36 protein-coding genes and 2 pseudogenes are annotated in these 43,480 nt (G+C 65.6%); 22 read left to right on the top strand and 16 right to left on the bottom strand.

Annotated elements, in window-relative coordinates:
- Positions 1-190: 190 nt before the first annotated feature.
- Complete coding sequence (locus ABF648_RS04915) at positions 191-1,222, bottom strand: zinc-binding alcohol dehydrogenase family protein (RefSeq protein ID WP_415631177.1); 1,032 nt, start codon at positions 1,220-1,222, stop codon at positions 191-193.
- Between the two features lie 304 nt (positions 1,223-1,526).
- Here ABF648_RS04915 and ABF648_RS04910 point away from each other — a divergent pair, with 304 nt between their 5' ends.
- The 5 genes from ABF648_RS04910 to ABF648_RS04890 all read left to right on the top strand — a co-directional run bounded on the left by ABF648_RS04910 (position 1,527) and on the right by ABF648_RS04890 (position 8,201).
- Positions 1,527-2,549 carry a FecCD family ABC transporter permease gene (locus tag ABF648_RS04910; protein ID WP_415631176.1) on the top strand — a complete coding sequence of 341 codons (1,023 nt, stop codon included), beginning with the start codon at positions 1,527-1,529 and terminating at the stop codon, positions 2,547-2,549.
- Between the two features lie 55 nt (positions 2,550-2,604).
- Positions 2,605-3,411: an ABC transporter ATP-binding protein gene (locus ABF648_RS04905; RefSeq protein WP_415631175.1), complete on the top strand. Its 807-nt coding sequence runs from the start codon at positions 2,605-2,607 to the stop codon at positions 3,409-3,411.
- Positions 3,412-3,436: 25 nt separating this feature from the next.
- Positions 3,437-4,447 carry an ABC transporter substrate-binding protein gene (locus ABF648_RS04900; protein WP_415631174.1) on the top strand — a complete coding sequence of 337 codons (1,011 nt, stop codon included), beginning with the start codon at positions 3,437-3,439 and terminating at the stop codon, positions 4,445-4,447.
- A gap of 72 nt (positions 4,448-4,519) precedes the next feature.
- Positions 4,520-6,310 carry an ABC transporter ATP-binding protein/permease gene (locus ABF648_RS04895; protein ID WP_415631173.1) on the top strand — a complete coding sequence of 597 codons (1,791 nt, stop codon included), beginning with the start codon at positions 4,520-4,522 and terminating at the stop codon, positions 6,308-6,310.
- Entirely contained in the window at positions 6,303-8,201 is a 1,899-nt protein-coding gene (locus ABF648_RS04890) for an amino acid ABC transporter ATP-binding/permease protein (protein WP_415631172.1), read from the top strand. The genes ABF648_RS04895 and ABF648_RS04890 overlap by 8 nt, the downstream gene beginning before the upstream one ends.
- Here ABF648_RS04890 and ABF648_RS04885 read toward each other — a convergent pair.
- Both ABF648_RS04885 and ABF648_RS04880 read right to left on the bottom strand, forming a co-directional pair.
- A complete protein-coding gene (locus ABF648_RS04885) occupies positions 8,152-9,636 on the bottom strand; it encodes a sensor histidine kinase (RefSeq protein WP_415631171.1) in 1,485 nt (494 codons plus the stop codon). The two genes, ABF648_RS04890 and ABF648_RS04885, sit on opposite strands and share 50 nt — an antisense overlap.
- Positions 9,637-9,784: 148 nt before the next feature.
- On the bottom strand, positions 9,785-10,519 hold the full coding sequence (locus tag ABF648_RS04880) for a response regulator transcription factor (protein WP_415631170.1): 735 nt from the start codon (positions 10,517-10,519) through the stop codon (positions 9,785-9,787).
- Positions 10,520-10,775: 256 nt separating this feature from the next.
- Between ABF648_RS04880 and ABF648_RS04875 the strand changes: the two genes are divergently transcribed.
- From ABF648_RS04875 to ABF648_RS04865, 3 genes are all read left to right on the top strand, one after another.
- Positions 10,776-11,519: a M50 family metallopeptidase gene (locus ABF648_RS04875; RefSeq protein ID WP_415631169.1), complete on the top strand. Its 744-nt coding sequence runs from the start codon at positions 10,776-10,778 to the stop codon at positions 11,517-11,519.
- A gap of 117 nt (positions 11,520-11,636) precedes the next feature.
- Positions 11,637-12,245 (top strand): NAD(P)-dependent oxidoreductase, encoded by a 609-nt coding sequence (locus ABF648_RS04870; protein ID WP_415631168.1) that lies wholly within the window; start codon positions 11,637-11,639, stop codon positions 12,243-12,245.
- A gap of 476 nt (positions 12,246-12,721) precedes the next feature.
- Positions 12,722-13,021, top strand: coding sequence for a beta-1,3-glucanase family protein (locus ABF648_RS04865; protein ID WP_415631167.1), 300 nt, complete (start codon positions 12,722-12,724; stop codon positions 13,019-13,021).
- A 2-nt stretch (positions 13,022-13,023) separates the two neighbouring features.
- Here ABF648_RS04865 and ABF648_RS04860 read toward each other — a convergent pair whose 3' ends face one another.
- Positions 13,024-14,790, bottom strand: a complete 1,767-nt coding sequence (locus ABF648_RS04860) for an alpha/beta-hydrolase family protein (protein ID WP_415631166.1) — start codon at positions 14,788-14,790, stop codon at positions 13,024-13,026.
- 149 nt (positions 14,791-14,939) lie between these two features.
- The gene (locus tag ABF648_RS04855) at positions 14,940-16,073 is read right to left on the bottom strand and encodes a glycosyltransferase family 4 protein (protein WP_415631165.1); all 1,134 of its coding nucleotides are present in this window, start codon (positions 16,071-16,073) and stop codon (positions 14,940-14,942) included.
- 146 nt (positions 16,074-16,219) lie between these two features.
- On the opposite strand from ABF648_RS04855, the gene ABF648_RS04850 reads away from it, so the two are divergent.
- Positions 16,220-18,343 carry a glycogen debranching N-terminal domain-containing protein gene (locus ABF648_RS04850; protein ID WP_415631164.1) on the top strand — a complete coding sequence of 708 codons (2,124 nt, stop codon included), beginning with the start codon at positions 16,220-16,222 and terminating at the stop codon, positions 18,341-18,343.
- Between the two features lie 192 nt (positions 18,344-18,535).
- Here ABF648_RS04850 and cobA read toward each other — a convergent pair whose 3' ends face one another.
- Positions 18,536-19,309 (bottom strand): uroporphyrinogen-III C-methyltransferase, encoded by a 774-nt coding sequence (gene cobA, locus ABF648_RS04845; RefSeq protein ID WP_415631163.1) that lies wholly within the window; start codon positions 19,307-19,309, stop codon positions 18,536-18,538.
- 378 nt (positions 19,310-19,687) lie between these two features.
- On the opposite strand from cobA, the gene ABF648_RS04840 reads away from it, so the two are divergent.
- The 6 genes from ABF648_RS04840 (at position 19,688) to ABF648_RS04815 (ending at position 28,218) form a co-directional block, all read left to right on the top strand.
- Positions 19,688-21,547 carry an MFS transporter gene (locus ABF648_RS04840; RefSeq protein WP_415631162.1) on the top strand — a complete coding sequence of 620 codons (1,860 nt, stop codon included), beginning with the start codon at positions 19,688-19,690 and terminating at the stop codon, positions 21,545-21,547.
- 19 nt (positions 21,548-21,566) lie between these two features.
- The gene (locus ABF648_RS04835; protein ID WP_415631161.1) at positions 21,567-22,091 is read left to right on the top strand and encodes a MarR family winged helix-turn-helix transcriptional regulator; all 525 of its coding nucleotides are present in this window, start codon (positions 21,567-21,569) and stop codon (positions 22,089-22,091) included.
- Positions 22,092-22,171: 80 nt separating this feature from the next.
- Positions 22,172-23,095 (top strand): ABC transporter ATP-binding protein, encoded by a 924-nt coding sequence (locus tag ABF648_RS04830; protein WP_415631160.1) that lies wholly within the window; start codon positions 22,172-22,174, stop codon positions 23,093-23,095.
- A complete protein-coding gene (locus ABF648_RS04825) occupies positions 23,092-24,327 on the top strand; it encodes an ABC transporter permease (protein WP_415631159.1) in 1,236 nt (411 codons plus the stop codon). The genes ABF648_RS04830 and ABF648_RS04825 overlap by 4 nt, the downstream gene beginning before the upstream one ends.
- Positions 24,328-24,397: 70 nt before the next feature.
- Complete coding sequence (locus ABF648_RS04820; RefSeq protein ID WP_415631158.1) at positions 24,398-25,486, top strand: putative zinc-binding metallopeptidase; 1,089 nt, start codon at positions 24,398-24,400, stop codon at positions 25,484-25,486.
- A 509-nt stretch (positions 25,487-25,995) separates the two neighbouring features.
- Positions 25,996-28,218 (top strand): alpha-galactosidase, encoded by a 2,223-nt coding sequence (locus ABF648_RS04815; RefSeq protein WP_415631157.1) that lies wholly within the window; start codon positions 25,996-25,998, stop codon positions 28,216-28,218.
- Between the two features lie 34 nt (positions 28,219-28,252).
- On the opposite strand, the gene ABF648_RS04810 is transcribed toward ABF648_RS04815, so the two are convergent.
- From ABF648_RS04810 to ABF648_RS04775, 8 genes and pseudogenes are all read right to left on the bottom strand, one after another.
- The gene (locus ABF648_RS04810) at positions 28,253-28,783 is read right to left on the bottom strand and encodes an ACT domain-containing protein (protein ID WP_415631156.1); all 531 of its coding nucleotides are present in this window, start codon (positions 28,781-28,783) and stop codon (positions 28,253-28,255) included.
- A complete protein-coding gene (locus ABF648_RS04805) occupies positions 28,783-29,850 on the bottom strand; it encodes a lactate/malate family dehydrogenase (RefSeq protein ID WP_415631155.1) in 1,068 nt (355 codons plus the stop codon). The genes ABF648_RS04810 and ABF648_RS04805 overlap by 1 nt, the downstream gene beginning before the upstream one ends.
- Positions 29,851-29,869: 19 nt before the next feature.
- A complete protein-coding gene (locus tag ABF648_RS04800) occupies positions 29,870-31,510 on the bottom strand; it encodes a cation:proton antiporter (RefSeq protein WP_415631154.1) in 1,641 nt (546 codons plus the stop codon).
- A gap of 379 nt (positions 31,511-31,889) precedes the next feature.
- Positions 31,890-32,612, bottom strand: a complete 723-nt coding sequence (locus ABF648_RS04795) for an SDR family oxidoreductase (RefSeq protein WP_415631153.1) — start codon at positions 32,610-32,612, stop codon at positions 31,890-31,892.
- A 228-nt stretch (positions 32,613-32,840) separates the two neighbouring features.
- Positions 32,841-33,722: a Cof-type HAD-IIB family hydrolase gene (locus ABF648_RS04790; protein WP_415631152.1), complete on the bottom strand. Its 882-nt coding sequence runs from the start codon at positions 33,720-33,722 to the stop codon at positions 32,841-32,843.
- 151 nt (positions 33,723-33,873) lie between these two features.
- Complete coding sequence (locus tag ABF648_RS04785; protein WP_415631178.1) at positions 33,874-34,230, bottom strand: LuxR C-terminal-related transcriptional regulator; 357 nt, start codon at positions 34,228-34,230, stop codon at positions 33,874-33,876.
- Positions 34,213-34,563 (bottom strand): annotated as a pseudogene (locus ABF648_RS04780) (MFS transporter); the annotation flags it as partial. The pseudogene ABF648_RS04780 and the gene ABF648_RS04785, both read right to left, overlap by 18 nt.
- 431 nt (positions 34,564-34,994) lie before the next feature.
- On the bottom strand, positions 34,995-35,927 hold the full coding sequence (locus ABF648_RS04775; protein WP_415631151.1) for a zinc-binding dehydrogenase: 933 nt from the start codon (positions 35,925-35,927) through the stop codon (positions 34,995-34,997).
- 100 nt (positions 35,928-36,027) lie between these two features.
- Between ABF648_RS04775 and ABF648_RS04770 the strand changes: the two genes are divergently transcribed.
- On the top strand, positions 36,028-36,540 hold the full coding sequence (locus tag ABF648_RS04770; protein WP_415631150.1) for a MarR family winged helix-turn-helix transcriptional regulator: 513 nt from the start codon (positions 36,028-36,030) through the stop codon (positions 36,538-36,540).
- A 139-nt stretch (positions 36,541-36,679) separates the two neighbouring features.
- Here ABF648_RS04770 and ABF648_RS04765 read toward each other — a convergent pair whose 3' ends face one another.
- A complete protein-coding gene (locus tag ABF648_RS04765; RefSeq protein WP_415631149.1) occupies positions 36,680-36,889 on the bottom strand; it encodes a hypothetical protein in 210 nt (69 codons plus the stop codon).
- Positions 36,890-37,068: 179 nt separating this feature from the next.
- Between ABF648_RS04765 and ABF648_RS04760 the strand changes: the two genes are divergently transcribed.
- Positions 37,069-37,191, top strand: coding sequence for a hypothetical protein (locus ABF648_RS04760; protein WP_415631148.1), 123 nt, complete (start codon positions 37,069-37,071; stop codon positions 37,189-37,191).
- Positions 37,192-37,369: 178 nt separating this feature from the next.
- On the opposite strand, the gene yaaA is transcribed toward ABF648_RS04760, so the two are convergent.
- A complete protein-coding gene (gene yaaA / locus ABF648_RS04755; RefSeq protein ID WP_415631147.1) occupies positions 37,370-38,170 on the bottom strand; it encodes a peroxide stress protein YaaA in 801 nt (266 codons plus the stop codon).
- Positions 38,171-38,530: 360 nt separating this feature from the next.
- Here yaaA and ABF648_RS04750 point away from each other — a divergent pair, with 360 nt between their 5' ends.
- The 5 genes and pseudogenes from ABF648_RS04750 to ABF648_RS04730 form a co-directional block, all read left to right on the top strand.
- Complete coding sequence (locus tag ABF648_RS04750) at positions 38,531-38,740, top strand: CsbD family protein (protein WP_415631146.1); 210 nt, start codon at positions 38,531-38,533, stop codon at positions 38,738-38,740.
- Between the two features lie 642 nt (positions 38,741-39,382).
- Positions 39,383-41,248: a molecular chaperone DnaK gene (gene dnaK, locus ABF648_RS04745; RefSeq protein WP_415631145.1), complete on the top strand. Its 1,866-nt coding sequence runs from the start codon at positions 39,383-39,385 to the stop codon at positions 41,246-41,248.
- A gap of 137 nt (positions 41,249-41,385) precedes the next feature.
- Complete coding sequence (locus ABF648_RS04740) at positions 41,386-42,009, top strand: nucleotide exchange factor GrpE (RefSeq protein WP_415631144.1); 624 nt, start codon at positions 41,386-41,388, stop codon at positions 42,007-42,009.
- A 70-nt stretch (positions 42,010-42,079) separates the two neighbouring features.
- Positions 42,080-43,261, top strand: coding sequence for a molecular chaperone DnaJ (dnaJ, locus tag ABF648_RS04735; protein WP_415631143.1), 1,182 nt, complete (start codon positions 42,080-42,082; stop codon positions 43,259-43,261).
- Positions 43,258-43,480, top strand: a pseudogene (locus ABF648_RS04730) (hypothetical protein); the annotation flags it as partial. The gene dnaJ and the pseudogene ABF648_RS04730, both read left to right, overlap by 4 nt.

Here is a 43,480-nt window from a genome sequence, read left to right as displayed (position 1 = left end):
CCCGAGCACTCCGCTCAGAACTCCCCCATTTCGTTGCTTTTCGGGCGAGACTCTTCCCCCCAACCCGGTTTGGGGCCCCCGCCCCACCATGAGTGTCGCGGGCCCCAATCTTTCTGCATTGCCGGGCTCCCAACTCTGAAACGGTTCAGAGCGAGAACCCGCCACCTGGGCTGTCGAGCTCAGCGACGCCTCAGTCTGTCCATGTCAGGGCGATCTTGCCAGTCACATGCCCGTCCTCCAAGGCCTCATGAGCGGCCCGCAGATTCTGGGCATTCACAGGCCCCAAGGTCTTGGTCAAGGTGGTGCGAATCTTGCCGTCGTCCACGAGTTCCGCGATGCGGTCGAGGATCTCGTGCTGGCGCACCATGTCAGGCGTCTGGAATACCGGGCGGGCGAACATGAACTCCCAGTGGCACGACAGCGCCTTGCCCTGGAACGCCGAGTAGTTCATGTCGTCGGGCTCGTCGGTGAGAAGAATGTGACCGAAGGGTCTTGTCACGTCGAGCAGCAGGGACGACATGCCCTGGGAGCGGGTGGAATAGACGTGGTCCACACCGTCGGGGGCGATGGCGAGCACCTGCTCGGCGAGATCGCCCTCGCGATAGTTCACGACATGGTCGGCCCCGAGTTCGCCGGCCCAGGCCTTCGACTCGGGGCGTGACGCCGTGGCGATCACGGTGAGCCCGGTGAGAGCCTTCGCGAGCTGGATGACCATGGAGCCCACACCCCCGCCGGCGCCGATCACCAGCAGGGTGCCCGAACTGAACTCGTCGAGGCCGAATTTGTCGAACAGACCCTCCCAGGCGGTGAGCCCGGTGAGGGGGAGCACGGCGGCCTGTTCATCGTTGAGGCTGTGAGGCTGATGCCCCACGATGCGCTCGTCCACGAGCTGGAAGCGCTGGTAGCAGCCGGGACGGTCCACGCTGCCCGCGTAGTAGACCTTGTCGCCCGGGTGGAAGAGGTGGGTGTCGGGCCCGGTGGCCACGACCACGCCCGCGGCATCCCAGCCGAGGACCTTGTCGTCATCATCGCCCGGCCCACCGACGCGAATCTTGGCGTCCACCGGGTTCACCGAGATGGCCGAAAGTTTCACCAGCAGGTCGTGACCCGTCGGTGCCGCGGGTGTGGGGATCGTTGCGTCGACGAGACTGTCGGGTCCTTCGATCGGCCCGCCAGCACGCGTCAGCACTGCTGGAATCGTGGACGGAATGTCATCTGTCATGCTGTGCCTTCCTCTGAATCGGCGTGAGATGGATCCACCACGGGTGGATCTGAGTGCCGCGTTTGGGTGGCGCATACAGACGCTAACTCGCGTGACGCCGTTACCCCAGCGTTCGCCTGCCCGAATCCGGTCCGAACAGTGCGGTCGCCATCTCCGTCTGCATGCCGTGTCCGACGAGACGCCGGGTCGGCCAGGATCTTCATCCCGTGCTGGTATCCGGCATGTCCGGCTTATTGCTAATGATTCTTAATATGGTTAATCTGCTCCGGTCAGCCCACCCGGCTGAGCCACCAGAGGGGTTTCCATGCGCCGTGCCGATTCTCTGCGTCTCGTGACGCTGATGGTTCTCGGTGCTGCGCTGGTGGTGGTCTTCCTGGTGGCGCTGGGGCTCGGGCCCATTCATGTGCCGGTCGAAGGGACGGCGGCATCGCTCGCGCGGCTGGTCACGGGACGCTCGGTGGGCACTGGCACCGATGGTCTCATCGGGGCGGTCAGACTGCCACGGGTGTTGGTGGCAGTGCTTGTCGGGGCGGCTTTGGGTGTCGCTGGGGCCGCCATGCAGACCATCTTCCACAATCCGCTGGCCGAGCCCGGCATCACAGGCGTCTCCTCCGGCGCCGCGCTGGTGGCGGTGCTACTCATCGTCACCGGACTCGCGAAACAACCGTGGATGCTCCCGATCGGCGCATTCTTCGGGGCCATGCTCGTGGTCACACTCATCCAGGCCATCGGTCTGGGTTCCGCGGGGGTGTCCAGCGCCCCGCTGCTGCTGGTCGGGATCGCCCTCAATGCCTTCCTCGGGGCAGTCATCAGTGCCGTCATCGTGAATGCCAAACAGGCCGAGCAGGCGCGATCAGCGCTGTTCTGGCTCAACGGTGATCTCACCGGGCGCACCATGGCCGATGTCCGGATAGCCGTGCTGCCGATCCTCGCCGGCATCGCCGGGGTGCTGTGGAACGTCCGTGAACTCAACCTGCTGGGCCTGGGGGATGCGACGGCGCAGACCGCGGGTCTTGATGTGCGCAGGGCCAAACTCAGGATCATCGCAGCCGCCGCGCTCGCCACGGCCGGAGGAGTGGCGATCACAGGCATCATCGCCTTCGTCGGCCTGGCCGTGCCGCATCTGGTACGTCTGCTCTGGGGCGACGACCACCGCTTCGTGGTGCCTGCCAGTGCCCTGATGGCAGCAATCTTCCTGGTGGTCGCCGACACCTGCGCCAGGATGATGTTCAGCCCGGTCGTGCTGCAGACGGGTACGGTGACAGCCCTTGTCGGAGCGCCATTCCTGCTGTTCCTGGTACTACGCCGTGCCAGGAGCGAGCGATGAACCGCGCCGGAGGGCGGGCACCGGCTCCAGCTGTGCCTGCCAGCTGGAGCGCACGATGAAAGCACAGCTGGGCCCCGTCCCGGGCAGCCCTGCACTGTCCGTGAGCGGGTTGTCCGCCGGCTACCGACGGCGCGCCGTGCTGCACGATGCCACCCTCGACATCGATGCGGGCCTCGTGCACGGAATCATCGGCCCCAACGGCGCGGGCAAGTCCACCCTGCTGAAGGCTTGCCTCGGCCTGCTGCCGAGCCAAGGACGACTGCTCGTCCACGGGCACGACGTCCGGGCTGTCACGGCGCGGGATCGGGCGAGGCTGATGGCCTACCTGCCCCAGCAGGTTGCCACCACCTCCCGGCTGACCGGCAGAGCCTATGTGCAGATGGGCCGCTACGCGCGGCAGCCGCGATTCGGCGGCATCTCCGCCGACGACGAGCGCGCAGTAGAGGAGGCCCTCCGGCTCACCGGTTCCGCCGGATGGGCGGACCGGCCCGTCATGCACGCCTCCGGCGGTGAACGTCAGCTCATCGCACTGGCCAGGGCGATCGCCCAGGATGCCGCCATCCTCATGCTCGACGAGCCGGTTGCCGCGCTCGATCTCGGCCATGAACTCGCCGTGCTGCGGCTGCTGAGGCCCTGGATCGCCGGCTCGCCGCAATCGCGCACGGCTGTACTGGTGCTGCACGACCTGACCCTGGCGGCTCGCTTCTGCGACCGGCTCACCCTGCTCGTCGACGGCCAGGTCGGCGCCACCGGCGCGCCCGATGAGGTTCTCGTCGCATCGAATCTGCGTGACGCCTATGGCGTCGACGTGAACATCTCCACTCTTCCCGCAACGGGAACCATCGCGGTCACTCCGCTGTGACCCACATCCAGAAAAGGAAACAGTCATGACCCCTATGACCACGTCGCGTGTGACAAGGCGTTCAACGCTCGGTGCCGTATTGGCGGCCAGTCTTCTGGCCGCTGGATCGCTGGCCGGATGCTCCCAGAGCGCTGCCACCAGCAGTGCGCCCAGCAGTGCCTCGGCAACCGGTGCGCACTGGCCGGTCGCGGTGAGCGTCGACGGCACCACGGTCACTGTTCCCGCCGAGCCGACCAGAATCGTGGCGATCACCTCCGAGACCGGCGACCTGGCCCTCAAGCTCGCCGGGCCCTCCCGGATGGCCGCCATCTCGGCCAACAGTCAGTTACCCGCCATGGGCACCGCCACCGACCTGGCCAAGCAGGTTCCCAACACGCTGCCCTCGACCACGGATCCCGACCCCGAGAAGGTGCTGTCCTATCAGCCAGATCTGATCGTCTCCACCCTTCGCCACGACGGTGAGAAGGCCGCCAACCAGCAGCTCGAGGCCTCTGGCGTTCCGGTGATCAGCCTCAACCCGTCCGACTTCACCACCCCCGAAGGCATCGAATCCGCCATCGGGACACTTGGCCGAGCGTTCGGTGAGCAGAACAAGGCCACCCAGCTGAGCGACCAGATGAGTGCCGCCATGAAGGCCGTTGATGCCGAACGCGGGGCGAATCATCCCACCACTCTGTGCCTGATGGCGCGCGGCAATTCCGTGATGGCGATGGGCGACGACCAGATGCTGCCCGGCCTCGTCAAGCGTGGTGGCGGCACGAATGCCGGTGCCGCCGTCGACCTCACCCAGACCCGGGCCGTCGACGCGGAACTGATCGCGAAGGCCAATCCGCAGATCATCTTCCTGGAGGACTTCATGGGGACGGGCAACAAGCCCTTCGCCTCGCTGCTGGCAAACCAGGCCGTGGCACAGGTGCCTGCCGTCGCCAACAAGCAGATCTACCTCATCCCGATGACCCAGGCCTCCTCCATCTCGGGGACGCAGACGCCTGACGGCTACCGGACCATTGTCGATGACCTGAAGAAATCGTCCTGATCCGACCGGACAGGCGGTTGTGCCCGGCAGCCGGCGGCGAGAACACTGTGTATCTGTGAACGAGGAGTACCTGTGAGCAAGGACATGCCAGGCGGTGCGGCAGCGCACCATGCTGCTGTCGGTCTCGGCACGCCCGCCGGGGCGCGCATCGTCCGCGTCACCGTGGTGCTCGACCTGCTGGCCTCGGTGGCCGCGGCCGTCTTCCTGGTCCTCCTTGCTCGGCTGATCGCAGCAGAGTTCTCCCCATCGATGCTTGTCACAGCGCTCATCGCCGCCATCTGCTGGCTGCTCGCCGCCATCGTCCCGCAGTGGCTGGGCACCACCAGCGCAACCACCGAGGAGGCGCCGCTGAGGGAGCGTTTGCTGAGGCGCTGGTGGTGCATCGCGTCCTTCGGGCGCCGCGATGAGGGCTCGGGTGCCAGGATTGCCCTGTTCACCGACTCTGTGGAGCGGTACACGCAATTCCGGCAGGGCTTCATGGGTCCGCAGATCGCCGCGAGCATCTCGCCGCTGCTCGTGCTGGCGGTCATCGCCATCGCGATCGATCCCCTCACGGCCGTGATCCTGGCGGTGATGGTTCCCCTGGTGCCATGGGTGGTGAAGCGCTTCTCAGTGCTCTCCCGCGCGGCAGCCACCGAGTCCCGCCAGATCCGCAGCAAACTGGCCAACCAGTACCTGGAGTCCATACAGGGCCTGGAGACCCTCACGATTCACCACGCCGCCGGGCGCACCGCCGGGCAACTCGCCGCTGCCGGAGAGCAGAATCGGCGGGCCACCATGCGCGTCCTGGCACGCAACCAGCTCGTGCTGTTCTTCTCCGACGCGGTCTTCTCGCTGGCACTGGTGACGCTTTCGGCCGTGCTGGCCGCATGGCGGCTGGAAACTGGTGCCATCACTCCCGCCGGCGCCATCGCTGTGGTGCTCTGCTCGGTGCTCCTGCTGCAACCCCTCGACCTCATGGCGGGAGGTTTCTATGTGGGGATGGCCGGACGCGCAGCCCAGCGCGCCATCACCGGATTCCTCACCGGTCAGAAGTCTGCGGGGCACGGCCGACCGGCCCACGGGGGAGTCGCCGGCCAGCAGCTCACGGCCAGCTCGGCGGACGTCTCACCGAGGACCTCCCGTTCGCAGTCTCCAGATCCTAGGTCCCGTACGCAGTCATCATGCGGGCCCGCCGACGCGAGTGCGATCATCGAGGTCCGCCATGCCACCCTGGGCTACCCGGGAACAGACGTGCTGCAGGATTGCTGCTTCCGGCTCGAACGCGGTGCCCGGGCCGTCATCGTCGGGCCCTCCGGTGCCGGGAAGTCGACCGTGCTCAGGGCATTGAAGGGCGACGTGATTCCCACCCGGGGACAGGTGACCGTCGCGGGCATCCCGCTCACCGCCGCGACTCAAGCCCAGGTACGCGCCCGGAGCGCCATGGTCACCCAGAGCACCTGGCTGTTCACCGGCAGCATCCGCCGCAACCTGTCCCTTGTGAAACCTGACGCCAATGACGAGCAGCTGTGGCAGGCACTGGACCTGGTGGACATGCACAACTTCGTCGAAGGCCTTCCTGCTGGAATCGACACACAGGTGGGCGAGCGCGGCCAGGCGCTGTCCGGGGGCCAGGCCCAGCGACTCTCGCTGGCGCGTGCCTTCCTGTCCGGACGCCACCTGCTGCTGCTCGACGAGCCGACCTCCCAGGTGGATCTGTTCTCCGAGCAGGTCATCATGCGGGCCCTCGACCAGCTCGCCGCCGATCACACGGTCGTGCTTGTCACCCACCGGATGCCTGCCGCAGCGGATGCCGATCAGGTGTGGCAGGCCGAGGCAGGGCGGCTGCGCAGGACGGACCGGACGGAGGGGCGCAATGTCTGAAGTCAATGGGGCGGAGATGACTCGGGACGGCGTCGCTGGCACGAGATCCACGCCGGCGGACCGCACGGCCACCCGGCAGGGGACCGGCTTCCGTCCGGCGGATGACCGGGACGGACCACACCGCACGGAAGTCAGCCGCTGGCTCGTGCACACCACCCGTCCTGTTCTGGCGTCGCTGGCAGGCTCAACCTTGGCCCGGCTGGTGGATCAACTCGCAGGCCTGGCGCTGTTCGGTTTCGGCATGGCCGGTGTACTGGGCCTGGCAGGTACCGGGCATCCCAGCCTGTTGGCACTCCTGATCCTCCTCGTGGCCCTCAGCCCGCTGAAGGCGCTGTGCCGATATCTGGAGCAATTCCTCGGCCACTGCGTGGCCTTCAAGGCGCTGGAGATCCTGCGTGTCGAGAGCTTCAGCGCACTATGGCCCCAGGCCCCGGCCGTCCTGGCGCAGAGCCGATCCGGCGACCTGCTGCGGCGTCTCACCAAGGACGTCGACAGGGTCGAGGTCTTCTTCGCCCATACTTTCGCGCCCGCCGTCACCGCCGTGCTGACTCCGCTGGTGGCCGTGATCGGCCTGGGTGCGCTCGTCTGCTGGTCGGTGGCCGGGGTGCTGGCCCTCGGGCTCGCCCTGACCCTTTGCCTGCCCTTCGTCGAGGCCCGCACCAGCTCCGCGATTGCGCGACGGGAGGCCGCGCTACGGGGGGACCTCAACCAGACCGTCACAGATTCCGTGCAGGGCGTTACCGAGATCACCGGCTACGGTCTGGAAGATGACCGTGTCACCGGGGACCGGCGCATCGCCCAAGGCCTGACAGCGAACGGCCAGGCACTCGCCACGGTGCTGGCTTCGCGCCGAGCCCTCGCCAGGGCCATCACCGTGGCCACAGTGCTGGCGATGACCGCCGTGGGCCATGCCGAGAGCGTGAGCGTGGCAGCCCTCGCCGCTGCGGTGGTCGTCGGGTTGCGCTGTTTCAGCTCCACCCGGGCCGTCGAGGACTTCCTCACCGGCCTCGACGCCTCGCTGGCCAGCGCCCAGCGGCTGTGGCGCATCGTCCACACCCCGCCCGCCGTGACCTCGCCCGACCACCCCGCGCCAGTGCCCCCGGGACAGCTCGATGTGCGCTGGGAAGAGGTGACCTTCCAGTACCCGGACATCGGCGGCGAATCCCCTGGCGAATTCCCGGGTCAGGCCGCGGTGGATGGCGTGAATGCCCATGCCAAGCCGGGCGAGCACAGCTGCATCGTGGGTTCCTCGGGGGCAGGGAAGTCCACCCTCGTCGAACTCGCACTGCGCTACTTCGATCCAGATCATGGCCACGTGCTGGTGGGCGGGGCCGATGTGCGTCGAGTCAGCATCGAAGAGCTGCGAGAGACGATTGTCATGGTGCCCCAGCTGCCCTTCTTCTTCTCCGGAAGTGTCGCCTCGAACTTGCGTCTGGCAAGGCCTGATGCCAGTGACGAGGAGCTTGAACTGGCCTGCCGCCAGGCGCGCATCGATGACCACCTACGCAGCCTTCCCCAAGGCTACGACACCGAGGTCGGCGAACTCGCCTCCCGCTGGTCGGGTGGCCAGCGAGCCCGGCTGGCGTTGGCACGCGCCCTGCTCACCAGAGCTCGCGTGTTCGTCGTGGACGAGTACACCGCCCACCTCGACGGCGACCTCGCCGCCGAGGTCTCGGCGAGCCTGCGGGCGGCACGTCCCGAGGCCACCCTCATCGAGATCACCCACCGCATCTCGAATTCACGGCGGGCGGACCAGGTGATCGTCCTCGACGAAGGGCGTTGCGTCGAAGCGGGCCCGCCCGGCGAGCTGGCTGCTGCCGATGGCCTCTACGCGAAGATGCTCAGCCGCGAGGCGCGCCCGCAGGGGACGTCTCCGGGGGCGCTCCCGTAGGGAGCTCTTCCAATGGAATCCGGAGTGTGAAGCAGCTGTAGCCCTCGTGGGAATCCACCGAGGCCGACCCGCCATGGGCAGCCATCACCGCGGCGACGATGGCCAGCCCCAGACCCGTGGAGCCCTCCTCATCGTGGGTGCGCGCAGCGTCCGCCCGGGCGAATCGTTCGAAGACGTGCTCGCGGATCTCGGCTGGCACGCCCGGCCCGTCGTCCTGCACCGCGATCACCGCCTCACGACCCTCGATGCGCACCGAGGTCGTCACCGTGGTGCCGGCGGGGGTGTGCTTGCGGGCATTGGACAGCAGATTGGTGACCACCTGGTGGATCTGGTCGCGGTCGGCGCGGGCCACGGCCGGTTCGTCGGGCAGCTGCAGTTTCCAGTGGTGGTCCGAGCTGGCCACCTGCACGTCGGAGACCGCATTGAGCACGATCTCCACCAGGTCGACGCTCACCAGCTCCACATTGCGCCCGGCATCCAGGCGGGCCAGCAGCAGCATGTCCTCCACCAGACGGCCCATCCGCCTGGACTCGGCTGCGATGCGTCCCATCGCGAAGGCCACATCGGGGCTGAGACCCTCGGGGCTGCGCTCGCTCAGCTCGGCATAGCCACTGATCGCTGCCAGCGGATTGCGCAGCTCGTGGCTGGCGTCCGCCACGAATTGTTTGATCTTGTTCTCAGACCTCTCACGCGCGGACAGCGCCCCCTCGACATTGTCGAGCATTCTGTTGAAGACCAGACCCACCCGGCCCACCTCGTTCTCCGGATCGGTCTCACTGGCGGGAATTCGATCCGGCAGGCTCACCTCGCCGGTGTCCAGATCCATCTGGGAGACCTCTGTGGCCGTGCTGGCGAGCCGATTGAGTGGGCGCAGCGAGTCCTTCACCACCGCTCGGGCGATCACCGCCGCGCCCACGATTGCCACCACGGTGAAGACCGCCTCGATGGTGATGAGCTCGCGCATCACGCGGCTCCACCGGTCCATCGGCATGCCCAGATAGACGGTGCCGGTGATCACCCCGGAGTCTGAGGAGACGAGTGCATGATGGGCGATCACCCGATAGGCACCCAGGCCGGCCACGCTCACCGTCCGGGCCCGACCGTCTGCCGGGACACGGGTCATCGAGGCGTTGACCTCAGGTGAAGTGTCGCTGGAACGCGTGCGGTCCATGCCCTCGATGGTTCCCGTCGTGCTGCCGTCGCTGGATACGATGACGACCACTGAGCCGATGGGCAGGCCACCGAGACCGGCCGTGCCCGAACCGCGGGCGCCACGGCTCTCCAGGCCGATCGCCTGGGCGAGCTGCTGGTCGAGCTGGTCGGTGAGGATCCGGTTGACGATCACCACACCTACCGCACCCATCGCGATGGCGATGAGGGCAACGAGCGCACAGATCCGTGTGACGAGCTGTCGGCTGAGCGTCCCTTTCCCCATCGGGGACAGCGTAGTGCTCCTGTCTGCGCTTGCCGGAGCGTCTTCTCGGTGATGGATGGGCGCTGGATCCAGCGATCTCCTCGGGGCGCCTGGCTTGCCGCCCGCACCTGCGGCGACGGGACGCGGTGCGCGCAGGCGTCTGCGCCGTTCAGTCAGCTGCTGGCTTGAGCACATATCCGGCGCCTCGCATGGTGTGAATCATGGGGGCGCGTCCGGCATCGATCTTCTTGCGGAGGTAGCTGATGTAGAGCTCCACGACATTGGCCTGGCCGCCGAAGTCGTAGTTCCACACCCTGTCGAGGATCTGGGCCTTGGAGAGCACACGCTTCGGATTCCGCATCAGATAGCGCAGCAGCTCGAATTCGGTGGCTGTCAGATGAATTTCGTCACCATTGCGAGTCACCTCGTGGGAATCCTCGTCGAGCGCGAGATCCCCGACGATCAGCTCCGACTCGGAACGCTTGCTCGTCGCGCCGCTGCGGCGCAGCAGGCCGCGCAGCCGGGCCATCACCTCTTCGACGCTGAAGGGCTTGGTGACATAGTCATCGCCGCCAGCAGTCAATCCGTTGATGCGGTCCTGGACGCCGTCCTTGGCGGTGAGGAAGATGACAGGAACCTCCGGCTGTTCATTCCGTACCCGGCGCATCACCTCGAGCCCGTCGAAGTCGGGAAGCATCATGTCGAGCACGATGGCGTCGGGGCGCACATCGCGGGCCACTCGTACGGCCTCGGAACCGGAGCCGGCGGTGCTGGGCTCCCAACCTTCGTAGCGCATCGCCATGGACAGCAACTCCGCCAACGATGGTTCATCGTCGACGGCGAGGATCCGGATCGGCGTGCCGTCGGGCCGGGTGAGTTGTTCCTGTGTGTTGACAGCGGGCATGTTCATGATTTTGACAGCGAGCACACAAGTTTTCCTGTGCGATGTCTGTCAATTCGCTGTGATCGGCAGCCGGTGGCGGCATCGGCTCTGTGCGAGTCGGCTCGGTGGGATCTGCGCACACCCTCTCGCGTGCCGTGCCAGACACTGCCGGCCTCGCCCGCATCGCGGTGTGCAGGCGTACCCCACACTCGTGTCCCAGGCCTGTCCCAGACCAGTTGTTCCGTGCCGGCCAGCTGGGAACGCCACAATGGCCTGCATGGAATGGCAGGACTTCTGGGCCGGACTCGTGCTCCGCCTGCGGGCGAGTTCGACGCCGGGCCAGACTCCTCAGACCGGCTGGCTGCTGGCAGCCGCCGGCGTTGCGCTGGCCTGTCTGCTGGTGCCGGCGCTGTGGCGCCACGTCCGCACGGTCGTGACCGTGGTGCACGAGGCGGGTCATGCCCTGGTCGGTGTGCTGTGCGGCAGGCGCTTCCACGGATTCGTCGTGAAGGCCGATATGTCGGGCGAAACCATCACCTCGGGCCGTCCGACGGGTCTGGGCCGGGTGGCCACCACGGCGGCGGGCTATCCGATGCCGGCGCTGGTGGGTGCTGGCACCATCGCCGTCACCATGCAGGGCTTCGCGGGATTGGTGCTGCTGGTGTGCGGCGTGCTGCTGATCGTGGTCGCCCTCCATGCCCGGTCGTGGTACACAGGGTTCACGCTGGTGGTGCTGATCGGCCTGGTCTGCATGATGTGGTGGGCCGGGGACGCCGAATTGCAGTCAGCCGCGGTGTGCGGCCTGGGTATCTTCCTGGTGCTGGGAGGCTGGCGGCAGTGGTTCAATGTGGTGCGCTTCGGGGATCGGCGGCAGGACCCGGGAGTGCTGGCCAGCCTCACCCGCATCCCCGCAGCGCTCTGGAATGCATCGTTTGCACTGGTCATGGCCGCATTGACCTGGTTCTCCGGTTCGATGGTCATGCCACAGATCAGTGATGCCGCGCAGGCCCTGATGCCCTGATCGCAAACCATTGTCGGACGGCGATCCGATCGGCGGTGGGGAATGCCGGACGCCCCGGACGCATTGAGACCAGCAGGAGTACGGGCAGGCCGTGCGTGAATGGTTCGGGAGGGTTTCATGAAGATCGTCGTCGTAGGAGCAACGGGCATGGTCGGCAGCCGGATCGTCACCGAGGCCCTGGGCAGAGGCCACGATGTGGTGGCCGTCACCCGTCAGGGCACACAGGTGGACGGTGCGACCAATGCCACAGCAGACTTCACGGACACCCCGACAATCCTGGGTCTCGCCGAGGACGCCGATGCGCTGGTCGTGGCGGTACCGCCCTCGCGTACCAGCCCGGAGCCGATCGAGGTGAACATCGATGCGCACCAGAGGCTGATCGACGCACCGGTGAAGACCCGGCTGGTGGTGGTCGGCGGTGCCGGTTCGTTGATCGTGGACGGCACACCTCTTGTGCAGATGCCCGATTTCCCCGCCGTCGCGAAGCGCGAAGGCCTCTGGGGGCTCGAACTGCTCAAGCACTACCGGGCCGCCAGCGATGGGCTGGACTGGACCTTCGTCTCCCCCTCACCGATCATCGAACCCGGGGAGCGCACCGGGCATTACACCGTGGGTGCGGACAGTCCCGCGGGCGCCCACATCAGTGCCGAGAACTTCGCGGTGGGCATCCTCGACGAGCTGGAGAAACCAGTCCACCGCCGCGCACGCTTCACGATCGCGGACTGAACGAGCCCTGGCTGACCCAATGTCCTGGCTGAACTCGTGTGTTGACCGGACCACCGCAATGCCTTCCGGACCGGCGATCCCCGGGACATTGCCCTCAGTCCAAGGCTGCAACCAGCGACGCGGGAGGCCAGCAAGAGGGAGCAGTGCCCCGCGAAGTCCGCGCTGCCGTCAATACAGATGTGTTCGGCTGTGTTCCGGCGGGGCACAGCCGGATCGCGGTGTGGTAGCGGAATACCAGGAATACTGGGGCAGGTGGTGACGATATCTTGATGCAAATCGAATTGTCACGGAATTCCACGTTCATCAGGCCGATGCACATTCACATTTCCTGATGGTGCGGTAACGCTCCAGTGATTTTCTGGGCGAGCCGGCCAACCTGCCCCATGAAGGTCCACCCCCGGGCAGCCACCAGCTCATCGTGGAGGTTCCCAGCGGTGGCGCCGGGTGGCGCCGGGCCCGGGCACAGGCCCGGAATCGTGACCATCGAGATGGACGGCGGGCGAGGTGCGCATCGACCTGTCGGCCCCTGCTGGAAGTCGCCGGGTGACGATCAGCCCAACGGCCCGCTGGGCTCAACTGATGCTGAGCCGGTGTCCGACCCGTCGAAATTCTTCACGAATTCGCAAGGGGTGAATGCGTGTGGCAGGGCGATTCATGCGGCCATGGCGGGCGGCAAGGCATGCGCATTCCCATTCGATGATGTCGTGCACCAGGAAGCGCTGGTGGCCCAGAGCAGTCCCACGAAGATGACGATCACCGTGCAGTTGCTGAGCTGAACTCAGATCCCCATCACCCTTGTGGGCTTCAGCGTGATGTCGTGCAGCAGCGCCTCGATGATTGCGGAATGGTCGTCCTGGATCGGCAGGCCGAGAACTCCGGCCCAGGCCGGCGTCACCTGAGCCGCGTGGTACTTGTGGCCATAGCCCTCGGGCACATTGCGGCACACCGGCATGTCACTGGCCACCTGCCAGAAGGTGACGAAGGGCAGCCAGTGCATGCGGGCCATGGGGCTGTTGGTCACCCGGCGGTCGTCCAGCCACTGGGGATGCCTCCAGAGCAATGTGGTGGACCACCACACGACAGGATCGGTGTCGTTCTGCAGGTAGACGACTCGCGGGTGCTGCCAGGCGTCCAGCGGGGTGCCGAACTCGTCGTTGAGCAGCTCGCGACTGTTCTTCGCGAAGCGCACATTCCGGCCACCGTCGATGACGGGGTTCACCGCGGTGGAACCGGGAGCACGCCGGGCGGTCAGCAGCTGGTGCATGGGCGTGAAGTCGGGTGTGCCCAGCCACACCGCACCGTCGATCCGCGAGAGCATGTCCTCCGGTGTCTCGAAGATGCCATTGGAGCCGTAGGCGCCCAGCGATTCACCGCCCAGGTACAGCTTGGGATGCTTGCCACGGGGCAGCTGCTTGACGCGGGCCTCCACCGCCTCGAACAGGATCCGGCTGGCCAGCATCGGCGTCTCCTTGCCGGTGAACAGCGTGATCGCGCTGGGCAGGCCCGAGTACTGGGTGGCCACCGTGCAGCAATCGCCGCCGGTGAGGTACTCGAAGGCCGAGGCGCTCCACTCATTCACATTGCCGCGTCCGGTGGTGGTCACGATGGAGATGGCCGAGCGTTCCCAGGCGCCCTCGCGGTCCATCTCGGCGATGGCGGCGCGGGCGATCTCGTGCAGGTCCCGTCCGTTGAGCGCGGCGTAGGCGCGCAGAGGCTGGAGTGCCGGCCTGCCGGTGACCTCCTCGATGCGAGCCCTGTCGGGGCCGCCGGAGACGAATCGCTTGCCCTGGAGCCCGAGCCCGTCCCAGTGCTCCGGGGACGACGGGCTGCCGGAGCGGCTGGGATCAGTCGGCTGGGTGACGCCCAGCGGTGTGGTCTGGTCGACCCGCTCGGATGCGGTGCGGCCCACGCCGATGACGCCGCGCAGGATCACCTGGTCGAAGACCACGACGATCGTTCCCAGCACGATGAGGGTGGAGACCATGCGGGCCAGCAGCGTCCAGGTGATGCGATTGTTGAGGTGTGTGGTTCCCCAGTCGATGGCGGCCACCGTGCCGCGCCACTGCAGGATGAACAGCGCGAGGATCAGACTCGCCGCCCCGGTGGACTTGATGGCCCAGCTCGCGCTCGGGCCCTCTGCCCTGCAGTACCGGGCGGTGCGGCGCTGTGAGCGCAGGCTGGCCAGCGGGATGCCCACCAGCGCTGCGGCCAGCACCACCAGTCCGGCCACCAGCCAGATCCGTTTGCCGCGACGCAGCCGCACCTGGACACCGAAGAGGTCTGCCAGCACGCCCGTCATCCAGCTGACCAGCAACCCGGTCTGGTAGCCGAACATCGCTGACAGCGCTCCGATGAGGCCCTGAAATCCGGTGGAGCGGGGCAGTAGCGAGGGGGAGTAGGCGGCCACATAGCCGATCAGGCCGCCGGTGGTGCCGGCAACGGACAGCCCGCGGAGATGGGCTGCCCGCCAATCCACCAGGCGATCGAAGAGTTGGGCGCGCAGCAGCTCGGACGCCGGATCTCTCCGGCCCAGGTGTCGCGCCATGACTGACACCCTATGCACCGGGAGCATCTGGCCGCCAACCGGGAGTACAGCCCATCTGCTCGTCGTGGCGTCGATCGGTGCGGGTGGCGGGGAGATCGTGCCGAAAGGACTGCGATTGTGCGCTGCGCACTGCGCGGGCGGCCGATTCCTCAGGCGGCCGCCCGGCCGGCCGCCTGAGTGGGTGTCGGGCCACCACTGCAACAGCCGGCAAGGACATTGCGGTAGAGGCGTTCGTAGCCGGCCGCCATCACAGGCAGGTCGAAGCGGAGTTCGGCGTCCATCCGGCAGGCATGCGGATCGAGCTCGCCGACCCTTCCAATGGCCGACACCAAGGTCTCCATGTCGGCGCATATGAAACCGGTCTCGCCATCGCGGACGATCTCGGGCACGGCGCCGCGCGGGGTGGCCACGATGGGTGTGCCGCAGGCGAGCGCCTCGGGCAGCACCATGCCGAAGGGCTCCTCCCACTGGATGGGGAAGACCAGGCAGGCAGCCTTGGCATACAACTCGCGTTTCAGCTGCGCATCGGCCTCGCCGACATATTCCACATCTGGGCCGAGCAGCGGCCGGATTGACTTGTCGAAATAGCATTTCTCAGCTGCTTCGCTCACCTTGCCGGCGAGCACGATCCTGCGTCCCGCCCGGCGAGCGGCCTCGATGGCCAGGTGCGGGGCCTTGTCAGGGCAGAAGCGCCCGATCCACAGCACCCAGTCCTGTTTGTGCTCTTCGAAGGGGAAGGAACTCACATCGATGGCATTGGGCACGCAGCCCACCCAATTCAACCCGGGGCATTGGCGCATCTGCGCCCGTGAGATGGCCACGATACGGACCTTGGTGCCCAGCCGCTGGTAGTAGTCGCCGTTGTCGCCGCTGACCGGATTGTGCATCGTGACGACGGTCGGCTGGGTGCGCCCGCCGGCGAGCAGCGGCCCCGCGGAGGAGTTGTCGTGCACGATGTCGAGGTCCAGATCGCTCAGCGCCCGATCGGCTTCGGCGGCCAGAACCAGTTCAGGCATCACGGTGAAGCCGATGCGCTCCGACGGTGGTTCCTCGTACACGCGGACGAAGTGCTGAGCTGCCGTGCCATTGTGCCCCGAAGCGACGAGTGTGACCTCGTGGCCGCACGCAACGAGCTGGTCCACCAGGGCCGAGACCACGGCTTCGATACCGCCATACCCCTCGGGGGGGAGCTCGAACCATGGCGGCGCGATCATGCCGATCTTCAACGGAGCTGTTGTGGCACTGGGAGGAGTCGTTGTGTCGGCCGTGACGGTCGTCGTCATGAGCATCTCTTTTCGAGTTGTTCCCCGGAGAACAACTCATTGATTCAAAAGACTCTTAATAAGAATAGCGTTAGGAAACCTACTTTTTGAGGAGTAAGTTTGATTTGTTCTGCATCGATGAATGTGAATGTGAATGTGACGGCGACATGGAGCTGAACGGCGCAATCCGGCCTGAGCAATTCGACGACTATGAAGCACGCCCCGGGAGCATCGGCCCGGTGCCTCGTCTCGACCAGACGGTGACCTTCGTGGAAGGCGCATCGTTCTGCGTGTGCGAGGCGAACGGCGAGATTGTCCCGGACAGGGCGGACGGGCTGTTCGTGCGCGACACCAGGCTCATCTCGCGCTGGCAGCTGCGCATCGATGGCAAGGACATCGAGCCACTCAGCGTGATCCCCGGCGAGCCCTTCGAGGGTCGTTTCATCGGCCGGATTCCGGCGCGTCCGGGAGCGGTGGAGCCCACAGTGCTCGTCGAACGACACAGGATGGTGGGCGACGGCATGCGGGAAGACATCGTCATCACCAATTACGGCGTGGAACCGGCAGGCCTTGACCTCAGCCTGCATGTCGAGGCCGACTTCGCCGACCTCTTCGAGGTGAAGGATCGGCGCTCCATGCTCCGCGTCAGCGTCGAATCCAGTGCCGACCAGGCTGGCCTGCACTTCCGTGCGGAGCATCCTGGTGCGGAGCATCGGGGCGTGCGGATCACCCTGCCGGGCGCCGATGCCGTGCCGGGTTGTCTGCACACGAGAGTGGTTGTGCCCGAGCACGGTACCTGGCAGGGCAGCGTCGAGGTGGTACCGCTGATCAGCGGCACCGAACTGGCCGAACCCTTCCCGCTGGACCGGCCGCTCACCAGCACCGGCCCTGCTCTGCGCATGAAGGGCTGGCGTGCGGCGATACCGGCGATCCAGGTGGACAATCCTGTGCTCGCCCGCGCGCTGGCCACCAGCGAACGCGACCTCGGTGCGCTGCGGATCAATGATCCGGAGCATCCCGACGACGATGTCGTGGCTGCCGGTGCGCCCTGGTTCATGGCGCTGTTCGGGCGCGATTCACTCATCACCAGTTCGCTCATGCTGCCTTTCGTGCCGAGCCTGGCGCTGGGCACGCTGCGCACCCTGGCGCGCCTGCAGGGCACCAGGGAGTCACTGCTCAGCGAGGAGCAACCGGGTCGCATCCTGCACGAGGTGCGGCTGGGGGCCGATCTGTCTCTCGCGCTGGGTGGTCAGTCGGTCTACTACGGCTCCATCGATTCCACCCCACTGTTCGTCATGGTGGCTGGGCAGGCATTGCACTGGGGTGTTCCGTTGTCCAACCTGGCCCATCTTCATGCTGGGGTGGATGCAGCACTGGACTGGATCGACCGCTACGGCGACCGAGACGGCGATGGCTTCGTCGAATACCAGCGATCGACCGATCGTGGTCTGCCCAACCAGGGATGGAAGGATTCCGGGGATTCGGTGAGCGACGAGAATGGCCGGCTGGCAGAACCACCCATTGCGCTCGCCGAGGTGCAGGGATACTGCTATGCGGCCAAGAAAGCCGGAGCAGATCTGGCAGAGGCCTTCGGGCATCCCGATCATGCCGCGTCGCTGCGTAGCGAGGCCGAGGCCCTCAAACAGCGTTTTCACGAGGCCTTCTGGTTGCCCGAGGAGGGTTTCTACGCGATGGCCCTGGATGGTCACAAGCGTCCGATGCGCGTCAGCAGCTCGAACATCGGACACTGCATGTGGACAGGAATCGTCAAGGACGAGGTGGCCGGGGCTGTCGTCGACAGGCTCGTTGCGCCGGACATGTTCACAGGATTCGGTATCCGCACGCTGTCATCCGAGGCCATGCGTTACAACCCCGCCAGCTACCACAACGGATCGGTGTGGCCCCACGACACCGTGCTCGCGGCGGCCGGGATGACGCGTTACGGCGCGAGGAAGGACGCCACCCATGTGGTCGACGGCCTGCTGGACGCGCTCGACGCCTTTGCCGGGCGGCTCCCCGAGTTGTTCTGCGGTTTCGCGCGCTCGGACAAGCCTGTGCCGGTGCCCTATCCGACATCCTGCTCACCGCAGGCATGGGCGGCTGCGACACCCTTCGAGATTCTGCGAATCAGCTTGGACCTGGAGGCCGATGTGCTCGCTGGCGGCGCCAGGGCCGCTGCGGTGCCTGCCAGCATCGGGCGCGTGAGAGTGCGCCGGGGGCCGCAGGGTTCGACGCTGGTCGATGTGGACGCCGACCAGACGGGTGCTTTCGTCGTTGGGCCGCAACGGTGAGCACCCAGGAGGCGGTGCTCATGGCGCGATGTCGAACGGATCAGGGAAATCCGCGAACTCATCCATGAGGGGCTGACCCCGGCCGGGGTGAGACACGTTCTTCTCCTGCGTCACCGGGTCGCCGAGCTGGAGAATGAGTTCTCCCTGCTCAAGGGACGGCTCACCGGCAACGCCGGCTCCCGGCACGCTTGGTCAGTGATCGCTGGGCGGACGATGGTCGGGGTGGGCCAGATCGATACCGGCGAGCTGGCCCACGACCACCAGCGAGGGGGGCACGACGTGGTGGGCGTCCATCTCGGCGACTGCTTCCCCGAGGGTCGTGCGCCAGGAGTCCTGGCTTGCCAGGCTCGCATTGCTCACCACGGCCACAGGGGTGTCCGGGGCGAGCCCGCCGGTCATCAGCTCCGGTGCGATCTCGCGCAGGTGCGCCACCCCCATGAGGATGACGAGTGTCATCTGGGTGCGGGCCAGTTCGCGCCAGGGCACCTCGGAACGTGCGTCACTGGGCGAGACATGCCCTGACACCACCGTGAAGCCCTGCACCAGGTGACGATGGGTCAAGGGGATGCCCACCAGTCCTGGGCCGGAGGTGGAGGCCGACACGCCGGGGATCACCCGCACCGGGACGCCGGCTTCGGCGCACGCCTGCCACTCCTCGCCGCCACGCCCGAAGACGAAGGAGTCGCCACCCTTGAGCCGTACGACCTTCTGGCCGGCCTGGGCGTGGGACACCAGGAGCTGGTTGATCTTCTCCTGCGGCACATAGGCGCCGCGGGGAACCTTGCCGACCGGGATGAGCTCGGCATCCTCGCGTGCCTCGGTGAGCACCTCGCCAGGAGCCAGCCGGTCGTACAGGACGACATCGGCCTGCTGGATCGCCTGCAACCCGGCCACCGTGATGAGTCCAGGATCGCCCGGGCCCCCGCCGACCAGGGTGACGGTGCCGGGCAACAGCTGGGTGTTCATCGATCCTCCATGGGTGAGGCGTGCGCCGAGTGGCCCGTCCAGCCAGGATCAGGAGGACCACGGGTCACCATAGTTTGGCAGTGGTAGGGCCCCGCAAACGTGGCCTACGCAGGGGTGACCTCTGATTTGCACTCGTGCGGTCCGTGCCTATCATTTGCTTAGCGTCAAACAACTGGTTTGTGGTCCGCTCGTGATCCGAGTTTCTCGGTGCGGAGTCGATGCCGTCCCGGTGCGTTGGCCCGTACCGGTCGGTGCCTCCTCCAGATCATGTACGAGGGAGTCTGCGTCAGCGGATCCGATGTGCTGGTCCAGGTGCCAGGCCCGCAACCCCACGGCAAGAGACGCGGCGGCCCAGTCTGTCGCCCCAGAGAGAAGAGCATGTCCTTGATCACCCGGCCTGAGGGATCCACCTCAGGTAGCAGTTCCCCAGTCCTGTCCCAGCGCTATCACTGGGTCGCCCTGTCCAACACCACCCTCGGCATGTTGATGGCCACCATCAACGGTTCGATCGTGATGATTTCGTTGCCCGCGATCTTCAAAGGCATCGGTCTGGACCCGCTGAAACCCTCCAATGTGAATTATCTGCTGTGGGTGATGATGGGCTACATGGTCGTGACGGCCATCTTCGTGGTGCCCTTCGGCAGGCTGGGTGACATCTTCGGCCGCGTCAAGATCTACAACCTCGGCTTCGTGGTCTTCACTCTCGCCTCGGTGCTGCTGGCCCTCGACCCCTTCTCCGGCGCGTCGGGCGGTCAGTGGCTGATCTGGTGGCGGATGGTTCAAGGCCTGGGCGGCGCCATGCTGTTCGCCAATTCCACCGCCATTCTCACCGATGCATTCCCCGCGCCGCGGCGTGGCATGGCCCTGGGCGTCAACCAGGTGGCAGCCATCGCCGGTTCCTTCGTCGGCCTGCTCATCGGCGGGCTGCTCTCGGTGGTCGACTGGCGGGCCATCTTCTTCGTGAGCGTGCCGGTCGGCGTGTTCGGCACCATCTGGGCCTACACCTCGCTCAAGGAGACCGGCACCCGAAATCCGGGTCGTTTCGACCTCCTCGGTAATGCGGTCTTCGCTGCCGGTCTGGGGCTGCTGCTCGTCGGCGTCACCTATGGAATTCAGCCCTACGGGGGGCACAGCACCGGCTGGACAAGCCCCTGGGTGCTGGCCGAACTGATCGGCGGGCTCGTGCTGCTCGCCATCTTCGCCGCGATCGAACTCAAGGTCGAACAACCGATGTTCGAGATCCGGCTGTTCAAGATCCGGGCCTTCGCGGCAGGCAATCTCGCCACCCTGCTCGCAGCTGTCGGGCGGGGCGGATTGCAGTTCATGCTGATCATCTGGTTGCAGGGCATCTGGCTGCCGCTGCACGGGTACAGCTTCGAGTCGACGCCGCTGTGGGCGGGCATCTACATGCTTCCCCTGTCGCTCGGTTTCCTCATCGCGGGCCCCATCTCCGGGACGCTGTCCGACCGCTTCGGCGCGCGGCTGTTCGCCACCCTCGGTCTGAGCATCGTCACGGTGACCTTCATGCTCCTGTTGTTCATGCCGGTCAACTTCAACTACCTGGAATTCGCCGCGGTGATCTTCCTGTCCGGCATCGGCTCTGGCATGTTCGGCGCTCCCAATCGCACCGCCATCATGAATTCAGTGCCTGCCAACCAGCGGGGCTCCGCATCGGGCATGTCCAGCATGCTGATGAACACCGGCAACTCGCTGTCGATCGGCGTCTTCTTCTCGCTGATGATCGTGGGCTTCGCCTCGTCCCTGCCGCAGACCCTGAGTGCAGGCCTGATGGCCCACGGCGTTCCTGCGGAAGCTGCCCATGCCATTGGCAACGAGCCGCCTGTCGGCCTGCTGTTCGCTGCCTTCCTCGGCTTCAACCCCATCGGGGAATTGCTGCGCGGCGCCGGGGTGGGCAGCCTGCGCCCGGCCGACGTGTCGGTGCTCACCGGCAAGCAGTTCTTCCCGAATCTCATCTCCGGACCCTTCCACGACGGGCTGATCGTCGTGTTCGGCGTTGCGGCGATCCTCACCCTCATCGCCGCAGGGGCGTCCATGGTGCGCGGTCAGCGGTATGTCAACGAGGCTGTGGCACTCGACGAGCTGTCCCAGGATGGCGGTGAGCTGGGCAGCTTCGATGGTCACGGTGGCGGGGATGTGGACGAGATCATGGCCCTCGAAGTGGACGGGCACCTGTCGGCAGAGGAACGTGAACTGATTCGTGCGGGCCGTGAACTCTGATACCAGAACAACTGATCCGATGAGCAGTACCGAGGCCGGGCCGGATTCGGCTGCCACGACACTCGGCCGGGCTGGGTCGGACGAGCCTGCGGCATCCCCTCCGGGGGCCGAACAGAACCTTTCCTCGGCACAGTTGCGCGAGGTGTGCGACCTTGCTGCCCATGTGATTCCCGTCGTCAACCGCCGATTCCGTGTCGGCGGCAATGAGCTGGGGATCGGCATGCGCTCTGCCCTGTTCGAGTTGGAACGCGGCGGCCCCCGTCGCTCGGGCGACTTGGCGCGTATCGAGGGCGTCGCCGCCCCCACCATGACGCGCATGCTCGCGGCGATGGCCGAGCGCGGCTATGTGGAGCGCCGTCCCGATCCTGATGACGGCCGTGCCTGCCTGGTGAAGATCACCGAGGTGGGTTCTCAAGCCCTCATCGAGGCCCGGAAGGCCTATGCAGCCCGGATCGAGGTCGTGCTCCGGGAGCTCGATCCCGATGAACTCGTAAGGGTGGGCGAGGCCTTGCAGGCCCTTGTCGACGTGGGGCTTGCCGGCTGACACGGCTTTTTCGCAAGCACCCGGTGTCATTAGGGGATAGAACCAGTTGGAATGTCCGTGCCCGCTGCTAGCTTGGCTGCATGGAAGCCACCGCGAGGGGTAGCGCCGCCCCTGCCATCGAGGTTGATCACTTCCGCATGGTCTTCGGATCCAATGAGGTGGTCAAAGACCTCTCCTTCAATGTGTCGCGCGGTGAGACCTTCGGTTTCCTCGGGTCCAATGGCTCCGGCAAGACCACCACCATCAGAGCGCTGCTCGGCCTGTATGAGCCTTCCGGCGGGCGGCTGCTCGTCAACGGGAAGAAATTCAGGCCCGGCCAGCAGGGCCTGGGCTATCTGCCTGAGGAACGCGGCCTGTACAAGAAGGAACAGGTCCTCAAGACGATGGTCTACTTCGGTCAGCTCAAGGGCATGACGGCACCCGATGCGCAATCCTGGTCGCTGGACTACCTGGACCGCGTCGGCCTGGCAGACAAGCAGCGCACCCGGCTGGATAAGCTCTCCGGCGGCGAGCAACAGAAGATTCAGCTCGGTGTCACCGTGATGAATGATCCCCAGCTGCTCATCCTCGACGAGCCCACCAAGGGTTTCGATCCGGTGAACCGCCGGCTCCTGATGGACATCATCGACCAGCAGCGGCAGGCTGGGGCCACCGTGGTGATGGTCACCCACCAGATGGACGAGGTGGAGCGGCTGTGCGATCGGGTGCTGCTGCTCAAAGATGGTGTGGCAAGGGCTTACGGCAGCGTCGAAGAGGTGCAGGAGCAGTTCGGCGCCGCTTCGGTCATCGTGCGGTTCACCGGCGTACTGCCCGCCTCGCAGCTGTTCAGGATCGCCTCGGTGGACAACGGCCGCGCCGAGCTGCTCCTCGCGGCTGGCGTCGAGCCTTCCCAGGCGCTCGCCGAATTGACAGCCTCCGGCATGAGCATCTCCGAGTTCACCCCACGACGACGTTCGATGGATTCAATCTTCGTCGAGGTCTACGGCAAGGAGGCCCACCTGTGAGTACGAACAGTAATCTCCGCACCGTCATCCGCTTCGAGGTGGTCAGGGCCCTGACCAGACGTAGTTTCTGGATAGCCACCTTGGCGGTTCCGGTATTCATCGCCGTCATCATGATCCTGCAGGTCAGTTCCAATTCGACGATCTCCAGCCAGGCCGACGACCAGGCATCTGCCAAGATCACCTTCTCCTATGTGGACGACTCCGGCCTGGTCGATCCGGCCATTGCAACCGCCGCCGGTGGCACTCGCATCGCCGACCCTGCGGCGGGGGTGGCCGAGGTTCGCGAAGGTCACATGGACGCCTTCTTCCACTACCCGGCCAACCCCTCACACGAGCCGATCGCGGTGGCCGGCCGCGACATCGGCATATTCGGCTCCGGCAAATACGAGGCGGTCGCCACATCGGTGCTGAAAGGAAGCGTCGATGCGAAGATCGGCGATCCGAGACTCACCGCGATCAGCGCCGGCGAGGTGAGTGCCACCACGACCACCTACAAGGACGGTGTGCAGACCGGGGGCATTCGCGAAATGATCCCGGCGCTGGTGTTCCCGCTGATCTTCCTGATGGCGATCATGCTGCTCGGCAACCAGATGCTGTCGTCCACCCTGGAGGAGAAGGAGAACCGGGTCACCGAGATGATCCTCACCACGATCGAGCCCAACCGGCTGATTGCTGGCAAGATCATCTCGTTGTTCATCGTGGGATTGGTGCAGTTCCTCGTTTTCCTGGTGCCCAGCGCAGTGGGCTATCTGGCGTTCCGCGACAAACTGAGCATGCCCGCAGTCGATCTCTCCACCCTGGTCTTCTCGCCGGAGAGACTGGTCATCGGCGTTCTCCTGCTGCTGGGTGGCTTCTCACTCGTCGCAGGAAGCCTGGTGGCGGTGGGGGCCGTCATGCCCACCGCTCAGGATGCCGGTCCGGTGTTCAGCGTGATGATCATCATGGTGTTCATGCCCTTGTATGCGATCACGATGATCATTTCTGATCCGAGCGCGCCGATCGTGCTCTTCTTCAGCATCTTCCCGTATTCGGCGCCACTGACCGCCATGGTGCGCAATGCGATGGGCACGCTACCGCTGGGCACCGCGATCGCCACCATCGTGTGGTTGTTCGCCCTGGCGGTACTGGCCATGATGGCCGCGGTGCGGTTGTTCAAGTACGGATCGCTGGCATATGGCCAGCGACTGAGCCTGCGGACGCTGCTGCCTGGCGCGCGCGACCAGGCTTCCTGATCCCGTTCGACGAGACTTCGGTTCACCGGGGGACGTCCCCGGTATTCCCTGTCCGGGTAGCGTCGGAGCCGTGCAGGTGCTTGTGTGCCCCAAGTGCGGGATGCCCATCCGGATGGAGAGCCTCGCCTGTCCCCACTGCGAAACGCCGGTGATGTTCGATCCCGGCCTGCGCACCATGGTGGCCCTCGACGACGACGCAGAAGCCGGAGACCTGGCGCCGTGCGCCAACCGCACCATGTTGTGCAACTGGGCGGTGCCGCGCGAGGGCGAGCAACACCTGTGCTTCGCCTGCAGGATCACTCGCAGGCGTCCCGACGGAGGCGATCCTGCGAGCCTGGATCGCCTGGCGGTGGCCTCCCAGGCACTGCGGCGACTGCTCGTCGGGCTGGCTGATCTCGACCTGCCGATCGTTCCATTCTGGGTGCAGCAGGGCGGGCTCGCCTTCGACCTGCTCGACTCCAAGGGCGGCGACCAGAATGTGGTGATCGGGCAGGCCAATGGTGTCATCACCATCGACTTGGCCGAGTCCATCGACGCGCATCGCGAGGCCCAGCGGGTGAATCTGGGCGAGGCCTACCGCACGATGCTCGGGCACTTCCGCCACGAGGTCGGCCATTACTACTCCTGGCAGCTGGTCGAGAAGCCCGGCGGACCCGTGCTGGACGAGTGCCGTGAGCTCTTCGGGGACGAGCGGGCCTCCTACCAGGAGGCCCTGGACAAGCACTATTCGTCCGGATCGCCGGCCGGTTGGGCCAATGACTACATCTCCGAGTACGCGACCATGCACCCCTCGGAGGACTTCGCTGAGACCTTCGCGCACTACCAGCACATTGTGGCCACGCTCAGTACTGCCGCCGAGGGTGGCCTGCAGCTGGTGCCACCACCCGGTACGCACTACTGCAACCGCACCATCGCACCGCGGGCGTCCTACGCCGATGTGCCCTTCGATGTGGTCCTGGCGGATTGGCGGTGGGTGGCCATCTTCCTCAATCGCGCGAATCATTCGATGGGCAAGGAAGACCTCTACCCCTTCCGGATCCCCGAGCCCGTCGTGGCGAAGCTGGAGTTCATGCATCGCGTGGTGATTGCCGCGCACACCAGCAAGCCCTTCGTGGAGGATGTTGCGGGCATTCCGGCCACGCTGTCCTGCACAGCCTGAGAGCCGGGCTCGAGCTGAATCTCCATTCCACTCGACTGCAGGGCATGGAAGACCGGTGATGCATGTCGTCACTTCTCTGTCGGGTATTCACGAGGAGAAAGACTCCTTGAGCTTGGAGCTCGTACCGCGTCGACGCCCGGTGCCTTGTCCACCCTCCCATACCGATCGAATCTCTGAGGCTCAACACCCCCACGACTGCCACCTCGTGAAATATCGAGACTGTGTGCCCGACTTGTCCGTCCAATGCGAATTGATTACTTGATGGGTGGATGTTGTTCAACTCGTCAATTTGGTCATCTTGGTCGTGCTCGCCCGTAGACTCCTGTTCCTCTCGATTCGGATATTGATCTTCATCACGATGGACGGTCCTCAAGGACAGTCCTCGAAGGTGTCATTCCTGACGGATACTGGTCAGGGCACTAGACTTGTGCCGATTCGAGGAAGCCACAGCGGGCTTCTGGTTGCACAAGCGGTGTCGTCGGCGGAGTATCACCGCTCAAGGAGGACGAGTGATTGCTGACCCGACCATCAAACTGGTACATCTTCATGGCGCCGGTACTTCCTGCGTGCTGTGCACAGCCGATGCCCATCCACCGCGAATTATCTACTGGGGTGAAGAACTCGGGCATCTCGGTCCCCAGACGCTCTGGGCAATGGTTCTCGGTGCGACGCATGCGCAGTCCGGAAATGCGCCGAATGTGCCCATCGAGGGGGGCATCATCCCGCTTGCTGCAACGGGATGGATGGGTCGCCCCGGATTGGTGGGCCATCAAGACGGCGGAACTGGTTGGGAACCCTGGTTCCACACCACCTCGGTCGTCGTTGATGCCGAAGACGTGGTCGTCGAAGAGGGAGTCGTGAGCGCGGGCCAAGGGACCGTTCAGTACGCGCTGGAAGACACCGAAATCGGCCTGGAGATCGGTCTCGTGGTCGAGTTGCTTTCAAGCGGATTGCTTCGTTTCCATGCGAACATCACGAATACCGCCGATCGTGATTATGAACTTTCGGAGCTGTCCGTGGTTGTGCCAGTCCCGCTCTGTGCTACCGAGTTTCTCGATTTCGCGGGCCGTTGGGGACGAGAACGTGAACCGCAACGCAGCGATGTGACAGTGGGGTGCCACCTTCGGGAGGGGCGCCACGGCCGCACCGGATTTGATGCACCGATGATGATGTTCTGCGGAACGCCTCGATTTGGGTTCTCGCAAGGTCAGTTGTGGGGAATACATGTAGCCACTTCGGGGAACCATCGCTCGTGGCTGGAACGTACTCCCGATGGCCACCAGGTGCTGGGTGGCGGTGAGCTTCTCATGCCTGGGGAGGTCGTCTTGAAGACGGGCATGACTTACCAGGGGCCGTGGGTATACCTCGACCAGGCGCACGGTCTTGACGCCGCGGCCCATCGGGTTCATGAATGGCTGCGCTCACTTCCCGGTCACCCTGATGTGAATCGTCCTGTCACCTTCAACGTGTGGGAGGCCGTGTACTTCAACCATGATCTGCCCACGTTGATCGCTCTGGCCGACAAGGCCGCGAGCGTGGGGGCTGAACGATATGTCATCGACGACGGTTGGTTCCCCGGGCGCAGGGATGACACGGCGGGACTCGGCGACTGGAGGGTTGATCCAGAAACGTGGCCCGACGGATTTCACCCGCTGGTCGATCACGTGCGTGGTCTGGGCATGCAATTCGGGCTTTGGGTGGAGCCTGAAATGATCAATGTCAATTCCGACTTGGCGCGGTCGCATCCCGACTGGATCATGGCGGCACGCAATGAACTTCCTGTTGAGTGGCGACGCCAACAGGTACTGAATTTGACCATTCCTGAGGCGTGGTCGCACATATTCAATGCCTTGGATTCTTTGGTGAGTGAGTATTCCATCGACTACTTCAAGTGGGATCACAACCGTGACCTCATCAGTGCTGGCGACCAGCGCAATGGCGGTGTCCCGGCAATTCACGAACAGACCCTGGCTTGTTATCGTTTGATGGATGCTCTTCGTGCGCGACATCCCGGCCTCGACATCGAGAGCTGCTCTTCCGGCGGAGCCCGTGTTGACCTTGAAATGGCCAGGCATGCTCAACGGTTCTGGCTGTCGGATTGCATTGATCCTCATGAGCGTCAAGACATCATGCGGTGGACGTCACAGCTCATCCCACCGGAGATGATGGGTACCCACATTGCTTCACAGCAATCGCACACCACTGGGCGCATCTCCACGGTGTCTTTCCGAGCGACAACTGCGTTGTGGGGGCACCTCGGCATCGAATGGAATTTGCTGGCGGCCAGTGAAGCGGAGATCGATGAACTGCGTGATTGGATAAACTTCTACAAGGAACAGCGCGAGACTCTCCTGTCTGGACGCTTGGTACGAGCCGATATTGGCGATGCCAGCCTGCGCCTTCACGGAATCGTTTCCTATTCCAGGGATCATGCCCTGTATGAGTTGGTGTCGATGTGGCGCTCGCCGATATCCCCGAGTGGCATGATCACCCTACCCGGATTGGACGATGCCCGGACGTACAGGGTGCGGCCTCGACTGGTGGCAGGGGGCCCATTGGGTCTCATTGCACCACCCTGGTTCGGACAGGATGAGGAAGGGGTGGTCATGGAGGGGCGTGTTCTTCGTCTGTGCGGCTTGCAGGTGCCCCTGCTCTTCCCAGACCAGGCGCTTGTCCTGGAGGCTCGGGAGGTCTCGACGACAACAGGGGATGAACGTACAACCAGCTCTTGAGATCATGCTCGCTCGGCGTCGCCCCGAACCCTGGCTAACGATGCTCGTTCCGAGTTGTGGGCCAGGCCATACGCGATGGTGGTAGCAGGGTGAAACTCACCCTGCTGGCGCCGGCTTCGATGGCCTTTTCGAGCAATGCGGCCACGTGCAGGTATTGGCCCTCCACCAGGAGCGGCTGTCCTGAAGCCGTGTCGCCCGACCAGGTCACGACAGCGTCTGGAGGGGGACGGAAGGTGCGGCCCTTGCTGGGATGCACCACACCAGCGGCCAGCACCCGGGGGTCGTCGGCCGGCAACAACAGCACCTCAGCGACCGTCGCCAGTCTTGCGAGAATGCGCTCGATCATCTTGCGACGTCGCCCACTCGTGGTGAACACCAGAGTCAGGATCGCGAAGCCGGAGCGGGCGTCGCCGGTTTCGAAGGATTGAATGCTCACCCCGCGCGAACTCACGACCTCGGTCACCGAGGTCAGCACCCCCGGCCGATCGACCGCCAGCACATAGGCGACGTACCGGCGCGGCGGGTCCGTCTCCTCGCCGTCGGTTGCTTCCCATGAGGTCGTCATCACGGCTCCCATCCGGCCAAGATCTCGCTCACGCGCGCGATGCTGCGTTGCAGCCGGCGCGTCTCGTCGGGCTCCAGCGGGTCGAGCATGACGCGCGTCCAACCTTCGGGGCCGAGCACGATGGGCATCCCGATCACGCCGTGCACCGATTCACCGCCCACCTCAGTCTCGCCGTCGAGGCTCACCTGGCCTGCCACGACCACATCGCGGCCGTCAAAGATCGTGTCGACGAGATCGACCGCGGCACCAGCCGTGCCCGAGGCTGTCTTGGCCCCACTCTGGTGGGTGAGCCATGGGCGTGCGGCCATTCTCAGGTCGGGTGGCCAGTCCTCGATGGCGGCGAAGGCAGCGGCGATGTCGGTGGCGGCCATGCTTGACAGCCACTCCTTCGCGTGCTCGATTTCGGTTGCGAAACCGTCCAGGGTGCGGTCACCGCGAAGCGTGGTCAGCGTCCGGCGCCGCTCCTGGGCAGTCTGCCCGGTGATGCGCACCGACGACCACAGAGGCACGGACTCGTCTCCGTGCTGCCCGACGACGAAACCGCCCACGGACTGACGGCGGACGCCGAGCGAGGTGGCGATTTCACGGCGGAAACGCAGGGTATCCAGCCATGCACCCATCCCGATGACGCGGTGACGGCCGAGGATGTCCGCGAACACCTTGACTCCCAGCTCCACAGGATTCGACACGACGATGACCACCTCGTGGCCAGCGCCATTGAGGGCCAACTCGGTGGCATAGGAACGGAAGACCTCGATGTTGCGGGCTGCCAGAGCCTTGCGATCCACGGTGCCGCCGGGTGCGGCAGGGACCGTGGCGCCGGCGGCCATGACGATCACATCGGCCACGACCTCTGAGGGATGCAGGGCCACGTCGATGAGGGGAGCGTGCTCGGCATAGGCGTCGATGAGGTCGGCGCGCAGCCCGTGGGCCGCCTGCCCGGACCTGCCGCCGGCCCGACCCACGATCTGCAGACGGGAAGCAACCGGGGTGATGCGCCGCTCGATGAGCTGGACGCAGATCTGGCGCCCCACGTCCCCGGTGGCACCGATGACTGCGACATCCATGATCGAGAGACTAACTCGCTCAGATCTCAGGATTCTGGCGCATTTCCCATGCGATCTGCTGAACGTCGAGAGCATGCAGTGCGTAGGACAGACCCTCCGGGGTGAACAGACCCTGGTCGCGGGCATCCAGAAGGCAGTCGCGCTGCGCCTCCAGCACCTTGATCCCGTGCTGTTCGGGCGATTCATCCTCACCGCGGGGCTCCACCTGGCGTGCCGTAGCGTGCAGCATCTCGGTGATCTCGCGGCGCTCGTCGCTGTCAGCGCTGCCTTCATCTTCTTGGTCCGCTGTGCCCCGGTACAGCTGCGAGACAATCGGTGCCAGGGTGCTGCCCTGCACCAACAGGGAGATGGCTGCCACCGCGAAGGCGATGAGCACCAGCAGGGGCCGATGCGGGGTTTCTGTGGGCAGGCTCTGGGCTGCCGCCACCGTGACCGCACCGCGCATCCCGGCCCACACGACGATTACTCCCTCACGCCAACCCAACGGTTCATTGGCGAGGTAGTCGATGTCGGCGAGCCGAGTCTTGGCACGTTTCGCGAGCCGGTCGCGCCGCTTCGGGGTGAACAGCCAGGCCAATCTGCGATGACGAGGCGGCAGCGCGATCGGTTTGCCATCCTCCAGGCGGTCACGGAAGGAGGAGAGCCGTGGCTGAAGTTCCTTCTGCCGGTCTGCCCTGCGATGCAGCGCGACCAGAAGCGGGGCGACATAGCCGGCCCGGATGGCAAGCATCAAACCCATCGCGATCGCTGCGAGCTCGACGGCGAACACAGCGCTGTGCGAGGTGGCATTTGCGTCATGCACGATGCTGGACAGCTGCAGGCCCATGACCAGGAAAATGCTGCCCTCAAGAACCATCCGCAGGCTCGCCCAGTTCTGCGCCTCAGACAGCCGATGCGAGGGCGGCAGCAGGCGCGGTGCCCGCAGGCTTCCCACCAGCCCAGCCGTTACCGCTGCGACAAGGCCGGATGCGTCGAGAAGCTCTGCGGGAATGGAGGCGAGGAAGGGAACGGTGAAGGAAAGGATCGTGTTCACGGTGGGGTTGCTGATACGCCGCCGGATCGCCAGGTCGAGCCATCCGACAAGCAACCCGAGACCGACCGCCACGGCCACCGAATAGGCGAAGGTGCCTATCGATCCGATCAGGGAGAATGCTCCTGCAGTGGCGGCGATACCGGTGCGCATCAGCACGAGTGCGGTGGCGTCGTTCAGCAGGCTCTCCCCGTCGAGCATGACGATGGCCCTCCGCGGCAGCGAGGATCTCTTGACGATCGCAGTGGCCGCAGCATCGGTGGGACTGACGATTGCACCCAGCACAGCACCCCAGGCGAAGCCCAGGTCGGGTACCAGCCACTGGAACAGCAGGCCGAGCAGCAGGGCGGTGACCACCACCAGGATCACCGAGAGCCCACTGATGGTGCGGAACTCGCGGCGGAAGTTCATCGGAGGCATCACTCGCGCCGAGGCGTAGAGCAGCGGTGGGAGCAGACCCTCCAGCACGAGGTCTGGTGGCGTCTGGATCTGGCCGAGCCCCGGGATCAGGCTCGCAGCAACTCCGACGAGGACGAGCAGAAGAGGTGACGGAACGCGTAGCCGGGGTTCCACGATGGTGGCTCCGCCCACCACGAGAAGCAGAAGCGTGATGAGAATGATCTCCTGCACGAATTATCCCTGTTCGATCATGGTGTGATCAGTCGAGCGTACTTCGTGATGCCCGGGGATGGTCACGCTGCCGGTCTGACACGAACGGAGGAATGCCTACGATCCGTCACGCAATTGTGGGCAAGTCTCGAGCAAGGCAAGGTAGGAAAGCGTGAAAGCGTCAGGATCAAATACACCGTCGGAGTGCAATTCATTGTCCAGACTCCGGAGCCAGTCGGCGAGGTAGAAGTCTCGAGCCAGAGCTCCTGCCTCGAAGGAACTTTCCCGGGCGCGTGGCGCGGGCGGGACCTCCCCGGAGGAAGTCATGGTCTGGCGGCCGGGTCCAACAGATCCCGGCCGCCATTGATCGTGGGCGGAGCGCCGAAGGCCCTGAGGGCACTCAGGCGAAGCGCGCACCACCATCGACATGCAATGTCGTGCCGGTCACGAAACTGGCCGTGAGGAGCCACAGCACCGCATCGCTGATGTCATCGTTTCGGCCCACCCTGCCGACGAGACTGTGCTCGGCGGACTGCGCCATGAGGTCGTGCTTGGCCTGCGGGCTCATGCCGTCGTAGCTGCCTGAGTCGATCATGCCTGGAGAGATGGCATTGATCCTCAGCGGCGCGAGCTCCTTCGCCAGCTGTGAGGCGGCGAAGGACACGGCTCCATTGGTGATGCCCATGATGGTGTAGTCGGGTGACGGGTCCCAGGCGACGAAGCCCGAGAAGAGCACCACCGAGCCGGTGGGCGGCAGCACCGTCGATGCGTGCTTGATGAGCATCAGAGGCCCGATGATCTTGGCCTCGAATGCCGCAGCAGTGAGGTCATGATCCAGTGTCGCGACGGAGACATTGTGAGGGGCGGACGTCGTGATGACCACATGGTCGATGTGACCGGCGGCGGTGAGTCCGCTGACGATGGAATCCTCATCGGTGATGTCGATGAGCACCGCCTCAGCGCGGTCCACCTTCGATGCGGCGGTCTGTGCCTTCTCGATGTTGCGTGCGCCGATCACCGGGACCCCGCCTGCCGCTGCGACGGCGGTGGCGACCGCCAACCCGATGTCCCGGGCGCCGCCGACCACCAGCACACGTGCGCCGTTGAGTTCGTAACCAGTCATCGTGCTCCTCCTCGGTATTGGGTGCGAGGAGTCGCAGCCGTGTGCAGGCAACATTGCCCAGCCAGGACTCCTCGTTGCGTCCTTGCTCTGATCAAGGCTACGCGGATGCCCGGACCATCGGCTGGGTTTTGCTGACAGCAGGGGTAGGACAATCACACTGACGCGCGTGTCGCACCCATCAGGGACGCGCCGCGCGTGGTTGTCACCCCGCTGGGTCTGCGGGGCAGCTCAGGGACGTTTCGAACCGGCTCGGAGCAGCTCCTCGATGGTGGTGATCACGCCGTACTCGGTGTTCGCGGGGACGATGGCGCGGGCCCTCGCCTTGACCTCAGGATGGGCGTTGGCCACGGCGAACGACAGCCCGGCGGCATCAAGCATCTCGGCGTCGTTGAGGTAATCGCCGAAGGCGGCGGTCTGCTCATGGCTGATGCCCAGCTCCCGCTGCAGGCGCTGAAGCGCCAAGCCCTTGTTCACGCCCAGTGGCATCACATCGATCCAGTGTTTTCCCGACAGCACGACCTTGTGGCCGTCCCTGGCCTGTTCCAGCACCGGAAGGGCCTTCTCGGCGTCGTTGAAGTCGAAGACGGCGATCTTCATGATGTCGTCGTCGGCCTTGAGCACGTCGTCGGTGATCTCCAGGGCCTTGTAGTAGAGACGTGCCTCCTTGAGGAAGGCCTCATCACTGCGTTCGACATGCGCGGAGCGCTTGCCGCAGAGCACCACTCCAATGTCGTAGCCGTCTGCGGCCATACCCCGCAGCATCATGACGAACGAACTGACGAACCCCGGTTCCAGAACAGTCGAGTCGATCTCCTGACCGCCCCGTGCGACATAGCCGCCGTTCTCGGCGATGATCGGCATGTCCTTGCCGCCGCGCTCGAACATCGACGCGAGCGTGGCGAACTGGCGTCCGCTGGCGGGGACGAAGAAGATCCCCCGCTCCGACATCTGGTCGAGCAGGGGCCACAGCTGCGGTGGGATCTCGGAATTCTGGTCGAGCAAGGTGCCGTCCAGGTCGGCGACCACCATCTTCACTTCGGCGTCGTCGGGGACTGCACTGGCCGCAAGGGCCTGCGGCGAGCCGGGGTTGTGTGCGCTCGTGTGGTTCATCCAACCTCCCTTGTGCGCGGGGTGACAGCACCTGACAAGGATCAGTGCCTGCCCGAATCGCGCAGCGATACGTCCTCCTGCAGTCTGGCACAGCCAACGAAACTGGCCCATGCCTGTGCTCGCCTGCGCAAAGGGCAGGTAGTACCGCGACTCATGGCTGGATGATGCCCCGGCGGATCGCCTCCGCCACGGCTGCGGCCCGATCGTTCACGCCGAGCTTCTGAAAAGCCCTTGCCAGATAGGTCTTCACAGTGCTTTCGCTGACGCACAGATCGTTGGCGATCCGGGTGTTGTGTCCGACCGCTACGAGTTGTACGACGCGCTGCTCCTGGCTGGAGAGCACCGGTGCGGGAGCCTCGCGAAGGCTCGCCGCCACGGCCTGGGCTGCTCTGGGGTCGAGCACCGTGCCGCCCTGGACGGTCTGGCGGATTGCCTCGGCCAGTCGTGCGGGTTCCACGTCCTTGAGCAGATATCCGTTCGCGCCGGCCAATGGGCCGATCGCCGTCATGGCCCCGCTGATCGCGAAGAAGGCGGCCATCGAACGCGCCCGGCGCGCGGGCGAGGTGGTGCCCACCAGAAGGCCGATCGCCGAGGGGAACATCAGGGCGCTCCCGGCGCCCTGGACGATCCGCGCAGTGACCAGCCAGGCATCCGCATGGCTGCCGGTGGGTGTGGCGCCGCAGGCTGCGCTGGCCAGCGCGAAGACGATGATTCCGGCGATCATCATGCGGCGATAGCCGATCACATCGGCCAGCCGCCCGGCCAGCGGGAAGGCTGCCGCGGCCGCGAGAAGGTAGGCGTTCACCGCCCATTCGACAGCTGACCCGGAGATGTTCAGGCCGGTCTGTACATTGGGGGGCGGCCAGCGAGACGATGGTCTGGTCGATGGTCGTCATCGAGACAGCGATGATGAGTCCCGCCAGCACGACGCGAGATGACCCGGGCGCAGCTGGTTCCGTGGGGCGGGGAGCCGGCGTTGCAGTGGCCGGAAAAGCTGGATTCACAAGGCCTCCTTGAGATGGGGCGCGTTGTCCGCGGTACTCCTCAAGTCTTCTGGGTCCGGTGCACCTGGCATGTCGCCCGGTGGGACAGTTCTGTGTCGTCCGTTCGGGGGACACATGACCGGTCACTTCAGCGCTGCGTCGTGTTACCCCAGCGCCGTGTCGTTCTGCGGTACCGCTGATATCGGAATGGATCCTGTCCATCGGGGAACTCCGGTGTGGGACTGGCTCGCCAGGATGTGGGGGCTGCCACAACCTTGACGGGCGTGGGTCACAGCGTGAAGACCACTCGCTCGCCGGCCGGGCTGGGCTGGTTCCAGGTCTGCTCCACCTCGGCGAGCGGAATGGCACGGGGCGTGATGGCGAATTCGTGCCTGGACGCCGCTGCGGTGATCTCGGGGAGTTCGGCCGAGAAGTCCCGAGCCGAGACCGATCCGATGCCGCTGCCCATGATCGACAGCCGGGCAGCCCTCAGTGCAGCCGAGGGGATCGATGCCTCGTCCCCGGCCACCGAGCCGATCGCGATCCAGTCCAGAGACCGGGAACGGTCCTGGCGGTGGCTCACGATGTCGGTCATGGCCCTGGCCGCCGGTGCACCCCACAGGTAGTCGATCACCACGTCGACATCGGCCGCCGCCGCGAGTTGATCGAGCAGGAATGTGCGATCCGCGCCGATCTCGCGCAGCGCGGCGAGCTTGCTCTCATCGCGGCCCGCAGCGACGACTTCGGCGGCGCCGAATCGTCGCGCCACCTGCACCGCGGTGCGCCCGGCATTGCCGGTGGCGCCGAGCACCAGCACGCTGGCCACCTTGTGGAAGGCGATCCGCCGCCTCAATGCCACCCAGGACGACATCGCCGGGTTGACCGCAGCGGCCACCGCCACTGGATCGCTGCCGGGATCGAGAAGGACCGAACGCCGCTTTTCGATGACCGTGCGCTGAGCCATCGTCCCGAGGCCGTTGTCGTCCAGCAGGGCGTAGCGGAGATTTCCCCGCCCATCGCGCACCACGCCGTCGATGCCGGGGACCAGTGGCAGCACGCCAGTACTCGTGTAGTGCGAACCGTCGGCCTGGGAGCGCACCCGTGGATGCAACGCGGCGGCCAGCACGTCGACGACTTCCTCCTCGTCGGAGTGGGCGACGGGCTCTGACATCTCCTGGTAGCGGGGTGGGGAGTCGAATGAGGTGACGACTGCTGCGTACATGAGAACTCCCAAGATGATTCGTTTTACGAACTATTGAATGCCACCAGTATGCTTCGTAAAACGAACTGAACCAAGGAGTCGGAATGAATCCAGGTCGACGATGACCAGCTGTGCAGCATCGGAGGGCGCGTCGTCTCCAGTTGACGAACGCAACTGGAGTGAGCATCCGGAGGATCGCATCGTTGATGCCCTGGTGAGAACGTCCTTCCTGGTTACGGCCGCGTTGAGTGCGGTGGGTACTGAGCACCATCTGTCGCTCACCCAGGTGCGTGTCCTCGGCATTCTCAGCGACCGGCAGTTGCGGATGACCGAACTTGCCGCCTATCTCGGGCTGGAACGCTCAACCCTGTCCGGTCTCGTGAACCGTGCCGAGCAGCGCGGGTTGCTTGTGCGCACCCGTGCCGATTCCGATGGCCGGTCGATCGAGGTGAGCACGACCGCCGAAGGGCGCGCCCTGGCCGAATCGGTTCATGGTGAACTCGCTGCCCGGCTCGCGCCACTGGTCGTCAAACTCGACGCGGAACAGCGGGACTGTCTGGCAGGTCTGTTGGAGAGTCTGCCGGAACCCATCGAGTCCAGTGGTGATTCCGCACCAGGCGCCGGAAGGCCCTGAGCGTCCCGCCGGATTTTCCGGAGGCTGGTGTCCGAGGCGATGCCTCCGGTGCCATGGGCTACTGAATCGACATACCGGGGTGTTCGCGGATCGTGCGAGTCGTGCATGCCGTTGTCAGTGGGCGGATGCCAGGGTGAGCTCACGCCCGCGGTGCCAGGATCGCGCCGAGAGTGTTGCCCGCGCCGAGCTGCGCCACGGTGAGGCCGGCTGTGGGTGCGGCCATCGCCGCGACGATGCGCTGCGGCGGCACCAGCTGGGGGATCGCCGCCCAGATCTGCAGCGAGGAGATCGCCGCGAAGGTGCCGGTGAGGAAACGCAGCACCAGCCATGGTTGGGAACGACCAGGCAAGCCCCGGGGAACGACCGACCAGGCAAGCCCGCAGGCGGTCCGTGGCCAGCGCGACGAGGCAATAGCCGATCGCTAGGCCGAGACCATCCACCCGACGACGGCAGCGGATTTGCCGAACCGTCTTGTCAGATCGGGTAGCAGCGGGGCGATCACCCTGCTGGGCGCAGGAGCAGACGGCCATGTGCCAGACCACCCGGGATGCACTCGCCGTGCAGATCACCGAACTGGATCATCGCATCGAGGTCCTTCGGAGCACCAGGACACTCATCAAGAACCTGCTGGAGAATCAGCCGGCCTCGTGATGCCGCGTAGCTGGTACCGGCCGGTTCAAAGATGCGGCCCCACGCCCTACCTGGGATGTCAGCCTTTCCCCGGTCGTTGACCCGGCTCCACCAAGGTCATTCCGGCCTGCTTCTCCACCGCCTTGGGCCGATTCTGCCACCTGAGTGGGCTGAGGCTGCCCGTGCTTCGCTGGCTGTCTCAGGCGGACAGGGCGCAGAAGGATTCGCGGGAGCGACGGAAGACCGGCTGATCGGGTGCCGAGACTGATGACGCGTACTCGAATCCTGACACGGCGTAGGAGAGCAGTGCCCTGGGTGTGCGCACCCGATGGGTCACCAGCCAGGCGGCCATTTCGCCACGCGCCCGCTTGGCATTGAAGGAAACGATCCGGTAGTTGCCGCGGGCGTCCTCGTCCTCGAAGCGGGGCGAGATGACCCGGGCGCCCAGCGCCGCCACGTCGATCGACGTGAAGTACTCCACGGAAGCCAGGTTCACGAGCACCGGAGCACCCGGCGAGGCGTCGAGATCGGCGCGGACAGTGTCGGTGATCTGCTCACCCCAGAAGTCCAGCAGCGTGCGGCCGCGCGGCGTGGCCAGTGCGACGCCCATCTCCAGGCGGTAGGGCTGGATGAGGTCGAGGGGGCGAAGCACGCCGTACAGCCCAGACAGGATTCGCAATGTCTTCTGGGCCTCGGTGAGGTCGCGGGGGCCGAAGCGATCAGGCTGCATCCCGCGGTAGACGTCGCCGTTGAACAGGTACGCAGCCGGGCGGGCATTGCGCGTCGTGAACGGCCGTTGGAAGTCCTGGTAGCGCTGCACGTTCAAGGCGGCGAGTTCATCGCTGATGTGCATGAGTCCGGCCACATCGTCGGGCCCCAAGTGCACGAGGATGTCGATGAGTTCCTGCGCCTGGTCGAGCATCCGCGCATCACTGTGCCGCCGGGTGGGCAGCGGCGAGTCCTCATCGAGGGATTTGGCCGGGGAGAGCACCGCGAGCATGGGGCTCAGACTATGCATGCAGGGACTGCCGGGCCAGTTTCAGGCCATGCAGCAACACGGCAACGGGATGCCAGAGGGCCAGGAGGTCCTGGTCCAGTTTGCTGGTGCAGCCCTGTCCAGATTCTTGACCGAGGATGGTCGAGATGCGGAACCGCCGGCCGGGCAAGGCACCGCAGGCCGAGGCTGAACTGGGGGACGGCTCCGGGCGCCATAACTGGGCGGTGAGGGAATACCAGTGCGGCAGACCTTGCTGAGACAGTGGTCAGCCGATCGGCCGGTGGGCAGCATGGCCACCCGGGCGAGTGATCGCCTGAACGGCTGATCGGGAAAGTGCACATGACTCAGTGAAGAGGAGCGACAATGTCGGATCTCGAGAACAAGGGCCAGCAGTTCGGCGGCAAGATCAAGGAAGGCGTTGGCGAGGCCACCGACGACAAGGACCTGGCCGCCGAGGGCCGTGGAGACCAGGCCGAGGGCAAGGTCAGAGAAGGCCTGGACAAAGCCAAGGACGCGGCGGGGGACGCAGCGAAGAGCGTCAAGGACGCGTTCGGCCGAATCGGCAAGAAGTGAGCCGACTGAACGGTAACTGAATCCGCGGCCACCTGACCGCACGGAAACCGAATCGAGGGGCGCCCCACCAGGGCGCCCCTCGATCTGCGTCCAGCCCGCAGTGCCTCAAGGCCCGGGTGCACGCTGTCGGGTCACGAAGTCGGCAATCACGGCTCGGGCCTGTCCCTGTATCGGTTGCCCGAACCGTCACTGCCGTGTGTGCACGGCGGAGTGTTCGCCGCTGGGCCATGTGTGCCACCACGGCGAAGCCCGGCGAGCCGATAACCGCCCATCGTGCTCGCCACCCCACACGCCACGCTGGGACCGGCACTCCCGATCGCGCGTTGGCCGCCGCCCCCTGTTTCTCCACTGCAAGGACACACAAGCACCGGATTCTTCGCCTGAACGAGTTGTCGGGCGCTGGAATAACGACCCCGATAACATAGTTGAGTCAACTGGACTCAAGGTAAGGCTTGAGTGGTGTAAGCTCAAGCACGTGCCGCAAGACGGTGCATGTGAGAGCGACAACAGCGTGAGGGTAGCTGCCGGGAAGATCGGCGGTGGAGCCCACAACGGTGGGGAACCACCGGCAGACAACAGGGCGGTCCCCGCCCGCACATGGAACGGGCGGTCATCGCCCAGACACTGGAGGAAGCAGAAACAATGGCTCGTGCAGTAGGTATTGACCTCGGCACCACCAACTCGGTCATCGCCGTCCTTGAGGGTGGCGATCCCACAGTCATTCCGAACGCGGAGGGTGCTCGTACCACCCCCTCGGTGGTTGCCTTTGCGAAGAACGGTGAGGTTCTGGTCGGCGATGTCGCCAAGCGCCAGGCCGTCACCAACCCGGAGCGCACCGTTCGCTCCGTCAAGCGCCACATGGGCACGAATTGGACGACGAAGATCGACGGCAAGGACTTCAAGCCGCAGCAGATCAGCGCCTACGTGCTGCAGAAGCTCAAGAGGGATGCCGAGGCTTACCTCGGCGAGACCGTCACCAATGCCGTCATCACCGTGCCGGCATACTTCGGCGACGCCGAGCGCCAGGCCACCAAGGAGGCCGGCGAGATCGCCGGGCTCGTTGTCGACCGCATCATCAACGAGCCGACCGCTGCCGCACTGGCCTACGGGCTGGACAAGTCCGACAAGGAAGAGACTGTCCTGGTCTTCGACCTCGGCGGCGGCACCTTCGACGTCTCGCTGCTGGACATCTCCGACGGCGTCTTCGAGGTGAAGGCCACCAAGGGCGATGCCCGTCTCGGTGGTGACGACTGGGACGCCCGTGTGGTCGACTGGCTCGTCACCCAGTTCAAGAACAAGACCGGCGTCGACCTGTCCAACGACAAGATGGCGCGTCAGCGCCTTCAGGAGGCCGCCGAGCACGCCAAGATCGAGCTCTCGCAGGCCCAGTCCACCGATATCAACATCCCCTACATCACGGCGAACCAGTCCGGCCCGCTGCACCTGGAGGAGAAGCTCACCCGCACCGAGTTCCAGCGCCTCACCGAGGACCTGCTGGACCGTTGCACCGGCCCCTTCAACGCGGTCCTCAAGGACGCCAGTGTCACGGTCAGCCAGATCGACGAGATCATCCTGGTCGGCGGTTCCACCCGGATGCCCGCCGTGCAGGACCTCGTCAAGCGGCTGTCCGGTGGCAAGGAGCCGAACAAGTCGGTGAACCCCGATGAGGTCGTCGCACTCGGAGCCAGCCTGCAGGCCGGTGTGCTGAAGGGCGAGGTCAAGGACGTGCTGCTGCTCGACGTCACCCCGTTGAGCCTCGGTATCGAGACCAAGGGCGGCGTGATGACCAAGATCATCGAGCGCAACACCACGATCCCGACCAAGCGCTCTGAGATCTTCACCACGGCCGAGGACAACCAGCCGTCGGTGATGATCCAGGTGTACCAGGGCGAGCGCCAGTTCGCCCGCGACAACAAGTCTCTGGGCAACTTCGAGCTCACCGGCCTGATGCCGGCGCCCCGTGGTCTGCCGCAGATCGAGGTCACCTTCGACATCGACGCCAACGGCATCGTGCACGTCTACGCCAAGGACACCGCTACCGGCAAGGAGCAGTCGATGACCGTCACCGGCGGTTCGGCGCTCGGCAAGGATGAGATCGACAAGATGGTCAAGGAGGCCGAGGCCAACGAGGAGGCCGACAAGGCGCGCCGCGAGGTCGTCGAGATGCGCAACGAGGCGGACGCGCTGTGCTTCCGCACCGAGAAGCTGCTCACCGACAACGGTGACAAGATTCCCGACGATGTGAAGGAGCCGGTCACCGAGTCGATCGCGAAGTTGAAGGAAGCCCTCAAGGGCACCGACAACGACGACGAGGTGCGCACTGCGATGGACGACCTGAACCAGAAGGCTTCGGCCATGGGTCAGGCCATCTACCAGGCGGCTCAGGCCTCCCAGCCCGATCCGCAGGCCCAGGCCGACGGCGCTGAGGAGGCGCCCAGCGAGCAGGCCGGTGGAGACGACGATGTCGTCGACGCCGAGATCGTCGACGACGACACCGACCAGAAGTGACTCGGCGGCGCCGGGGGCGGGGACCACGGATCGTCCCCGCCCCCGGCGCCCTTCACCCACAATTGTCCGGGCAGCGTCCCGTATACGAGTAACACGTCAAGCTGCGCGCCGCGCGGCGATGAGGAGTAACTACAGACATGACTGACAAGCCAGCCGAGGCCAGTGCCGCGGGAAATCCAGGGGGCAGGCCCAGCGTGGATGCCGAGGCCCTGGACCCTGACGATGTCGCGACCGGCACAGCAGCTGGAGCAGCGGAAGGCGACGCCGCCGGGCAGCCGAGCGATCCTGTTGCCGACCTCAAGACGCTCGTCGCCGAACGCACCTCCGATCTGCAGAGACTGCAGGCCGAGTACGTGAACTACAAGAAGCGCGTCGATCGTGACCGCGACCAGGCGCGCAACCAGGGCGTCGAGCAGGTGGTGCGCGATCTGATGCCGGTCTTCGACGCGATCGAGCAGGCTGATGCGCACGGCGAGCTGACCGGTGGCTTCAAGCTGGTCGCCGACGAACTGGGCCGGCTGGCCACCAAGCACGGCCTGATCCTCTACGGCGAGCCCGGTGAGGAGTTCGATCCTCGCCGCCATGAGGCACTCATGCAGGTGCCCGTGCCGGGAACCGGCGACATGCTGGTTCACGAGGTGATGCAGAAGGGCGTTGAGCTGAACGACTCGGTCGTCCGGCCCGCACGGGTTGTGGTGTCGGTGCCCAACGGCGAGGAAGCGCCTGCCGAGAACGGCTCTGCCGATGAGCAAGCTGGCTGACCACGACACCAGGAGAAGCGCGTCGGCGTGTGCGCAATGAGTTTCTGACAACGTGTGACAGGGGGTACTGATGAGCACCAAGGACTATCTGGAGAAGGACTACTACAAGGTGCTTGGCGTGCCCAAGGACGCCAAGCAGGACCAGATCAAGAAGGCTTTCCGCAAGATCGCCCGCGAGAACCATCCCGATCAGCACCCCGGGGACAAGAAGGCCGAGGAACGCTTCAAGGCGGCATCCGAGGCCAACGACGTGCTCAGCGACCCCAAGAAGCGCGCGGAGTACGACGAGACCCGCCGGATCGGCACCGGTGGCGGCGGATTCCACTTCCCGCACGGTGGCCAGGGCGGCCCCACCAATGTCAACGACATCTTCCGCAACATGGGGGGTGGCGGCGCCACCATGGGCGAGGGCGGTCTCGGCGACCTGCTCGGCAATCTGTTCAACCAGGGTCAGGGTCCCTCGGCCGGGCGCCGCGCCACGATGCGCCAGGTGCGCCGGGGCGCCGATGTCGAGGGTGAGGTTTCGATCAGCTTCCTCGACTCGGTCAAGGGCACCACGGTCGGCATGAAGATGGTCAGCGACGAGCCCTGCCCAGCCTGCCGGGGAACCGGCGCCAAGGCGGGCACGATGCCCAGGGTGTGCCCCACCTGTCAGGGTTCGGGGATGCAGCCGACTTCGGCCGGTGGTGTCTTCTCGATGTCCGAGCCGTGCCGCACCTGTCATGGCCGCGGCCTCATCGTGGACGAGCCCTGCGAGGTCTGCCATGGATCGGGGCGCGCGTCCTCCACCCGCACCATGCAGGTGAGGATTCCGGCTGGTGTCACTGACGGGCAGCGCATCCGCGTCAAGGGCAAGGGCAGCAAGGGTGAGAACGGAGGGGAGCCCGGCGACCTGTACGTGAAGGTGCATGTGCAGCCGCATCCGGTCTTCGGACGCGACGGCTCCAATCTCACCGTCACGGTGCCGGTCACCTTCCCCGAGGCCGCACTCGGCTCTGAGGTGGAGGTCCCCACCTTGCAGTCGAACCCGGTGAAGCTGCGGGTGCCTGCCGGAACGCCCAATGGGCGCACCTTCCGGGTGCGCGGCCGCGGCATCTCGAAGACCAACGGATACAAGGGGGATCTGCTGGTCACCGTCGAGGTGAAGGTGCCGAGCACGCTCAACCAGTCCGCGAAGGAGGCCCTGGAGGCCTACAGGGCGGCCGTGGCAGAACCCAACCCGCGCGCCGGGCTGGTGGGTGACCGGTCATGACCTCCGGGTCAGCGCTTCCCCAGGTGATCGACCAGGACGCGCCGATCTTCAGCGTCTCAGTGGCTTCAGAGCTCGCAGGCATGCATCCCCAGACCCTGCGCGGCTACGACCGGATGGGACTGGTCGTGGCCGCGCGCGCCCCCCGGCCCCGCCCCCCGCCACACCCCCCGCCGCCCTCCCCGGCGCCCCGCAACCCCCCCCACGACCACCCGCCTCGGG

Origin of the sequence: Propionibacterium sp. (genome assembly GCF_047719395.1) — a bacterium.
GTDB lineage: Bacteria > Actinomycetota > Actinomycetes > Propionibacteriales > Propionibacteriaceae > Propionibacterium.
This window is presented reverse-complemented; position numbering and strand designations above follow the sequence as displayed.

Excerpts from the sequence above, each read along its gene's own strand:
- ABF648_RS04775 (WP_415631151.1), bottom strand. The coding sequence starts at position 35,927 with ATGTACGCAGCAGTCGTCACCTCATTCGACTCCCCACCCCGCTACCAG.
- ABF648_RS04760 (WP_415631148.1), top strand. The coding sequence starts at position 37,069 with ATGTGCCAGACCACCCGGGATGCACTCGCCGTGCAGATCACCGAACTG.
- ABF648_RS04770 (WP_415631150.1), top strand. The coding sequence starts at position 36,028 with ATGACCAGCTGTGCAGCATCGGAGGGCGCGTCGTCTCCAGTTGACGAA.
- ABF648_RS04835 (WP_415631161.1), top strand. The coding sequence starts at position 21,567 with ATGAGCAGTACCGAGGCCGGGCCGGATTCGGCTGCCACGACACTCGGC.
- ABF648_RS04915 (WP_415631177.1), bottom strand. The coding sequence starts at position 1,222 with ATGACAGATGACATTCCGTCCACGATTCCAGCAGTGCTGACGCGTGCT.
- ABF648_RS04890 (WP_415631172.1), top strand. The coding sequence starts at position 6,303 with ATGTCTGAAGTCAATGGGGCGGAGATGACTCGGGACGGCGTCGCTGGC.
- ABF648_RS04830 (WP_415631160.1), top strand. The coding sequence starts at position 22,172 with ATGGAAGCCACCGCGAGGGGTAGCGCCGCCCCTGCCATCGAGGTTGAT.
- ABF648_RS04810 (WP_415631156.1), bottom strand. The coding sequence starts at position 28,783 with ATGACGACCTCATGGGAAGCAACCGACGGCGAGGAGACGGACCCGCCG.
- ABF648_RS04905 (WP_415631175.1), top strand. The coding sequence starts at position 2,605 with ATGAAAGCACAGCTGGGCCCCGTCCCGGGCAGCCCTGCACTGTCCGTG.
- cobA (WP_415631163.1), bottom strand. The coding sequence starts at position 19,309 with ATGAACACCCAGCTGTTGCCCGGCACCGTCACCCTGGTCGGCGGGGGC.
- ABF648_RS04850 (WP_415631164.1), top strand. The coding sequence starts at position 16,220 with ATGGAGCTGAACGGCGCAATCCGGCCTGAGCAATTCGACGACTATGAA.
- dnaK (WP_415631145.1), top strand. The coding sequence starts at position 39,383 with ATGGCTCGTGCAGTAGGTATTGACCTCGGCACCACCAACTCGGTCATC.
- ABF648_RS04885 (WP_415631171.1), bottom strand. The coding sequence starts at position 9,636 with ATGGGGAAAGGGACGCTCAGCCGACAGCTCGTCACACGGATCTGTGCG.
- ABF648_RS04900 (WP_415631174.1), top strand. The coding sequence starts at position 3,437 with ATGACCCCTATGACCACGTCGCGTGTGACAAGGCGTTCAACGCTCGGT.
- ABF648_RS04740 (WP_415631144.1), top strand. The coding sequence starts at position 41,386 with ATGACTGACAAGCCAGCCGAGGCCAGTGCCGCGGGAAATCCAGGGGGC.
- ABF648_RS04880 (WP_415631170.1), bottom strand. The coding sequence starts at position 10,519 with ATGCCCGCTGTCAACACACAGGAACAACTCACCCGGCCCGACGGCACG.
- ABF648_RS04855 (WP_415631165.1), bottom strand. The coding sequence starts at position 16,073 with ATGACGACGACCGTCACGGCCGACACAACGACTCCTCCCAGTGCCACA.
- ABF648_RS04840 (WP_415631162.1), top strand. The coding sequence starts at position 19,688 with ATGTCCTTGATCACCCGGCCTGAGGGATCCACCTCAGGTAGCAGTTCC.
- ABF648_RS04875 (WP_415631169.1), top strand. The coding sequence starts at position 10,776 with ATGGAATGGCAGGACTTCTGGGCCGGACTCGTGCTCCGCCTGCGGGCG.
- ABF648_RS04910 (WP_415631176.1), top strand. The coding sequence starts at position 1,527 with ATGCGCCGTGCCGATTCTCTGCGTCTCGTGACGCTGATGGTTCTCGGT.
- ABF648_RS04870 (WP_415631168.1), top strand. The coding sequence starts at position 11,637 with ATGAAGATCGTCGTCGTAGGAGCAACGGGCATGGTCGGCAGCCGGATC.
- dnaJ (WP_415631143.1), top strand. The coding sequence starts at position 42,080 with ATGAGCACCAAGGACTATCTGGAGAAGGACTACTACAAGGTGCTTGGC.
- ABF648_RS04750 (WP_415631146.1), top strand. The coding sequence starts at position 38,531 with ATGTCGGATCTCGAGAACAAGGGCCAGCAGTTCGGCGGCAAGATCAAG.
- ABF648_RS04790 (WP_415631152.1), bottom strand. The coding sequence starts at position 33,722 with ATGAACCACACGAGCGCACACAACCCCGGCTCGCCGCAGGCCCTTGCG.
- ABF648_RS04860 (WP_415631166.1), bottom strand. The coding sequence starts at position 14,790 with ATGGCGCGACACCTGGGCCGGAGAGATCCGGCGTCCGAGCTGCTGCGC.
- ABF648_RS04785 (WP_415631178.1), bottom strand. The coding sequence starts at position 34,230 with ATGACGGCGATCGGCCCATTGGCCGGCGCGAACGGATATCTGCTCAAG.
- ABF648_RS04805 (WP_415631155.1), bottom strand. The coding sequence starts at position 29,850 with ATGGATGTCGCAGTCATCGGTGCCACCGGGGACGTGGGGCGCCAGATC.
- yaaA (WP_415631147.1), bottom strand. The coding sequence starts at position 38,170 with ATGCTCGCGGTGCTCTCCCCGGCCAAATCCCTCGATGAGGACTCGCCG.
- ABF648_RS04795 (WP_415631153.1), bottom strand. The coding sequence starts at position 32,612 with ATGACTGGTTACGAACTCAACGGCGCACGTGTGCTGGTGGTCGGCGGC.